General features: G+C 36.3%; 52 protein-coding genes (2 of these 52 cut by a window edge). 30 read left to right on the top strand and 22 right to left on the bottom strand.

The annotated features are described in order from the left end of the window. A protein-coding gene (locus VB248_RS06705) for an alpha-ketoacid dehydrogenase subunit alpha/beta (RefSeq protein WP_323295977.1) crosses the window boundary here: on the bottom strand, positions 1–2216 show its 5' portion. Its footprint begins 196 nt before the window's first position; only the first 2216 of its 2412 coding nucleotides appear in the window; its start codon is at positions 2214–2216; the stop codon falls past the left edge of the window. Between the two features lie 301 nt (positions 2217–2517). Here VB248_RS06705 and VB248_RS06700 point away from each other — a divergent pair, with 301 nt between their 5' ends. The 4 genes from VB248_RS06700 (at position 2518) to VB248_RS06685 (ending at position 5397) form a co-directional block, all read left to right on the top strand. Then, the gene (locus VB248_RS06700) at positions 2518–2934 is read left to right on the top strand and encodes a DUF1573 domain-containing protein (protein WP_323295976.1); all 417 of its coding nucleotides are present in this window, start codon (positions 2518–2520) and stop codon (positions 2932–2934) included. A gap of 147 nt (positions 2935–3081) precedes the next feature. Next, complete coding sequence (locus VB248_RS06695; RefSeq protein ID WP_323295975.1) at positions 3082–3633, top strand: fasciclin domain-containing protein; 552 nt, start codon at positions 3082–3084, stop codon at positions 3631–3633. Between the two features lie 318 nt (positions 3634–3951). Further along, complete coding sequence (locus tag VB248_RS06690) at positions 3952–4539, top strand: RNA polymerase sigma factor (RefSeq protein WP_323295974.1); 588 nt, start codon at positions 3952–3954, stop codon at positions 4537–4539. 54 nt (positions 4540–4593) lie between these two features. Continuing rightward, positions 4594–5397 (top strand): anti-sigma factor, encoded by an 804-nt coding sequence (locus VB248_RS06685; protein WP_323295973.1) that lies wholly within the window; start codon positions 4594–4596, stop codon positions 5395–5397. 167 nt (positions 5398–5564) lie between these two features. Here VB248_RS06685 and VB248_RS06680 read toward each other — a convergent pair whose 3' ends face one another. Then, on the bottom strand, positions 5565–6899 hold the full coding sequence (locus VB248_RS06680) for a DUF58 domain-containing protein (RefSeq protein ID WP_323295972.1): 1335 nt from the start codon (positions 6897–6899) through the stop codon (positions 5565–5567). Positions 6900–6911: 12 nt separating this feature from the next. After that, on the bottom strand, positions 6912–7304 hold the full coding sequence (locus VB248_RS06675; RefSeq protein ID WP_323295971.1) for a DUF4296 domain-containing protein: 393 nt from the start codon (positions 7302–7304) through the stop codon (positions 6912–6914). 99 nt (positions 7305–7403) lie between these two features. Between VB248_RS06675 and VB248_RS06670 the strand changes: the two genes are divergently transcribed. The 5 genes from VB248_RS06670 (at position 7404) to VB248_RS06650 (ending at position 13561) form a co-directional block, all read left to right on the top strand. Next, positions 7404–8273 carry a DUF58 domain-containing protein gene (locus tag VB248_RS06670; RefSeq protein WP_323295970.1) on the top strand — a complete coding sequence of 290 codons (870 nt, stop codon included), beginning with the start codon at positions 7404–7406 and terminating at the stop codon, positions 8271–8273. 84 nt (positions 8274–8357) lie between these two features. After that, positions 8358–9419, top strand: coding sequence for a hypothetical protein (locus VB248_RS06665; RefSeq protein ID WP_323295969.1), 1062 nt, complete (start codon positions 8358–8360; stop codon positions 9417–9419). Positions 9420–9558: 139 nt separating this feature from the next. After that, positions 9559–10521: a VWA domain-containing protein gene (locus VB248_RS06660; RefSeq protein ID WP_323295968.1), complete on the top strand. Its 963-nt coding sequence runs from the start codon at positions 9559–9561 to the stop codon at positions 10519–10521. 277 nt (positions 10522–10798) lie between these two features. Further along, complete coding sequence (locus VB248_RS06655) at positions 10799–12253, top strand: inorganic phosphate transporter (RefSeq protein ID WP_323295967.1); 1455 nt, start codon at positions 10799–10801, stop codon at positions 12251–12253. Between the two features lie 96 nt (positions 12254–12349). After that, positions 12350–13561 (top strand): porin, encoded by a 1212-nt coding sequence (locus tag VB248_RS06650; RefSeq protein WP_323295966.1) that lies wholly within the window; start codon positions 12350–12352, stop codon positions 13559–13561. An 88-nt stretch (positions 13562–13649) separates the two neighbouring features. Here VB248_RS06650 and tsf read toward each other — a convergent pair whose 3' ends face one another. The 4 genes from tsf to rplM all read right to left on the bottom strand — a co-directional run bounded on the left by tsf (position 13650) and on the right by rplM (position 16669). Continuing rightward, the gene (tsf, locus tag VB248_RS06645; RefSeq protein ID WP_323295965.1) at positions 13650–14483 is read right to left on the bottom strand and encodes a translation elongation factor Ts; all 834 of its coding nucleotides are present in this window, start codon (positions 14481–14483) and stop codon (positions 13650–13652) included. A 222-nt stretch (positions 14484–14705) separates the two neighbouring features. Continuing rightward, a complete protein-coding gene (gene rpsB, locus VB248_RS06640; RefSeq protein WP_323295964.1) occupies positions 14706–15509 on the bottom strand; it encodes a 30S ribosomal protein S2 in 804 nt (267 codons plus the stop codon). Positions 15510–15734: 225 nt separating this feature from the next. After that, positions 15735–16124 carry a 30S ribosomal protein S9 gene (gene rpsI / locus VB248_RS06635; RefSeq protein ID WP_309915319.1) on the bottom strand — a complete coding sequence of 130 codons (390 nt, stop codon included), beginning with the start codon at positions 16122–16124 and terminating at the stop codon, positions 15735–15737. 101 nt (positions 16125–16225) lie between these two features. Then, the gene (gene rplM, locus VB248_RS06630) at positions 16226–16669 is read right to left on the bottom strand and encodes a 50S ribosomal protein L13 (protein WP_309915314.1); all 444 of its coding nucleotides are present in this window, start codon (positions 16667–16669) and stop codon (positions 16226–16228) included. Positions 16670–17184: 515 nt separating this feature from the next. Between rplM and VB248_RS06625 the strand changes: the two genes are divergently transcribed. From VB248_RS06625 to VB248_RS06610, 4 genes are all read left to right on the top strand, one after another. After that, positions 17185–18819 carry a 4Fe-4S binding protein gene (locus tag VB248_RS06625; protein WP_323295963.1) on the top strand — a complete coding sequence of 545 codons (1635 nt, stop codon included), beginning with the start codon at positions 17185–17187 and terminating at the stop codon, positions 18817–18819. Then, on the top strand, positions 18816–19337 hold the full coding sequence (locus tag VB248_RS06620; protein WP_323295962.1) for an NADH-quinone oxidoreductase subunit J family protein: 522 nt from the start codon (positions 18816–18818) through the stop codon (positions 19335–19337). Before VB248_RS06625 ends, VB248_RS06620 begins: the two co-directional genes overlap by 4 nt. Before the next feature lie 17 nt (positions 19338–19354). Further along, the gene (nuoK, locus tag VB248_RS06615) at positions 19355–19666 is read left to right on the top strand and encodes an NADH-quinone oxidoreductase subunit NuoK (protein ID WP_323295961.1); all 312 of its coding nucleotides are present in this window, start codon (positions 19355–19357) and stop codon (positions 19664–19666) included. A 207-nt stretch (positions 19667–19873) separates the two neighbouring features. Next, positions 19874–20401: an acyl-CoA thioesterase gene (locus tag VB248_RS06610; RefSeq protein ID WP_323295960.1), complete on the top strand. Its 528-nt coding sequence runs from the start codon at positions 19874–19876 to the stop codon at positions 20399–20401. 102 nt (positions 20402–20503) lie between these two features. Here VB248_RS06610 and VB248_RS06605 read toward each other — a convergent pair whose 3' ends face one another. Beyond that, positions 20504–20788, bottom strand: a complete 285-nt coding sequence (locus tag VB248_RS06605; RefSeq protein WP_323295959.1) for a putative quinol monooxygenase — start codon at positions 20786–20788, stop codon at positions 20504–20506. 44 nt (positions 20789–20832) lie between these two features. Then, on the bottom strand, positions 20833–21702 hold the full coding sequence (locus tag VB248_RS06600) for an SMP-30/gluconolactonase/LRE family protein (protein WP_323295958.1): 870 nt from the start codon (positions 21700–21702) through the stop codon (positions 20833–20835). 440 nt (positions 21703–22142) lie between these two features. Between VB248_RS06600 and VB248_RS06595 the strand changes: the two genes are divergently transcribed. The 11 genes from VB248_RS06595 to VB248_RS06545 all read left to right on the top strand — a co-directional run bounded on the left by VB248_RS06595 (position 22143) and on the right by VB248_RS06545 (position 31735). Beyond that, the gene (locus tag VB248_RS06595; RefSeq protein ID WP_323295957.1) at positions 22143–22532 is read left to right on the top strand and encodes an NADH-quinone oxidoreductase subunit A; all 390 of its coding nucleotides are present in this window, start codon (positions 22143–22145) and stop codon (positions 22530–22532) included. Positions 22533–22671: 139 nt separating this feature from the next. Further along, positions 22672–23220, top strand: coding sequence for an NADH-quinone oxidoreductase subunit B (locus tag VB248_RS06590; RefSeq protein ID WP_184129652.1), 549 nt, complete (start codon positions 22672–22674; stop codon positions 23218–23220). 60 nt (positions 23221–23280) lie between these two features. Next, positions 23281–23781: an NADH-quinone oxidoreductase subunit C gene (locus VB248_RS06585; protein ID WP_323295956.1), complete on the top strand. Its 501-nt coding sequence runs from the start codon at positions 23281–23283 to the stop codon at positions 23779–23781. 12 nt (positions 23782–23793) lie between these two features. Next, positions 23794–25029, top strand: coding sequence for an NADH dehydrogenase (quinone) subunit D (gene nuoD, locus VB248_RS06580; protein WP_323295955.1), 1236 nt, complete (start codon positions 23794–23796; stop codon positions 25027–25029). A 24-nt stretch (positions 25030–25053) separates the two neighbouring features. After that, positions 25054–25548: an NADH-quinone oxidoreductase subunit NuoE family protein gene (locus VB248_RS06575; RefSeq protein ID WP_323295954.1), complete on the top strand. Its 495-nt coding sequence runs from the start codon at positions 25054–25056 to the stop codon at positions 25546–25548. A gap of 112 nt (positions 25549–25660) precedes the next feature. Continuing rightward, entirely contained in the window at positions 25661–27001 is a 1341-nt protein-coding gene (gene nuoF / locus VB248_RS06570) for an NADH-quinone oxidoreductase subunit NuoF (RefSeq protein WP_323295953.1), read from the top strand. Next, on the top strand, positions 27001–28200 hold the full coding sequence (locus VB248_RS06565) for a glycosyltransferase family 4 protein (RefSeq protein WP_323295952.1): 1200 nt from the start codon (positions 27001–27003) through the stop codon (positions 28198–28200). Before nuoF ends, VB248_RS06565 begins: the two co-directional genes overlap by 1 nt. 158 nt (positions 28201–28358) lie before the next feature. Next, positions 28359–29375 (top strand): 2Fe-2S iron-sulfur cluster-binding protein, encoded by a 1017-nt coding sequence (locus tag VB248_RS06560; protein WP_323295951.1) that lies wholly within the window; start codon positions 28359–28361, stop codon positions 29373–29375. 67 nt (positions 29376–29442) lie between these two features. Then, positions 29443–30603, top strand: coding sequence for an NADH-quinone oxidoreductase subunit NuoH (nuoH, locus tag VB248_RS06555; protein ID WP_323295950.1), 1161 nt, complete (start codon positions 29443–29445; stop codon positions 30601–30603). Between the two features lie 67 nt (positions 30604–30670). Next, positions 30671–31189, top strand: coding sequence for a NuoI/complex I 23 kDa subunit family protein (locus tag VB248_RS06550; RefSeq protein ID WP_323295949.1), 519 nt, complete (start codon positions 30671–30673; stop codon positions 31187–31189). A 36-nt stretch (positions 31190–31225) separates the two neighbouring features. Then, positions 31226–31735 carry an NADH-quinone oxidoreductase subunit J family protein gene (locus VB248_RS06545; protein ID WP_323295948.1) on the top strand — a complete coding sequence of 170 codons (510 nt, stop codon included), beginning with the start codon at positions 31226–31228 and terminating at the stop codon, positions 31733–31735. Between the two features lie 64 nt (positions 31736–31799). On the opposite strand, the gene VB248_RS06540 is transcribed toward VB248_RS06545, so the two are convergent. From VB248_RS06540 to VB248_RS06515, 6 genes are all read right to left on the bottom strand, one after another. Continuing rightward, positions 31800–32840 carry an MraY family glycosyltransferase gene (locus VB248_RS06540; protein ID WP_323295947.1) on the bottom strand — a complete coding sequence of 347 codons (1041 nt, stop codon included), beginning with the start codon at positions 32838–32840 and terminating at the stop codon, positions 31800–31802. Continuing rightward, complete coding sequence (locus VB248_RS06535; protein WP_323295946.1) at positions 32837–33778, bottom strand: NAD-dependent epimerase/dehydratase family protein; 942 nt, start codon at positions 33776–33778, stop codon at positions 32837–32839. Before VB248_RS06535 ends, VB248_RS06540 begins: the two co-directional genes overlap by 4 nt. A 216-nt stretch (positions 33779–33994) precedes the next feature. Next, the gene (locus tag VB248_RS06530; RefSeq protein WP_323296132.1) at positions 33995–35260 is read right to left on the bottom strand and encodes a nucleotide sugar dehydrogenase; all 1266 of its coding nucleotides are present in this window, start codon (positions 35258–35260) and stop codon (positions 33995–33997) included. A 90-nt stretch (positions 35261–35350) separates the two neighbouring features. Next, the gene (locus VB248_RS06525; protein ID WP_323295945.1) at positions 35351–36553 is read right to left on the bottom strand and encodes a glycosyltransferase; all 1203 of its coding nucleotides are present in this window, start codon (positions 36551–36553) and stop codon (positions 35351–35353) included. Further along, positions 36528–38138, bottom strand: a complete 1611-nt coding sequence (locus tag VB248_RS06520; protein ID WP_323295944.1) for an alginate lyase family protein — start codon at positions 38136–38138, stop codon at positions 36528–36530. Before VB248_RS06520 ends, VB248_RS06525 begins: the two co-directional genes overlap by 26 nt. A 221-nt stretch (positions 38139–38359) precedes the next feature. Then, positions 38360–39595: a nucleoside recognition domain-containing protein gene (locus VB248_RS06515; RefSeq protein WP_323295943.1), complete on the bottom strand. Its 1236-nt coding sequence runs from the start codon at positions 39593–39595 to the stop codon at positions 38360–38362. A gap of 165 nt (positions 39596–39760) precedes the next feature. Between VB248_RS06515 and VB248_RS06510 the strand changes: the two genes are divergently transcribed. From VB248_RS06510 to VB248_RS06495, 4 genes are all read left to right on the top strand, one after another. Then, entirely contained in the window at positions 39761–40495 is a 735-nt protein-coding gene (locus VB248_RS06510) for a M15 family metallopeptidase (protein ID WP_323295942.1), read from the top strand. 288 nt (positions 40496–40783) lie between these two features. Beyond that, entirely contained in the window at positions 40784–42238 is a 1455-nt protein-coding gene (locus VB248_RS06505) for a TolC family protein (protein ID WP_323295941.1), read from the top strand. Between the two features lie 52 nt (positions 42239–42290). Next, positions 42291–43676: an efflux RND transporter periplasmic adaptor subunit gene (locus VB248_RS06500; protein WP_323295940.1), complete on the top strand. Its 1386-nt coding sequence runs from the start codon at positions 42291–42293 to the stop codon at positions 43674–43676. A 129-nt stretch (positions 43677–43805) separates the two neighbouring features. Further along, positions 43806–45092, top strand: coding sequence for an aminotransferase class V-fold PLP-dependent enzyme (locus VB248_RS06495; RefSeq protein WP_323295939.1), 1287 nt, complete (start codon positions 43806–43808; stop codon positions 45090–45092). 81 nt (positions 45093–45173) lie between these two features. Here the strand turns inward: VB248_RS06495 and VB248_RS06490 are convergent, their stop codons facing one another. Further along, positions 45174–46313 (bottom strand): 2-isopropylmalate synthase, encoded by a 1140-nt coding sequence (locus tag VB248_RS06490; RefSeq protein ID WP_323295938.1) that lies wholly within the window; start codon positions 46311–46313, stop codon positions 45174–45176. 376 nt (positions 46314–46689) lie between these two features. Between VB248_RS06490 and bioB the strand changes: the two genes are divergently transcribed. Both bioB and VB248_RS06480 read left to right on the top strand, forming a co-directional pair. Further along, entirely contained in the window at positions 46690–47724 is a 1035-nt protein-coding gene (bioB, locus tag VB248_RS06485; protein WP_323295937.1) for a biotin synthase BioB, read from the top strand. A 31-nt stretch (positions 47725–47755) separates the two neighbouring features. After that, positions 47756–48223: a peroxiredoxin gene (locus VB248_RS06480; RefSeq protein ID WP_323295936.1), complete on the top strand. Its 468-nt coding sequence runs from the start codon at positions 47756–47758 to the stop codon at positions 48221–48223. A gap of 112 nt (positions 48224–48335) precedes the next feature. Here VB248_RS06480 and VB248_RS06475 read toward each other — a convergent pair whose 3' ends face one another. The 6 genes from VB248_RS06475 to VB248_RS06450 all read right to left on the bottom strand — a co-directional run. Next, positions 48336–51185 (bottom strand): T9SS type A sorting domain-containing protein, encoded by a 2850-nt coding sequence (locus VB248_RS06475; protein ID WP_323295935.1) that lies wholly within the window; start codon positions 51183–51185, stop codon positions 48336–48338. Between the two features lie 174 nt (positions 51186–51359). Beyond that, positions 51360–54113 (bottom strand): T9SS type A sorting domain-containing protein, encoded by a 2754-nt coding sequence (locus tag VB248_RS06470; protein WP_323295934.1) that lies wholly within the window; start codon positions 54111–54113, stop codon positions 51360–51362. A gap of 198 nt (positions 54114–54311) precedes the next feature. Then, positions 54312–54755: a 50S ribosomal protein L9 gene (gene rplI, locus VB248_RS06465; RefSeq protein ID WP_323295933.1), complete on the bottom strand. Its 444-nt coding sequence runs from the start codon at positions 54753–54755 to the stop codon at positions 54312–54314. A gap of 94 nt (positions 54756–54849) precedes the next feature. Then, on the bottom strand, positions 54850–55101 hold the full coding sequence (gene rpsR / locus VB248_RS06460; protein WP_323295932.1) for a 30S ribosomal protein S18: 252 nt from the start codon (positions 55099–55101) through the stop codon (positions 54850–54852). Positions 55102–55135: 34 nt separating this feature from the next. Further along, the gene (gene rpsF, locus VB248_RS06455) at positions 55136–55507 is read right to left on the bottom strand and encodes a 30S ribosomal protein S6 (protein WP_323295931.1); all 372 of its coding nucleotides are present in this window, start codon (positions 55505–55507) and stop codon (positions 55136–55138) included. A 316-nt stretch (positions 55508–55823) separates the two neighbouring features. Further along, positions 55824–57671 carry the 3' portion of a hypothetical protein gene (locus tag VB248_RS06450; RefSeq protein ID WP_323295930.1) on the bottom strand. 51 nt of this gene lie beyond the right edge of the window, so the window shows 1848 of its 1899 coding nt (coding positions 52–1899); the start codon falls outside the window, past its right edge; the stop codon is at positions 55824–55826.

Genomic DNA, 57671 nt, shown 5'->3' with positions numbered 1-57671 from the left:
TGCATCATATACGCCGATGCTCCGCCCGGCATGTCTTCGTCTGCAAAAATTACTCGATTTGTTTTCTTGATAGATTCCACAATTTTATGCGAAATATCAAAAGGCATCAGTGTTTGAACATCTATCACTTCTACCGAAATATCCATATTTTCTAATTGACGAGCCGCTTCCATCACGATTCTGCACATCGAACCATAAGTAACAATGGTAATATCTCTGCCTTCACGAATTACTTCTGGTACGCCTAATGGTACTTTAGTATCAAATAGATTGGCTGGAAGTCTTTCTTTTAAACGATAACCATTCAAACACTCTATTACAATGGCAGGGTCGTCTGAACTTAAAAGAGTATTATACATACCAGCGGCTTGCGTCATATTTCTTGGTACGCACAAATGAATTCCTCTGAGTCCACCAAGTAAAACCGACATTGGCGAACCTGAATGCCAGATTCCTTCTAAACGATGTCCACGAGTTCTGACGATAAGTGGTGCTTTTTGTCCGCCTACGGTTCTGTATTGAAGGCAAGCCAAGTCGTCGGATAAAGTAGCAAATGGATAAAAAATATAGTCTAAATATTGTATTTCAATGATTGGTCTTAGCCCTCTCATTGCCGCTCCAATCCCCTGCCCTACGATAGTCATTTCTCGAATACCTGTATCGGTAATTCTTAATTCACCGTATTTTTCTTGTAAACCTGCTAATGTTTGGTTTACATCTCCAATTTTGCCTACGTCTTCTCCTAAAATAAATACTCGTGGGTCGGTTTTAAACCAATTATCAAAATTTTTATTTAAGATTTCTCTCCCATCTACCAAGGGAGAATCCATTTCGTATTGAGCTTCAACAGCCTGTACTTTCAGTGGTGAATATTTAGAATTACTGAATTGATTTGAATTAAATCGTTCATCATTCAGTACATCAGCTTTGCTTAACCATGCTTTCAAACCTTCTTTTGCAGGCGAGTTTTCATGTCTTAAAGCACGAAGAGCTTTTCTGGCTGCTACCACATTTTCATGATGAATCGGGTTGATAGCTTTACGTAATTCTTCTGCTATTTTTTTTACTTCTGCCCCATTTACCGTTTCGGCTGCGGTTTGATAAAGTAAAGAAAGTAAATCTTCACGCTCAGGTTTGATTGAAGCCATATAAGCATTCCAAGCTACTTTTTGCGAACGCTTTGCTTCTTTTACAGCTTCAAGGTCTATTTCATTTAATTCTTCTTCGGTAGCAATGCCTTCCGACAAAATCCATTGTCTGAATCTCAGATTGCAGTCGTAATCTAATTCAAATTGTAATCTTTGAGCTGATTTATATCTTTCATGCGAACCCGAAGCCGAATGACCTTGCTGCTGAGTAACTTCCTCTACGTGAATAAGTGAAGGAATGTGTAAATCTCTGGCTAAAGTTGCGGCTTTTTGATAGACTTCCATCAGCCCAACATAATCCCAAGCTTTTACGGTAAATATTTCTACGCCTGCTCCATCTTCATTTCTTTGATACCCTGCCAAAGCTTTTGAAATAGACGATTTGGTTGTTTGGTACTCAGAAGGTACAGAAATTCCGTAGCCATCGTCCCAGACAGACATTACTAAGGGAATTTGCAACACACCTGCTGCATTTACACATTCCAGAAACATTCCTTCCGAAGTAGAAGCATCGCCTATTGTAGAAAAACAGACTTCGTTTCCGTTGTTAGTAAATTTTTCAGAAATGGCTTCCAATTCGGGTAAATTGCGGTAAAGCTTTGAAGAATATGCCAAACCAATTGAGCGAGGCATTTGTCCTGCTGTTGAGGATACTCCTGCTACCGAATTATAAAGTTTTGTTTGGTCAACCCATTCTCCGTTTTCATCCAACCAACGAGTTGCATGATGGTTAATCATGGCTCTTCCGCCAGTGTGGGGATCAAAAGCAATATCTGGATGCCCATATAACTGAGCGAAATACTGTGTCCATGTTAAATCCCCTACTGCCGCAACAATCGTTTGGTCACGGTAATAGCCCGAAATAAAATCACCCGGTTTCATTGCTCTTGCCAAAGCAAGCTGGCAAAGCTCTTTGCCATCCCCATAAATACCAAATTTGGCACGCCCCGCAAAAACTTCTTTTCGTACAAGCAAACTACACTCACGACTAATGCGAGCTACACGGTAATCAGTAAGGACTGACTCCTTGGTGAATACAATAGTTTCAGATAGAAATGCGTTTTCCAAGACAGTGGGATGGGTCAAAATGAAAATTTAACAAATAAGTTTCTAATACCAAAAATAACAGAAATTAATTAGTGTAACAAATATTAACAGGTCAAGACAGATTTTGGCATCTTGTTAATGATTTGTTAAAACCTACTTAAGATTTTGTAAAGCCTTAATATGGCTTTATTTTTGTTCTGTGAAATTAGCTTAATTCTCACTAATTCATACAAACTTTTTCAGTTTATATGGATGATATTATCTTTAGAAATTTCAAAAAAAAATCCGTAATATCGTTTCTCATTCAATAAATAAAATTAATATGAAAAAGTTATTTTTTGTTCTTGCATTCGTGTTTGTTGCTACTTTAGCCAATGCACAAGGAGTTATTAAATTCGAAACTGAATCACACGATTTCGGTAAAATTGAAGAAGGTACAATCGCTACCTTTGAATTCAAATTTAAAAATACCAGTAAAACTGCAGCTGTAGTTATTTCTAATGTTTCTCCTTCATGTGGTTGTACAACACCAAGTTGGACAAAAGAGCCAGTAATGCCAGGAGGTACTGGTTCGGTAACTGCCTCTTTCAGCTCGGCAGGTCGCCCAGGTGGTTTCTCTAAAACAGTAACTGTTGTTAGTAATTCTGAAACACCACAAATTGTTTTGTCATTCAAAGGCGAAGTAGTGCCAAAAGGTTCATTAACAGAAGCTACTCCAGCTAAGAAAAAAGCAAACTAATTTTCCTACAAAAGGGAATTATCCAAAAAGCAGAAAAGGCATAAACAAAATTTTGTTTATGCCTTTTCTGCTTTTTCTTTTAAAAACAATCCGAAGATTCAGCGTTTCCGTATATCATTTCGAGTTTGAATTAAAAAATCCTTGAAAATGAAAAAATCATCACTATTGCTCGCCGTGTTACTTTGCTTTACGAATTACTTCGTTTCAGCTCAAATCGTAACGGTGGGAACAGAAGCCATGTTCCCAACAAAAAATATTGTAGAAAATGCTGTTAATTCCAAAGCTCATACCACTTTGGTAGCAGCAGTAAAGGCAGCAGATTTAGTAGCTACTTTACAGACCAAAGGCCCTTTTACGGTTTTTGCTCCTGTAAATGATGCTTTTGAAAATTTACCGAGTGGAACGGTAGAAAATTTATTAAAACCTGAGAACAAAGCAACCTTGAGTAAGATTTTAACGTACCATGTAGTAGCAGGTAAGTTTGATTTCGATGCCATCTCGAAAGCTATCAATGCAGGCAAGGGCTTGGCAACTTTCACTACTGTTAGTGGTGGTAAATTATTCGCAACGATGAATGGTAGCCATAACATTATGCTGAAAGACGAAAACGGACAAACTGCCAACATCAGTACTTATGATGTACTTCAATCAAATGGGGTTATTCATGTAATAGATGCTGTGGTATTACCCAAAATGTAACTAACAATTGGCAAAAGGGTATGAAGTAAGTTTGAACCTTTCTTCACGCCTTATAGACAGGTGTGGTTTAATAATGGGTAATGTGCAAAGGGCTTTCTACTTCGAAAGTCCTTTGTTTTAAAAATTCTCTTTCTCCACTCCTTTCTTTTGCTTCTATCGCCTTGCTACTCACCTATCATTGATTAAAAACAGTTAAGAACAAGCGTAATTCCAAATGGTAAAAGTTTAAAACAATTCCATTATCTTTATTAAGCCCTTAAACAAGAAAGTACAAAAACCGTTGGGTATATAATGACTTTCATTGATAAGAAAACACTCATGTCTAAACGAAAAACTGTTATAACTGAAGAGGCACTCGTATCTCTGCTCCAAAGCAAAGACCAGCGAGGTTTTTCCATCTTGTATGACAATTATTCATCTGCTCTTTATGGGGTAATTCTGAAAATAGTACGTTCAGAAGAAGTCGCAGCGGATGTTATGCAAGATGCTTTTGTGAAGATTTGGCGAAATATTGAAGCATATAATCGTACAAAAGGAACACTATTTACTTGGATATTAAATGTGGCAAGAAATACTGCCATTGATAGAATCCGTTCACAGGAATTTCAGAATTCTCAGAAAAACCACGATATTGACGACCACGTGATGTTTATTGACAGTCAGGGTGGAAATCAGGTTGATATTGATGCCATTGGCGTAAAGAAAGTAATTGAAAATCTTCGTCCTGAATATCAACAGGTTATCGACTTACTGTATTTTCAAGGATACACCCAAACAGAAGTAGCCGAAGAGTTTGGCATTCCTCTGGGAACTGTAAAAACTCGGGTAAAAGCTGCCATTACTCAACTAAAACAATTTTTCATACAAATTGGCTTGGTTTTCCTTTGGGGATTTTTTGATTTGTAATTGTATGGTTTATCCAACTTTCACAAACATCAACCACGACTAACGTTTACAAAAATGAATATTCAAGAATACATAGAATCTGGCATTTTGGAAAGCTACGTGCTGGGGGCTACTACTCAGGCTGAATCCATTGAAGTAGAGCGTCTGGCAGAAGAGTATCCTGCTATTCAATTAGAATTGATGGCACTGCAAGGTACGCTTGAAAACTACGCTCTCCAGTATGCTCAAGAACCACCTGCAACACTTAAAAATAGTGTAATGGAAGCCATTTCAAAAGAAAATGGCAGTACCGATACTCAGGAAAATATTATCAAACCTCTTTATAAACAAAAGTCTTTTACCAACAAATACTCTTGGCGTTTTGCTGCTTCTTGGGTTTTATTGGCTTTAAGTATCGGAGCAAATATTTGGTTTTTTAATAATTGGCAAAAATCAGAAGAAAAAGTTTTGGCTTTGGAAAGTCAGAACCAAATTCTGGCTCAAGAGGGACAAACCTTGAAAGCCAGCTACCAAGAAGAAGTAGCGATTCTGCAAAACCCAAGTACTAAAATTATTACTTTGGCTGGGCAAGCGGTAGCCCCACAAGCAAAAGCTTTGGTCTATTTCAATCCCAGCAAACAAGAAGTCTATCTATCAAACCTAAGTCTGCCTGATGCTCCTGTTGGAAAACAGTATCAACTTTGGGCTATCATCGACGGTAAACCTGTGGATGCAGGCTTGATTGATAATCATACGAATATTTTAAAAATGAAGTCTTTTGCCAATGCCGCAGCCTTTGCCATTTCTTTAGAAAACACAGGCGGAAGTACTACCGAAGCCGGGCCGAAAGGTGCTGTTTATGTAGTGGGAAATGTCTGAGTGATGAGTTTGGAGTGATGAATTATGAATATTAAAGTATGACATCATCACATTTGATTTAATTTTTATCTAATAAAAAAGCCTTTAAATTGCCTCTCAAGCACTTTTAAAGGCTTTTTTATTATTAAGTCAAATCCGACATCCGAATTCAGAAATCCAAAATTATCCTAAATCATTCCTCTGGATTTTAATTCTAAGTATTTATTTACTGTACTTATCGTCAAGTTTTGTGGGGCAGTTAATAATGCTTGTATGCCGTACTGAGCCAATTCTCTTACAATTTGGTGTTTTTCATAAAAGTACTTTTCGGCAATTGTTTTATGATAAATTTCTTCTGTTGTTTTTGCAGGCTTTTCCAACAATGCTCTCAATTCGGTATTCTCGAAAAATATAATAATTAAAAGATGGTCTTTGGCAATTTTTCTGAAATAAGGCAATTGTCTTCGCATGGAAGTAAGCGTTTCAAAATTGGTATAAAGTAACAACAAACTCCGCTGACGAAGATAGGTTTTGCAGTGAATGTACAAAGCCTCATAATCAGTTTCTTGATAGCGTGTTTTTTGATTGTAGAGCGTATCCAAAATTTTAGTCATCTGCCCTGCCCTTTTTTCTGCCATCAAAGTTTGTCCTACTTTTTCCGAAAAAGTAATAAGTCCAGCTTTATCTTGTTTATAAATAGCAATGTTTGAAAGTACCAAAGTGGCGTTGATGGCATAATCCAACAATGAAAGTCCTTCAAAAGGCATTTGCATTACTCTACCCTTGTCAATCAAAGAGTAAATATTTTGTGATTTTTCTTCTTGAAAAGCATTGACCATTAAATCGTTTCGGCGAGCGGTGGCTTTCCAGTTGATAGTTCGGACATCATCGCCTTGAACGTATTGGCGAATTTGTTCAAACTCCTGACTTTGTCCAATTTTACGTATTTTCTTTACGCCCAAATCGGTCAAACGATTAGATATCGCCATCAATTCATAAGCTCGCATCTGTAAAAAAGAAGGGTAAACGGCTACTTCTTTGTCTTGCGAAAACTGAAATCTACGCTTTATCAATCCCAAAGGACTTTTTACAAATACATTCACTGCTCCAAAACTGTATGTTCCTCGTTTGGTTGGACGAAGTAAATACTCTACAATTTGTGTTTCAGCAGGTTTCAGATTTGTCGTAAAAAGTAAATCTCTTTTCTGAAATTGAAAGGGAATTTCGTCGATAATTTGTAGCTGAACTGTAAAACTGAAATGGTTTTCAAGATAAATTGAAATTGGATTTTCGTCGCCGTTCGATAATCTTTCGGGTACTTCTCTCCTACAAAAAATCCCTTTTTTGTTACGATAAAGCATCAATAAATCTGAAAGCCACATCAAACAAAATATCAAAAACAACAACTGAGCGATTCCCAATAAAAAAGGGAAAACAAAAGCCAAAATAAACAAAACAACAAGCCCAATGATGAGTGTAAACATCATTTTAGTAAAATAAAGCGATTGGTAGAATTGCTTCATAGCTTTTGTGGATTAAATAGGATGAGCGAGTGAATCTTTTAGAGACCTTTTTTTATTGGCTGAATTTTGGACATCATTTAGCTTTTTTCGTCTATCCTCCAAGATTCTCTTTACGTCCAAATAAATATTTTTAAATTCATCAGGGTGCATAATATAATGCCTTAGGCTTAGTCTGAAAGCAGCAGTATCTACTTTGTTTTTTTGCATAACCTGCCATCTTACTCTTTTATAAACCATTAAAGAAGTATCTTGATTAGCAAAGTGCATATTACTCACACGAGCCTCTGCTTCGTGAACGTCTGCCAAAACTATTGCCATTTTAGCTTTATCTATCAAATTTTCGGGCTTATCATTCGAGCCACAAGCCATCATCAAGGATGCTATCATTAGAATTCTTAATCTCATATTTCAAATTTACAGGGAATTTGGGTAGTTTTAAACTTGCATAAGTTTTTTAAGAAAATTTATGCTTTCGGAGTAATCTCTTCAAGATAAAAAAGAACCATGAATCCCAACGAATTTTTATCCAAACTTTATAAATATGAAATCAAAATCCGCAAGGCTGTTACTTCGCAGATGCGTGGAAACTTTCATTCTATTTTTAAAGGTTCTGGGCTTGAATTCAGCGATTTACGCCAATATCAATATGGCGATGACGTTCGCCTTATCGACTGGAATACTTCTGCCAAAGGACACGGAACGTATGTAAAAATCTTCAAAGAAGAAAAAGAGCAATCGGTTTTTTTTGTAGTTGATGTAAGTGCTTCGCAAGATGTTGGTCGTTCAGACCGTTCTAAATTAGATACTACCAAAGAAATTTGTGGCGTTTTGGCTTTATCGGCGATCAAAGAGGCAAGTCACGTGGGGCTACTTTGTTTTTCTGACCAAAAAGAAAAATACATCAAACCTGCCAATACGCTAAAACACGGTTATCAAACGATTTTAGAATTGTTCAAACTTAAAACAGAATCCACAGGTACGAATTTAAAGAAAATGATTTTGTTTACTTTAGACGTACTCAAAAGAAGAAGTTTGGTGATTTTGGTTTCCGATTTTATTGATACGGGTTATGAAGAAAACCTAAAAGCACTTGCCCGAAAACACGATTTAATCGTTATTCACTTGTACGACCAACGAGAAACGAATCTTCCTCGTTTGGGAATTATTCCAGTTTATGATACCGAAACTCGGAAAACTATTTGGGTAAATGCTTCGTCGAGTTGGTTTAGAAATCGTATGAAGATTTTGTTCGACCAAAATTCGCAATTAGTAGAACAAGTATGTAAGCAAAACCGAGCCAACTATTTAGCGATAGATGCCTCTGAAGATTATGTACCGAAACTCATTAAATTATTTAAAGTACGAAAGAAATAATCAAAGCTAAAACGATACAATTTCATTCAAATCAACATCAATCACACAGCCCTAAATAGTGAAGAAAGCCTGTTGTAAATTAGTATGAACCCTTTTTTAGTCAAGTATTCAGTAAAAAATCATATAGATTCTTCTGAAAAAAAATTATTTACCACGCTTCCAAAACGCCTTGTAAATCACTTGGGAAAGCTTTTCTATGATTTTATGATATTCTTTCATATTCGTTTTAAAAATTCTTTCTTATTACTTGCTACTTGCCTCTTATTACTTATTTCTTTTGCAAATCATGCTCAAAATACCAAAGGACGACATCCCAAAGGCAAATTTTTAAGTGATAGCCTCCAAGTTGGTTTGCCAATAAAATACTCTTTGAGTTATCGACATAAATCAACTGAAGATATTTTCTTTCCAGATTCTACTTTCAATTATGCTCCGTTTGAGCTGATTTCAAGAGAATACTTTCCGACAGTAACCGACGCCAATGGAAGTTTAGACAGTGCGGTTTATACCCTTATTTCATTTGAAGTAACGCCCATTCAAGAATTAAGTCTTCCAGTTTTTGTTCGAGACCAGTTAGATTGTACACGAGTATTTGCCCCACTCGATTATGTAAAATTCAAAGGACTTATTCAGAACAGCGAAAATATTGATACACTTTCCTTGAAAAAAGATACCCAGATAATTCCACTGGCACAGCAGCCAAATTATCCACTAATGTTTTTGTTTTTTTTAGGTTTAGCAGTTTTAGCGACTATTACTTTCTGGTTTTTTGGTACTCCCATCAAAAGGCAAATCAAATTATTCCAGTTCAGAAGGCGTTATGACGAGTACCAGCGTCTTTTTCAAAGATTAAGTAAAGCCACCGACGACCAGAAAAAAGGCTTAGAAAATGTAGAAAAAGCCGTAATCTTGTGGAAAAAGTATGTAGAACGCCTCGAAAGTAAACCTTTTACTACTTTTACAACCAAAGAAATTTTGGATAATCTGCAAGACGAACGCTTGCCTGATGCACTCCGAGAAATTGATGCTACTGTTTACGGTGGTATATATTCAAAAAAAACAGCTTCTTCTTTGGAGGTTCTTCAAAAATTAGCCGAAAGTCTTTATCAAAAACATCGACAAGAATTAGTTCAAAGTGCAATTTAAGGAGTGATTAGTCAATAGCGAAGGTGATGAACATCAGCTAATTTACCAGCAAAAACGAACTTAAATTTTATCCGTTACTGAACTTTGAAAGAACATTTGTTTATTAGCTATGCAAGATTGGTTTTCAAAATATTGGTTTTTGCCGTCAACACTCCTTGAGTTTGACTGGGTTCATCCATTTTTTTTATATGGCTTGCCTGCTATTCCATTACTTTTCTTGATTAGAAGCTGGCTCAGAGGTAATGCCATTCAGAAATTAAATATTGCTTTTCCGCCTAATGATGTTCACTCCAATTGGGTAAGTTATCTAAGATTTATTCCTGCTATTTTTCTGCTTTTATCTATCAGTATGATTTTGATAGCATTGGCTCGCCCACAAAGAGTGGTATCCGAAACCGAACAATTTTCAGAAGGTATCGACATCATGCTTGCTTTGGATATTTCAAAGTCGATGGATTCAAAAGATATTCCACCGAGTAGGCTTTTAGTTGCCAAAAGTGTAGCTAATAAATTTATTGCAGGACGTATGCAAGATAGAATTGGCGTTGTGATTTTTTCGGGCGAACCATTTTCGCTTTGTCCTTTGACGACCGACTACGAAATGTTACAAGAGTATATCGACGAAATTTCTTCTGAGCTTATTCAAACCTCTGGAACGGCGATTGGAAATGCTTTGGGAATGTGTATTAATCGTTTGAGAGAAATAGATTCTAAAAGTAAAGTAGCCATTTTGATTTCAGACGGCGACAATACCGCTGGCAACCTCGACCCCGTGACTTCCGCACAATTGGCAAAGGCTTTTGGCGTAAGAGTTTACACGATTGCCGTAGGAAGTAGCGACAACCCGACCGAAAAAGTAGATGAAGGGACACTCAGAGAAATTGCAAAAACCAGCGAAGGAAAATTCTTTAGAGCAAAAGATGCACAGTCTTTAGAAAAAATATTTGAAGAAATTAATCATTTTGAAAAAGTAGAAATCAAACAGAACCAACTAAGAAATGTTCGTGATTTTTACCATCCATATCTGCGTTGGTCGATTGCTTTTCTATTAATTTCATTTGCCTTAAAGAATACTTTTATGGGGAATATTTTAGAAGACTAACCTATTTGCCAGAATTCTACCCTTTACAATTATTACTTATCTACGAATATGTATTCACAATTCAGTATTTGCTCTCCTCATTTTCAAAATTAATCAGATTTAATAATTCCTTAACATTGGCGTAATTAAGTATTTATACCTTTGTAGCGAAATTACCAATATGAAAAAGTCCAGATGTTTGAAGATTACTTACTAACTCTTGTAAAAGCAAAAGTATAAGTAAACAATTTTCAACTTAATAACGGGGCGGTTGCACGCTCTTCAAATCAATAAAATAATGTTCGGATTAGACACTTCTCTATTCATTTTACTTTTCTTGTGTTTGTTTTTGGCTTGTGCCTTTGAATTCGTAAACGGATTTCACGATACAGCCAACGCAGTAGCGACTGTTATTTATACCAACTCTTTAAAACCAACTCAAGCAGTAGTTTGGTCTGGTTTAATGAACTTCTTAGGCCTTCTAACAGGTGGTGTTGGTGTTACAATGTCAATTATCGGTTTGCTTCCGACCGACTTACTCATCGACCCCAACGTCTATCATTCCATGGCAACGGCCTTAGCCATGCTTCTTACGGCTATTATCTGGAACTTAGGCACTTGGTATTTCGGTATTCCTGCTTCATCTTCTCATACTTTGATTGGTTCAATCATCGGTGTGGGTGTAGGTTATGCACTTTTGCCAGAAAACAAAGCTGGTTTAGAAACTGTAAACTGGGATAAAGCTTGGGAAATTGGTAGAGCATTATTATTGTCTCCATTATTTGGTTTTGCTGTGGCTATCGTCTTTATGTATATTTTGAAGAAAAGTATTTCAAATAAAGATATTTTTAAAGAGCCTAAAAAAGATACTCCTCCACCAATGTGGATTCGTGCGGTGTTGTTTACTACTTGTACTTTAGTAAGTTTCTTCCACGGACGTAATGATGGACAAAAAGGAATTGGTTTAGTAATGATGATTTTGATTGCATTCTTACCGGGTTATTTTGCTATCAATACCGACGTTGACCCATTCAAACTTCAAAAAGAAGTAGTAACAGTTCAAGAAATTGTTACTAAAATAGATACCGTAAAATTATCGGCTACTGAGAAAGAAGGTTATCATAAAATTATCAAAGCTACCACTGGTTTAAGTGCAATTTTAGCAGACAAAACACTTAGCAACGATAATTTATCAGTAGAGAAAAAATTAGAAATTCGTAAAGACGTTTTATCAATCAATAAATATTCTAAAAAATTAGCTGAAAGTGATGCAGTTACATTAAGCAAAGACGATAGAAGTGCTTTGAACAAAGCTACTGCTGGTGCAAAACCTGCCTTCTTTACTTTCGGAACTGCTAACAACGGTTTATCAGCCTTGACAGACTTTGCCCCATCATGGGTAATGTGGATGATTGCACTTTCATTAGGTTTAGGTACAATGATTGGCTGGAAACGTATCGTTGTAACGGTTGGGGAAAAAATTGGTAAGCAACACCTTTCTTATGCACAAGGTGCTTCGGCTGAGTTAGTTGCTTCAATTACCATTGCCTTGTCAACTTTCTACAAATGGCCAGTTTCTACTACGCACGTACTTTCATCGGGTATTGCGGGGTCGATGGTTGCTTCAAAAGGTATCAAAAACCTTCAAGGAGGTACAGTGAAAAGTATCGTAATGGCTTGGGTACTTACTTTACCTGTTACAATTTTAGTATCTGCTACAATTTTCTATTTGCTTCGTACAATTATAGGATAATATCAGTTTTCAAAGGAGAGGGTGTAATTTTAAATATACACACTCTCCTTTTTTGTTAAGAGTACCCAACTACCAATATAGAAAATCCATAAATTAATGAAAACTTTTCAAGGACTTTTTGTTCTGATGACTCTCTATGTCATTAGCTCAACTACTTTTGCCCAAAATTCAACGAATGAACCAAAGAAAGAGGTTCAAACCTCTAAAAAATGGTATGATAAAATATCATTAAGAGGTTATGCTCAGGTTCGTTACAATCGTTTATTAGAAACTAACGAAAAACTAAAATGTGAACAGTGTGATAGGTCTTGGGGGGAAAATGGCGGTTTCTTTATTCGCCGTGGACGTTTAATTTTTTCTGGAGATATTTCTGATAAATTATACATTTACATTCAACCAGATTTTGCTTCAAATGTAAGTAACTCATTTCAACATTCATTTCAACTTCGTGATGCTTATTTTGATTTAGCTTTAGACAGTAAAAAGGAATACCGTCTCCGTATCGGACAAAGTAAAGTACCCTATGGTTTTGAAAACATGCAATCTTCTCAAAACCGCCTTTCATTAGACCGTGCCGACCCTACCAACAGCCCTGTATCTAATGAACGAGACTTGGGCGTTTTCTTCTACTGGGCCAAAGCTGAGATTCGTAAACGTTTTGCCTACTTGGTTAGTTCTGGACTGAAAGGAAGTGGCGATTATGGAGTATTTGCCTTTGGACTTTACAATGGACAAAATGCCAATAAAGCCGAGCAAAACAACCAGCCTCACATTGTTTCAAGAATTACTTATCCGTTCAAATTAAAGTCAGGACAAATTATCGAAACGAGCCTTCAAGCTTACACGGGTAAATTTGTGATTGAAAAAAATGCTAAAAATACTACGACAAATACCTCTTATATAGACCGTCGTGTGGCAGCATCACTAATCGTTTATCCTCAGCCTTTGGGTATCCAAGCAGAGTATAATATTGGTGAAGGTCCAGAATTCAATCCAACTACTATGGCAACAGAAGTAAAAAAATTGAACGGAGGTTATGCACAAATCATGTACAGACAAAAAGTAGGTGAAAATCATATTACGCCATTTGTCAAATATCAGTACTACAACGGAGGGAAAAAACACGAAATAGATGCTCGCAGATATATTGTAAAAGATTTAGAAATTGGGGCTGAATGGCAATTAAAAGATTATTTTGAACTTACAGCTATTTACACCATTTCTGATAGAATTTTTGAAGATGCTGCACTCCCAGATAATGAACAAAAAGGGAATCTATTACGCCTTCAAGCTCAGTTTAATTTTTAAAAGACAGCTTTGTTAGATTTCAAAAAGAAATGCTCTTGACTTATGAATTCATAAATCAAGAGCATTTCTTTTAACAAGTATTTATAAATTAAGCTAAAGCAATACGTTTGAAAGTACTGATAGTTAATCCTTTTTGAGTTTGCTCTAACAATTGTTTGATATTGATAGAGTTATCTTTTACAAATTGTTGGTTCAACAAAGTGTTTTCTTTGTAGAATTTCTCCAATTTACCTGTTGCAATTCTTTCTAACATTGCTTCTGGCTTACCTTCTTGACGAGCTTGGTCTTTACCGATTTCGATTTCACGTTCGATAGTTGCAGCATCAACGCCATCTTTATCTAAAGCAACTGGTTTCATAGCTGTGATTTGCATTGCAATATCTTTACCAACTTCAGTTACATCAGTTCCGTTTACGTTTGTGAATGCTACTAAAACACCAATTTTGTTGTTTGAGTGAACGTAAGAAACCACTTTATCAGCAGTGATGTTTTCATAACCAGCGATATTGATTTTTTCACCAATTTTACCAGTTAATTCAACAATTGCTTCCTGAGCACCACGTCCGTCAGCTAAAGTAGAAGCCAATAAAGTTTCTTTATCAGCTGCATCAATAGCAACCGCTGAAGCCAATAAAGCAGCAGCTAATTCGTTGAAATCTGCCACTTTAGAAACTGGCTCAGTTTCACAAGCTAAAGCAACTAATTTACCGTTTGTTCCGTCTTCGCTGATAGCAACTAATACTACACCTTCGTTAGTAGCGTTGTCTGCACGTTTAGCTGCCACTTTCTGACCAGCTTTACGAAGAATATCAATAGCGGCTTCAAAATCACCACCTGCTTCAGTAAGGGCTTTCTTACAATCCATCATGCCCGCACCGGTCATTTGTCTTAATTTATTAACGTCTGCTGCTGAAATAGCCATCGTTGTAATTGTTTTTAGATTATGGATTACGGATTGCGAAATTGAACTGGCTTTAATTACGTTATTTCGCAATCCGCATTCGCTAATTCAATGTTAATTTTTAAAGGAACAGCCCACAGAATTCTATGGGCTGTTTTAATTTCAATTAATTTATAAAGATAAAGTTATGACAAAAAGATAAGTACATTTTGCTTTTCAGATTATCATATCTTCAAATTATTATTAATCTTCTTTCTCGTATTTAGCGGCAACTTTCGCTGCTTCTTTCGCTGCTTCTTCGTCAGCTAAACGCTTTGCTTCTTCCTCTTCTGCTAAACGAGCATCATCTTTATCCTGCTTACGCTCCATCAAACCTTCTTCGATAGCTTTACCGATAGCCAAAGTGATTAATGAAATTGATTTGTAAGCATCATCATTTGATGGAATTGGGAAATCAACTAAATCAGGGTTCGAGTTAGTATCGCACATTGCGAAAACTGGAATACCTAATCTTTTTGCTTCTGCTACTGCAATGTGTTCACGTTTTACGTCAACTACGAAAAGAGCTGCTGGCAAACGAGTAAGGTCAGTAATACCGCCTAATACTCTTTCCATTTTCTCTTTATCACGAGACATCATCAAACGCTCACGTTTTGCTAAAGCTTTAACAGTTACTTCATCTTTCAATAATCTGTCGATAGTTGACATTTTTTTGATTGATTTACGTACTGTTGTGAAGTTTGTAAGCATACCACCTAACCAACGGTCAGTTACGTAAGGCATTTTCAAACGACGAGCTTCTTCAGAAACAATTTCTTGAGCTTGTTTCTTTGTAGCTACGAACATTACTTTACGGCCAGAACGAACTACTGCTTTGATAGCAGCACAAGCTTCGTCTAAACAAGCTAAAGTTTTGTTCAAGTCAAGAATGTGAATACCATTCTTCTCCATAAAGATATATGGAGCCATTCTTGGATCCCACTTGCGAGTCATGTGTCCAAAGTGAACACCTGCATCTAAAAGGTTTTTGTATTCTAATTGTGCCATTTTCAGACAGTTATCTGTTATTTGTTAATTGTTATCAGTATGATACTAAAATCCAACTAAACAATAACTTCTAACTTTAAATTAAAAGTTGAAAAGAAAATTGAAAACAACAAAGACATCGGTCACTGTAAGTCTTGTTGCGTATAATTAAAATCAAATATTGGGTTATCCATTAGTAGTTGACAGCAAAACTGAAAACCGATAACGGATAACCAATAACGGATATTAACGTTTCGAGAACTGGAATTTACGACGAGCTTTCTTACGACCTGGTTTCTTACGCTCAACCATACGAGGGTCACGAGTTAAGAATCCTTCTTTTTTCAAAGCTGGACGACGCTCAGGGTCGATTTCTTGTAAAGCACGAGAAATTGCTAAACGAAGAGCTTCTGCTTGTCCTTTGATTCCACCGCCATCAAGATTTGCTTTGATATCGTAAGCACCTTCGGTCTTAGTCAATGCAAATGGTTGATTAACGATAATTTGTAAAATTTCAGATGGAAAGTACTCATTTAAAGCACGACCATTCACAAGAATAGTACCGTTACCTGGTGTCATATAAAGACGAGCAACAGCTGTTTTTCTTCTTCCTAATGTATTTGTTACTTCTGCCATTTTCTTAGAGCTATGAGTTATGAGCTATGAGTATGAGGTACAAATTAGGTTTTGTAAAAAACATAATTCATAATTCACAATTCATAATTCATAATTCTGAGTTAGAATTTAATTTCTGTTGGTTGTTGAGCTGCGTGAGGGTGTTCTGTACCTGCATATACATACAAGTTAGTAAACAAGCGGCTTCCCAAACGGTTTTTAGGTAACATACCTTTAACGGCTGCTTCTACAACTCCTTTTGGGTTTTTAGCTAACACTTCTCTTGGCGTAGCAAAACGCTGTCCGCCTGGATACCCTGTGTGACGGATGTAAACTTTATCAGTCATTTTCTTGCCAGTAAAACGAATTTTATCAGCATTAATAACGATAACGTTGTCACCACAATCAACATGCGGAGTGAAAGAAGGCTTGTGCTTTCCACGTAAAATTTTAGCGATTTCAGATGTCAAACGACCTACAATCTGATTTTCTGCATCTACGATAACCCATCCCTTTTCTGTGGTAGCCTTGTTGGCTGAGATGGTTTTATAACTTAAAGTATCCACTTTATTAAGAGTTAAAAAGTCCTAAATGTTTTCTCAAAGAAAGCACCTCTGCCATAAGGTGTTACAAAAAATATCTCCACGGTGGACTTTTATTAAGGGCTGTGAAAATATTTTCGGTAAATCGGAGTTGGAACGTCTCTGATTTTCAATGATTTTGCCTTATTTTATTGCTGAACGGGCATCCAGTTAAAAATTGGGAACGCAAAATTACGGACTTGTTTCGGTATATGCAAAAAGTTTTTGTACTGAATTTACTTTTTTTTCATAAAAAACAATACTTATTTTATGCTTTCCATAGACTTTACTCCTTTTTTGCTCAAAAGCTTGGTTTCAAGCGTTTTCTATCTTCTTTTTATGGATTAAAATCAGAATTGGCATTCTTCTTCAATTTAGGTAGCATTCAGAAAAACCCACCGTTTTTTCTTTTCTTAAAATGCAGAACGTACCTTTGTTGTAGGTTTTATTGTTTTTTATAATCAAAAATCAATAGCAGGAATCTAAATCCATTGAGTAGCGTGGCAAAAGGAGCAAATAATACATATTTTGGAAACATCAAAGAAGGAATAAAATCTTCTTTGAAAGGTCTTTCTTTATCTTGGCGACACTTTCAGGAGGCTCGACAAAGTAGAAAACCTATTTTCGTGGATAATCCCGATTACTTCAATCAAAAAACGGGAATTGTTACCATTCAATATCCTCACGAAAAATTGCCTTTACCCGATAACGGTCGTTATCAATTACATAATGAAATGGACGACTGTATCGTCTGTGACAAATGTTCAAAAATTTGTCCAGTCGATTGTATCGAAATTGAACCTATCAAAGCTACTGGCATTGCTGGCTATGCTTCGGATGGCTCTGCCATTCGTTTGTATGCTGCAAAGTTTGATATTGATATGGCAAAATGCTGTTTCTGTGGCTTATGTACAACCGTTTGCCCGACAGAGTGTTTGACCATGACGCATGAATACGACTTCTCGGTTTTTGATGTTACACAACATAATTTTGCATTCGGAAATCTTTCGCCCGAACAGGCACAAGAAAAACGTGAACTTTATGACCAATTCATGCTTGAAAAAGAAGCGATGAAAGGTTTGAAGACCAAGAAGACGGAAGATAGCAAAACACAAGAAGCAAGACTTGAGGATTCAGGACTAAAAGATGCTGGACAAGAAGAGAAAAAATCTATTGCAAAGCCCGCATTTAAACCAGCATTTAAGAAAAAGGAAGCTGGACTGGAAGATTCTGGACTAAAAGAGAAAGGACTGGAGGACGAAGGACTAAAAGAAAAAAGCTCACAGCTAACAGAAACTCCGACTCCAAAACCGAAGCCAGTTTTCAAACCTTCGTTTAAGAAAAAGGAAGAAGGATTGGAAGATAAAGGACTGGAGGAGTCTGGACTAAAGGATGAAGCACTAAAAGAAAAAAGCTCACAGCTCATAGCTCAAGACTCACAGCTAACAGAAGCTCCTACTCCAAAACCAAAACCCGTTTTCAAACCTTCGTTTAAGAAAAAGGAAGAAGGATTGGAAGATAAAGGACTGGAGGATTCTATACTAAAAGATGAAGCACTAAAAGAAAAAAGCTCACAGCTCATAGCTCAAGACTCACAGCTAACACAAGCTCCTACTCCAAAACCAAAACCCGTTTTCAAACCAACCTTTAAGAAAAAAGAAGAAGGATTGGATGATTCTGGACTAAAAGATGAAGGACTAAGAGAAAAAAGCTCAGAACTAACAGAAGTAAAAGTAGAAGAAAGTACTCCAAAACCGAAGCCCGTTTTCAAACCAACTTTTAAGAAAAAGGATTCTGGACTAAAGGAAGAAGAACTAAAAGAAAAAAGCTCACAGCTCATAGCTCAAAGCTCACAGCTAACAGAAGCTCCTACTCCAAAACCAAAGCCCGTTTTCAAACCAACTTTTAAGAAAAAAGATTCTGGACTGGAGGACGAAGGACTAAAAGAAAAAAGCTCGCAGCTCAAAGCTCAAGGCTCAGAGCTAACAGAAGATTCTGGACTAAATGAAAAAAGCTCACAGCTCATAGCTCAAAGCTCACAGCTCATAGCTCAAAACTCACAGCTAACACAAGCTCCAAAGCCAAAACCAGCATTTAAACCGACATTCAAACCAAAACCTAAAACAGACCTGTGATACAAGCAGTTTTTATAGCCTTTATATTATTGATAGTAATTTCGGCTGGCATTGTTTTGTGGAGCAAAAATGTATTGTACTCCGCTTTTAGTTTATTGCTTACTTTTTTAGGCATTGCGGCTCTGTACGTCTTGGCTGGAGCAGATTTTTTAGCCATTACCCAACTATTAGTTTATGTTGGAGGTATTTTGGTACTCTTAATTTTTGGAGTAATGCTTACCAACAAGCGTGGCAATAAAGAAAATGGCAAAAATGACATTCTCAGTAGCAATACCAACCGTTTCATTGGTTTTATAGTGGCTATAAGTATTTTTGGATTACTCTTTTATGCTTTTGCCAGAGCCAATTTTGTTGATATTCAAGCAGGATTATTTGAACAAGCAGACCTGCTTCCTTCCACACAAAGTATCGGTATTTTATTAATGACTGACTTTGTTTTACCATTTGAAGTTTCAGGTATTTTACTCATGGCAACGCTCATTGGTGCGGCTTATCTCAGTAGTAAAAGTAAGGTTTAAGTAATTTTCAAATCACGATGGACAATAGTTTTCTTTCATATTATTTACTCACAAGTGCCTTACTTTTTAGTATTGGCTTGGCGGTAGTCGTTACAAAACGAAACGTTATTGTTGTATTAATGGGTATTGAACTGATGCTCAATGCTGTTAATCTCAATTTAGTAGCTTTCAGTAAAAACGACCCAGAGTTTCAAGGACAAATGTTCGCTCTTTTTATCATTGTGGTAGCCGTTTGCGAAGCAGTAGTAGCTTTGGCAATTGTATTAAAAGCCCATGAACATTTTCAAACCATTAACCTCGACGAAATCAGTAGTAATTCGGAAAAATAACTTTCGATTTGGGCTATCGGATGTCAGATTTCAGCTATCGGTTTTCTGTGAAATTCGGTATTTTGTATAAATTAAAATTCTGAATACAGAATTCCCAAGCTTAAAATCCCAAAGCTGACATCCGAAATCCGATAGCTGAAATCCGACGACCGACAGCCGAAAGCCAATACCCCTAAATCCAACATCCCAAATCAAAAATATCATAATATGGCTAAATCAAAATTTGTTTCAGAATCACTGACTACAATGACGGAAATGATTTTTCCGAACGATACAAATACTTTAGGAAATTTAATGGGTGGAAACCTAATGCGAATGATGGACGTTGTGGGTGCAATTTGTGCTCAGAAACATTCAAATCGCATTGTCGTTACTGCTTCTGTGGATAATGTTTCTTTTAAAGAATCTGTGCCGCTGGGTAGCGTCGTGACTTTGCAAGCAAAAGTTACTCGTGCTTTCAACTCTTCGATGGAAGTTGTGATTGACGTTTGGGCTGAAAATATTCCTGCACAACAAAGAGTAAGTACTAATAAAGCATTTTTTACTTTCGTTGCGGTTGACCAAACAGGTCGCCCGATTGATGTACCGCATTCTTTGACTGAAACAGAAGAAGAAAAAGCATTGTACGACGGAGCTTTACGTCGCAGACAATTGCGTTTGGTTTTGGCTGGAAGACTAAAAGCTTCGGAAGCAACTGAATTGAAATCTTTCTTGATAGAAAATGGAGAGCTTTAGTTTTAAGCTTTGAGCCTTGAGCTACGAGCTATGAGCTTTTTTTAATCATCATTAGAAAAAAAGCTCATAGCTCACGGCTCAAAGCTTGTAGCTCAAAGCTCATTACACTTTTTCCGAAGAAAAAGCTATTGGCTTATCTGCAAACAATACTTTGGTTGATGCCCAAACGCTTTTGAACAATTCAGAGTCTCGGTAAGTATTCAAATGATTTTCACTTTCCCAATAACTATAAGTTGAAAAGACATTCGGAAAGTTTATATCTCTTAATAATTCCAAATGTTCACAACCATCAAAAGCTCTTATTTTCAGCTTTGATGCTTGAAAAATGCTTAAAAATTCTTCCACTTTATCTTCCTGAAAAGTCATTCTTACAATTCTGATGAGCATTTTGATGATTGTTTTTTTAGTTTCTGAAAAATTACTTTCTATTTTTACTTCAAATGTATTTGTTCCATTCCTTTTCTATCTTGAAGTGTCACAAAAATCGTTTTTTTATCTGGACTAAACACTAAATTACTCGTTTGTAAGCCTTTCATTTGTACTTCCTGCAACAGTTTGCCAGTTTTATCAAAAACCAAAATTTTTCCTAATCCCCAACGGCAAACATAAAGATTCCCTTTTGCGTCGCATTTCATGCCATCCAAGCCTCCGTCTGTAAAAGAAGTAAATAGTCTTTTATTTGAAATATTTCCATTTTTGTCTAAATCAAAAGCCCAAATGTTTCTTTGTACACTTTCGTTCACATAAAGAGTTTTTTCGTCAGGACTCAAGCAAATGCCATTTGTAGTACCCATTTGGTCGGTCAGAAGCATTGCTTTTACACCTTTGTTTATTCGCCAAATTTTTCCCGTAGAGTTTTTCCAGTTGGGGTCAGAAGCAAAAATCACGTCCTTCTTCGTCATACAAATATCATTCGGCTGGTTAAAAGCATCATTGTGGCAATAAGTAGCAATCGCTTTTGTCTTCATATTCACTTTCAGTACATTATGTCCCGAAAAATCAGCCAAGTACATATTTCCAGCTTTGTCAAATTGAATAGCATTGGCTGTACTTCCTTTGGGCAAAGTAATAAATAATTCACAAGTGCCATTTGGCTTCACTTTGCCAATCGTTCCATCTTCTTTAAAATTTACGACATACAAATTCCCTGCTTTATCGAAGTTAGGACCTTCGATATTATTGGTAAAAAGGTTTTCAGCCGTAAAATCTTCTACTCGGTACTTGGCTTGACTAAAAGCAGCAATGTTCAAAAGGGAAAGAATAGAGGCACACAGAGCTAATCTAAAAGAATTATACTTCATTAGTTGATGATTTTGTTTTAAATTGATAATAGTAAATTATTGAAAGGACAAAAGTACTTTATCCGAAATATCTTCTATCCTGATTATTTATTGCAAAACAAGCCACACATGGATTTCTAAGTACTTCAAGAAAAATCGTTAATCAAAAAAATCGTGTAGCTTTGTTGCTTAAATACTGATACAGAGGTATAATTTTAGGCATTTATCGTTAATTTTTTGACAGCAGACCAGACGCAACGGCGTATATTTACAGAAAATATCAAAAAAACAACAAAGTTTCAGACTTAAATATTTCCCCAAATTTTAGCGTCAAAAAAATGTCTCAAACAAAATTTTATGAGTAAATTGCAAATGAATTTTGAAAAGATACTTCCTAATTAGTGTATCGGTTTTCAAATAAGGATATAATTATCTGAAAATCAAAACCTAAAAAATCGACAATGAACTACCAACCATCTGATTACCTTCCAGTACTTGTTCAATTAGGAGCGGCTTTAGCATTTATTGTTGCCACAATGGTTGCCACACATTGGCTCGGCCCAAAACGCCACAGTAGCTTAAAAGATGATGCTTTTGAGTGTGGTATCGAGTCCATTGGTGATGCACGCACGCCAATTTCTGTAAAATATTTTCTTGTAGCGATTTTATTCGTTTTATTTGACGTAGAAATTATCTTTATGTATCCTTGGGCTGTTAATTTTATGGGATGGGTAAAATCATCTTCAGAAACAGCGATTAATATGTTTCTTGAAATGCTTGTATTTATGGGCTTACTTTTGGTAGGTTTCATTTATGTTATCAAGAAAGGCGTTTTAACTTGGGAAAAATAGCATAATGATAAAAAGGCTTTAATGATTTTTTTAAAACCTTTGATTAAACACCAAGTTATCATTTCAGTTGAATTTTAAATATATTGTACGGTTTGAACATTTGTAAGTTCACAAATATTCAGATTTCCAAATAGATACAATGAGCGATAGAATAATAAAAACAGTTGATGCCCCAGAAGGGATTGAAGGACAAGGTTTCTTCGCTGGTAAATTAGATGATTTTGTGGGTCTTGCTCGTGCAAACTCACTTTGGCCACTTCCTTTCGCTACTTCATGTTGTGGTATTGAGTTCATGGCAACTGCAGGTTCACACTATGACATTTCTCGTTTTGGTTCAGAACGTATGTCGTTTTCAGCCCGTCAAGCAGATATTTTAATGGTAATGGGAACTATCTCTAAGAAAATGGGGCCTGTACTCAAGCAAGTGTATCTTCAAATGGCAGAGCCACGTTGGGTACTTTCGGTGGGTGCTTGTGCTTCTTCTGGTGGTATTTTTGATACTTATTCTGTTTTACAAGGCATCGACCGCATCATTCCTGTTGATGTTTATGTGCCGGGTTGCCCACCTCGTCCAGAGCAAATCTTAGACGGATTTATGCAAATCCAAGAAATCGCTAAGTCAGAGCAACGCCGCCGTAGAGAATCTCCTGAATACAAAGCACTTTTGGCATCTTACGGAATCGAGTAATGGTTATCCGTTTCTGAAATCAATTTGATTTTCCGTAAACGATTAACAGATAAGCTAACAATGACAAACGAACAAATAGCACAAGATTTAATCGCTCAATTTGGCGAAGATAATATTTTCGGGATAGTAGAAAACTACGGAATTTTAAACGTAACTACTACTACTGATACAATCGTGCCATTGATGCACTACTTATATCAACATCCTACGTTTAAATTCCAATTTTTAACTGACTTAGGAGGTATTCACTTCCCAGATGTACCATCACATGAGTTCGGAGTGATTTATCATTTACATAGTTTAGAAAACAATGTAAGATTAATCATTAAACTTTATGTTTCGAGAGAAAACATTGTAGTTCCAACCATTACAGGTTTATATGCTTGTGCTAATTGGATGGAACGTGAAGCATTTGATTTTTACGGAATTATATTCTCAGGACATCCAAAATTGGAACGCATCCTCAACGCCGAAGACATGGATTATCATCCATTGCGTAAAGAGTATCCTTTAGAAGATGCCACTCGTCAAGATAAAATTGATGCCTTGTTTGGTAGATAAATTTATAAAAATATGTCTGAAATCGCATTAGTATCAAGCCCATTCGTAGGCTTAGAGAAAGCACAAGAAGGTAAGAAGTATGTCAATGATTTGACGACCCTCAACTTAGGGCCAACTCACCCTGCTACACACGGTATCTTTCAAAACATCCTTACAATGGATGGTGAAACGATTATTGATGCAGAACAAACTGTTGGCTACATTCACCGTGCTTTTGAAAAAATTGCGGAGCGTCGCCCATTTTACCAAATCACTACGCTTACCGACCGTATGAACTACTGCTCATCTCCTATCAACAATATGGGATGGCACATGACGGTTGAGAAACTTTTGGGAATTGAAGTACCTAAAAGAGCTCAGTATATTCGTGTGATTATGATGGAGTTAGCTCGTATTGCCGACCACATCATTTGTAACTCTATTTTAGCTGTTGATACAGGTGCTTTAACGGGCTTCTTGTATGTAATGCAATGGAGAGAGCATATCTACGAAATCTACGAAGAAATGTGTGGAGCTCGTCTAACAACCAATATGGGACGTTTTGGTGGTATGGAGCGTGACTTATCAAAAGAGGCAATCCGTAAAATCAACGTACTTCTCGACGATTTTCCAGCTGTACTTTTAGAATTTGAAGGTTTGGTAAAACGTAACCGTATTTTTATGGATAGAACCATAGATGTAGGTGCGATTTCTGGCGAACGTGCTTTAAATTATGGTTTTACTGGACCAAATCTAAGAGCAGCAGGTATTGATTACGATGTACGTGCCATGAATCCTTACTCTTCTTATGAAGATTTTGATTTTGAAATCCCAGTTGGTACGAAAGGAGATACTTATGACCGTTTCTTGGTTCGTGGCGAAGAAATGTGGCAAAGTCTAAAAATCATCAAACAGGCTCTTAACAACCTTCCAGAAGGTTCTTATCACGCAGATGCTCCTCATTATTATTTACCTGACAAAAAAGAGGTTTATAGTAATATGGAAGCCCTTATTTATCACTTCAAAATTGTAATGGGTGAAATTGATGCTCCTGTTGGAGAAGTTTACCATTCAGTAGAAGGGGGTAATGGCGAGTTAGGCTTCTACTTAGTTTCAGATGGTGGCCGTGCACCATATCGCTTGAAATTCCGTCGTCCTTGCTATATTTATTATCAAGCTTTCCCAGAAATGATTAAAGGCTCAACACTTTCAGATGCTATCGTAACGATGTCGTCGATGAACGTGATTGCGGGGGAATTGGACGTGTAATTTTTGCTTAATTTAGACTAAAACATGACAAATACACAAACCATACAGTTTCCAGCGGATACGTTGGAGTTAGTTCATAAAATTATTAAACGTTACCCTGAAGGCAAACAAAAATCTGCCTTGCTTCCGATTTTACACTTAGCTCAGGCTGAATGGAGATGGTGTAGCTCAGAAGTAATGGATTATGTAGCTAATTTGTTAAACATCAAGCCAGTAGAGGTATATGAAGTAGCCTCTTTTTATACGATGTTTCACCTCGAACCAGTTGGCGAACACGTAATAGAATACTGCCGTACTGGCCCTTGTTGCTTGATGGGAGGCGTTGAAGTATATGACCATCTAAAGAAAAAATTAGGCATCGAAACAGGCGAAACTACGCCAGATGGTAAATTTACAATCAAAGAAGTAGAATGTTTGGCAGCTTGTGGTTGGGGTCCTGTATTCCAAATTCGTGAAAAATATTACATGAATTTGACCAACGAAAAAGTTGATGAAATCATTGATGAGTTATCAAAATAGACTTTTGTAATTGTATAAGGAACTGATTGATAAGTGGTGTTTTTCTCAAACTTCAATCAAGTCTTCAAATTAACAACGATGCAACGTATCGTTGCTCAAATTTAAGAGTTCAATGAAAATATTAACCGAACATATAGACGTACAAGGCATCAATACTTTTGATGTTTTCCGCAAAAACGGTGGTTATAAGGCAGCAGAAAAGGCTTTAAAAACGATGACTCCCGATGAAGTAACTGAAGAAGTGAAAAAATCTGGTATTCGTGGTCGTGGTGGTGCTGGTTTCCCAATGGGGATGAAATGGTCATTTTTAGCAAAACCAGAAGGTATTCCTCGTTATTTGGTTTGTAATGCTGACGAATCTGAACCGGGTACTTTCAAAGACCATTATTTGATGATGAAGTCGCCTCATACCTTAATTGAGGGAATGATTGTATCGTCGTATGCTTTAGGTGCAAATACTTCTTATATTTATGTAAGAGGTGAATTAATGTATGTAGTACACATTCTTGAAAAAGCTATTCAAGAAGCCTATGACAAAGGTTTTCTGGGAAAAAATATTTTAGGTTCTGGTTATGACCTTGACTTATTTGTTCAACCAGGTGGTGGTGCATATATCTGTGGAGAAGAAACAGCTTTGTTGGAATCTTTAGAAGGAAAACGTGGAAATCCTCGTAACAAACCTCCTTTCCCAGCTGTAAAAGGCTTGTGGCAATGTCCGACAGTAGTAAATAACGTAGAATCTATTTCAGCTACTTCATGGATTATCAATAATGGTGGCGATGAGTACGCTAAAATTGGTATTGGCAGAAGTACTGGTACAAAATTAATTTCAGCATCAGGTCATGTTCGTAAGCCGGGTGTTTACGAAATTCCACTGGGCATCACAGTTGAAGATTTTATTTATTCAGACGAATGGTGTGGTGGTATCAGAGATGGACACAAATTAAAAGCGGTTGTAGCTGGTGGTTCTTCAGTACCCATCCTTCCTGCTGAATTGATATTAAAAACTGCCAACGGAGAAAAACGATTGATGACTTATGAATCGCTTTCTGATGGTGGATTTATTACTGGAACGATGTTGGGTTCTGGCGGTTTTGTGGTAATGGACGAAACTACTTGTATTGTTCATAATACTTTAACTTTTGGTCGTTTTTATCACCACGAATCTTGTGGACAATGTTCACCTTGTCGTGAAGGTACTGGTTGGATGGACAAAATTCTTTACAGAATTGAACACGGTCAGGGTCGTCAAGAAGATATTGACTTATTAGTAGATGTTGCTAAAAAAATTGAAGGAAATACTATTTGTCCATTAGGCGAAGCAGCCTCTTGGCCAGTGGCAGCAGCCATTCGTCACTTCCGTGATGAATTTGAATGGCACGTAAAACATCCAGAAAAAGCAACACAAAAAGGAGCTGTCTTCATGCGTGAAGGAGCAAGCTGGACTTTATAATGGAAGTTGGTCAAAAAAAAATATTATTTATTGGGCATGATGCCAACGTGGCTGGTGCCCAGTATGTACTACTTGATTTACTGACATCGCTAAAAGAACAAGGTTTAGAAATCCACTTACTTTTAGTAAAAGGTGGAAAGTTATTGCCAGCTTTTGAAAAAATCGCTAATGTTATTCTGTGGGAATTTGAAGAAAAGCAAAGCAGAAAAAGCTCTTATTCAAAACTTGTTTACAATAAAGTTTTCAAGATTAATAAGATAAAAAGACGAAAATTTTATAATGAAAAAATACAGGAAATTAAAGCTTTAAATCCTGATTTGATTTTTTCAAATACGATTGCCAACGGTGAAATTTTACGAAATTTAGATTTTCTTAAATGTCCATTTATTGTTTATGTACATGAATTAGAAAATTCTATTAAAAAATATACTTCACCAGAAGATTTAGAATTTCAGCTTAAGAACGCTACTCATTTTTTAGCGGCTTCGCAGGAAATCAAAAATTACTTCTATCAACAAATAGGAGTTAGTGAAGAAAAAATTACCGTTATTAATCCGTTTATTTCGGTAAAAAATATTTTAGAACAGATTAATAAGGTTGATAAATCGTCGATTAAAGCTTCTTTACAAATTCCAAAAGATGCTTTAATTATTGGAGGTTGTGGAAATTTTGAGTGGAGAAAAGGCGTTGACATATTTTTAAATATAGCCAACACCATTCTACAAGAAAATAAACAAGTACATTTCCTTTGGATTGGTATCAATAAACATTCAGTAGATTATCAGAATATTCTGTATGATATTGAAAAAATGGGGATTTGGAACAATGTTCATCTTATTCCGCCGACAACCGAGAATATAGAGTACATGGCTTGCTTTGATATTTTTTTCTTAGCGTCCAGAGAAGACCCCCATCCATTAGTAATGATTGAGGCAAGTCTCAATAAAATACCTATTGTGTGTTTTGCAAATTCAGGTGGTGCACCCAACTATGTTGAAAATGATGAAAGAGTAGTAATACCTTATTCAAACATTGTTGCAGCACAGAAACAATTGAATTATTTGCTTGAACACAGAGAGGTTTGTGAAGAAATCGGTGAACGAATGTACCAAAAGGCACTAAAGTATGATTCAACAATTGCTGCCCCAAAGGTATTAAGTATCATGCAAGAAATTTCTTCATCAACCACAGTGGCTTAAATGAAATAAGGCTTTCAATCAACTAATTATTACATTGATTGATTTTCTATCTTTGTGTAGCCACCGACAACACTTGAAAAAGAAAAATATTAATAATTGGGTTGTTCTTAGGAAAAACCACGTTTGAAACGACAACTTAACATATTATTCGACTTTGTATGAAAGTTACTATTGATAACATCACCATTGACGTAGCACCAGGGACAACAATCATGCAAGCGGCTCGTCAGATTGGACCACATATTGCACCGCCAGCCATGTGTTATTATGAACCTTTGAAAGCTTCAGGGGGAAAATGCCGTGGATGTTTGGTAAAAGTAACCGCTGGTTCAGAAAGAGACCCTCGCCCGATGCCAAAATTAGTTCCTGCCTGCATTACTCAAATACAAGACGGAATGGTAGTAGAAAATACCATCAACGAACAAGTACTTGAAGTACGTAAAGGAATTGTAGAGTTTTTGTTATTAAACCACCCTTTAGACTGCCCAATCTGCGACCAAGCGGGTGAATGTGATTTACAAAACTTTACATTTGAACACGGAGTATCGAAAACTCGTACAGTAGAAGAAAGAAATACTTTTGAGCCAGTTGATTTAGGTCCGAACATTAAACTAAACATGAATCGTTGTATTTTGTGTTATCGTTGTGTTTATACAGCAGACCAAATTACTGACGGACGTGTTCATGGAGTAATGCACCGTGGCGACCACGCTGAAATTAGTACTTATATCGAGAAAGCTATTGATAATGATTTCTCTGGAAATATCATTGATGTATGTCCAGTTGGAGCTTTAACAGATAGAACTTATCGTTTTAAAAGTCGTGTTTGGTTCTCGAAACCAGTAGATGCAAGTTGTGACTGTGGTAAATGTTCTGGAAAAGTAACATTGTGGTACAGAGGCGACGAAGTAATCAGAGTAACTGCTCGTAAAAACGAGTGGGGAGAAGTAAAAGAATTTATCTGTAATACTTGCCGTTTTGAACGTAAAAAGACTTCTGATTGGACAATCGAAGGACCAAGCAAAGTACCTCATAACTCTGTAATTTCTGCTAATAAATATGGAGCAAATAAAATCACTCCAGCTTTTCCTTTAAAACAAGCAGCAGAACAATATAAGAAAATTGACGACAATAGAGACCGTTCATTCTTAGCCCCTAAAAAGCAATTAAATTAATTGAAAGTAAGTAGTAATGATTTATTTGAAACGCTATCAATTTATCACTATTTACTGATTTAGATATATGGAAATTACATCAGCTTTATTCACGGCAAAAGCCATTTATGTAGGCATTATTTTCGCCATTACACTGGGCGTTGCGGCATACTCAACGTATTTTGAACGTATCATCGCTGCTTTTATGCAAGACCGTGTTGGTCCAGATAGAGCAGGGCCATTTGGTATTTTACAACCACTTGCTGATGCCGTAAAAATGTTTATGAAGGAAGACTTTATTCCTGCAAACTCAAATAAGTGGTTATTCATTGCTGGGCCTTGTTTATCAATGCTTACAGCATTAATGACTTCTGCGGTTGTTCCTTTTGGTGACAAATTAGATTTGGGTGGCGGTTTAGTACTTGACTTACAAGGAATTGATGTAAATATTGGTATTCTTTGGGTATTCGGAATTGTTTCATTGGGTGTTTATGGAATTTTGATTGGTGGATGGGCATCAAACAACAAATACTCTTTGATTGGTGCTATCCGTGCGGCTTCTCAGAATATTTCTTATGAATTAGCCATGGGGCTTTCAATCATTGCAATTTTAATGCTTTCGGGTTCTTTATCAACAAAAACAATTGTTGAAACTCAACAAAATGGACACTGGAATATCCTTTACCAACCGCTTGGTTTTGTTATTTTCATTGTCTGTGCTTTTGCTGAATGTAACCGTACTCCTTTCGATTTACCAGAGTGTGAAACTGAATTAATTGGTGGTTATCACACAGAATACTCTTCTATGAAATTGGGCTTTTACTTATTCTCGGAATATATCAATATGTTTATTTCAGGTGCAGTAATGGCTACTTTATACTTTGGTGGATATGATTACCCTGGCTATGATTTAGTGGTTGGTCAGTTCGGAAGTAATATCGCCGCATTATTGGGTGTTGGAGCATTAATCGGCAAAGCATTATTCTTTGTTTTTGTATTCATGTGGGTACGTTGGACACTTCCACGTTTCCGTTATGACCAATTAATGGGCTTGGGCTGGACAGGCTTAATTCCGTTATCAATGTTTAATGTAGTATTGACAGGCGCTTCAATGTTATTTACTGTCAATGACGGTGGTTCAAACTGGTTTACAGTAGGTGCTTCTTGGGCTGGTGTTTTAGTTATGCTCGTAGTAACATTTGCTTACAGCGAAATGAAATACAAGAAAAAGAAGTTAGCTTCAGCATAAAGATTGAGAAACCTCAGTCTAAAACTCATTCATAACAAAAAACTCTTTCCCTAAAGGTTTGAAGAATATGAAATTATCAAATAAATCAAAAGTATTAGAACAAGGAGAATTAACTTTCGCAGAACGTATTTATTTACCTGCTATCGTTGGCGGAATGGCTACGACTTTAAAGCACTTCTTTTCTAAAAAAGTAACGATTCGTTATCCAGAACAAAAACGTTATTTAGGCCCAGTTTTCCGTGGTCATCATATCTTAAAACGTGATGAGCAAGGTGCTGAACGTTGTACAGCTTGCGGTCTTTGTGCAGTAGCTTGTCCAGCAGAAGCCATTTCTATGGTTGCCGAAGAACGTAAAAAAGGCGAAGAACATTTATATCGTGAAGAAAAATATGCAAGTGTATATGAAATCAATATGCTTCGTTGTATTTTCTGTGGCTTATGCGAAGAAGCTTGTCCAAAACAAGCTATTTACTTACAACACGATAAAATGGTTCCTGTTTTTGAAGACCGTTCAGAAGTCATTTTCGGAAAAGATAAATTAGTAGAGAAAATGGACAATCGCTATTTAAGAGAAGGCTGGAAATAATTTAATTAGAAAATTCAATAACGATTCATTAAAGATATGAACTTTTGGTACTTTTTGACAGCCCTAACACTTTTGAGTGCTTTGATGGTTGTACTATCTAAAAACCCTATACATAGTGTTTTGTATTTGGTTTTCACTTTCTTTTGTATTTCAGGGCATTATGTTTTATTAAACGCTCAATTTTTAATGGCGGTTAATATTGTAGTTTATGCAGGGGCAATCATGGTATTATTCCTTTTCGTAATTATGATGATGGATTTACGGAAGAATATGCCTGATTCCAAAAGTACGCTTACTAAACTGGCAGGTGCTGTTTTGGGTGGTACGCTTTTAGTAATTTTAATTGCAGCCTCACGCAAGGTTGATTTAAAAGACGCTGTTGGAATTAGTACTTTTAAAGGACAAACTGGTATGGTAGAAGGCTTGGGACAAATCCTCTACCGTGATTATGTACTTCCTTTTGAATTAGTATCTGTTTTATTCTTTGTAGCGATGGTTGGTGCTGTGATGTTAGGAAAAAGAGAAGCTGGAGAACGTAATTTTTAAGCATTATTAATCATAAAAAAAGCCTGATGAGAATTTACTTATCAGGCTTTTTTGTGTTTATACTTTACATTTTACTCCAATGTATGCCTCTTTCATAGAGAATTTGAAGAATCAGCCAAACGAGTACCCAGTAAATTACTACTAAAGTGGTATTTGATGAAATCCACATATTTGTACCTACCACATCGCCAATAAAAAAGACAATCATACCCGAAAACATAGACAAAATACAGAGAAACTTTACGGCATCTTTTTCTGAAAAACCAGCATAGACAAGGTGATGAGCCAGATGGTCTTTCCCACCTATAAATGGCGATAAACCTCTTCTTAAACGATGAAATATTACAGTTGAAGTATCTACTAAAGGAATTGTAAAAACTAAAATGGGTACTAAAAATTGTTTTAGCTGAACTCCTTCAATATGCTGACTTCTGAAACCCCAAAAGTATTTGATACTTAACCAAGCCAAAAAAGCTCCTAAAAACTGACTTCCATTATCGCCCATAAACATCTTTGCTGGACTCCAATTAAAATATAAAAAACCTGCGATTGCCGCCATCAAACTCATTACAAAGCCAATCTCATAGGCTTCTGTATAAACTTGTTCTATCACTAAAAGCAGAGTAGCAAAAAGGATAATTAAGGTCGTTGAGGCCAGTACTCCATCCATGTTATCAAGCATATTCATAGAGTTCATTATCCCAACAATCCAAAAGAAAGTAAAACCTTTATTTATTGAATCGTTATCAGAAATAGTAATATAGTCGCCATGAACAATAAAGAATCCAGCTAAAGATGCTTGACCAATAAATTTTAGTAAGGGTGGCATTTTCAAAAAATCATCCATCAAGCCCCAAAAAAAGATAAAAGTAAAAGGGAAAACAAGAAATTGCCAAGACCTATCAAGCCAAATTAGATTACAAAGAAAGACCATATAAAAAGAAAATCCCCCAATGGGTGGCTTATTTCGTGAAGCCCAACGATTTTCGGTGTTCTGTTGAAAAGCAGTTTGTAGAAAATTAGTTTGTAGCAAAAGCTTGTTCAACAAAAATGAGAGTAAAAAGGAAGTAATGCTTACGCTTAGCACTTCTAAAGGTGTTTTCATAGAGGTAACGTTTTTTTATAATGATTAATAATACGAGTAAGGCCTTCATCTAAAGAGATTAATTCTCTTCCTAAAATGCGTTTCATTTTAGAGTTATCAGGTTTTCTTCTTGACATATCGCCTATTTCTAAAGGTGGAAGATGTATTATCGACGATTGCGAACCTGTAATCTCTATAATTTTTTCAGCTAAAGATAAAATACTTATTTCAATGTCAGAACCAAGATTGAGAACATCATTTAAGGCTAAATTCTCACATAAGATTTTGTTAGTAATCTCGATATTATCATCGATGTAGCAAAATGTTCGGGTTTGAGAGCCATCACCATAAATCGTAATTGGCTGGTTCGACAGTGCCGAACTGAGAAATCTTGACACAACAAAATCTTGACTTTGTTTAACTCCATAAGTATTAAAGAACCTAAAAATAGTATAATCCAATCCATGAGTCTTTTTAAAAGATTCCAAATAAGATTCACCTACTTTTTTTACAACAGCATAGGGCAATTTTGAGTTTAGAGGCGTTAATTCTTCATGTTGAGGGAATTCTTTCGACTCTCCATATACTTCTGAAGAAGATGCGAAAAAAATACGCTTTACATTCGTTTCAATACATAAACTCAATACATTTCGTGTACCATCAATGTCACCTAAAACACCCAAGGGATTTTCGAGTGTTCGGCGTACTCCTACAATAGCGGCATAGTGAAACACATAGTCAAAACAGTAATGACGCATAATTTTAGAAAGACTTCCGTAATCATTGACATCACATTTGAAAAACTGATAATTACTAAGTGAATCTCGTGGAAGATTTAATTCTCTTCCTGTTGAAAAATTGTCGAGAGCAACTATAAAATTTTGCTCATTTGCTAAAAGCCTGTCGGCTAAAGAGCTTGGAATAAAACCTGCTCCTCCTGTGATAAGAATCTTTCTCATACGCAAGGGTAGATTTAGGTGGTCAAACGCAAAAAACTATACTCTAAAAATAATAAATTATTAGAAACGATTTTCAGAAATGAGCATATTTTTTTTCATAACTCCTTAATTATTAGGCACAAAAAAAGACGAATAAAGTATTCGCCCCTTTTTTTATTATCTATACACTTATGATACTAATTTAATAAATTGTTCTAAAATAGAACAAGAAATTGTTTACAATCTCGCATCTACTAAATCTTTGTTCCATAAAGATTTTATATCATAAACCACCGCATCGGGGTTTTTCAATTGTTCTAAATCTAAGTTTTTGTACTCATCGTGCGAAACCGCTAATAAAATCCCATCGTATTTTTCGGTAATTGAATCCAACAATGAAATGCCGTACTCTTCGTGTACTTCTTTTTTGTCAGCCCAAGGGTCATGTACGTCAATTTGTACGCCAAATTCTTGTAATTCTTGATACACATCAATTACTCTTGAATTACGAATGTCGGGGCAATTCTCTTTGAAAGTAATTCCTAAAATCAATACTTTACTTCCTTCGATTTTATGTCCCTTTTTTATCAATAACTTAATGAGTTTTCCGCCTACAAAAATGCCCATATTATCGTTTACTCGTCTTCCCGAAAGAATTACTTGTGGATAATAGCCCAAACTTTCAGATTTATGGAGTAAATAATAAGGGTCAACGCCGATACAGTGTCCGCCTACTAAACCAGGTTTAAATTTCAAAAAATTCCATTTTGTACCTGCGGCTTCTAATACTTCAGAAGTATCAATGCCCATTTTGTCAAAAATCAATGACAATTCATTGACGAACGAAATATTTACATCACGTTGAGCATTTTCAATGGCCTTGCTGGCTTCCGCAACTTTCAACGACGAAGCTTTATAAGTTCCTGCTTCGATGATTGAGCCATAAAGTTGGTCAACAAACTCAGCGATTTCCTCTGTTGAGCCAGAAGTTACTTTTCTGATTTTAGTTAAAGTATTGATTTTATCCCCCGGATTGATACGCTCTGGCGAATACCCACAGAAGAAATCTTCATTGAATTTCAGACCACTTTCTCTTTCCAACACAGGTACACAGTCTTCTTCTGTACAACCCGGATAAACCGTAGATTCGTAAATCACAATGTCGTTTTTCTTCAAAACTTTTCCGACTGTTTTACTTGCCGAAAGTAAGGGAATCAAATCTGGTTTTTTGTATTTATCAATTGGCGTGGGCACTGTCACGATAAACACATTACAAGTACTCAACATTTCAGGAGAAGCCGAAAAAGTAAGTTTTTCAGAAGCTTTCAACTGCGACGATTCTACTTCGTGCGTGCGGTCGTGACCAGCATTTAACTCGTTCACACGAGTTTGGTTAATATCGAAACCCAAAACTTGGTACTTTTTTCCAAATTCTACTGCTAAAGGTAAGCCTACATAACCAAGGCCAATAATTGCGATTTTTGTTGCTTGTATATCCAAAATGAGCTTCAATTTTTAAAAAATTCTATCTTCGATTTCATCAATGCTTGATTCAGCATGAATGATTTTTTGAATTAAAACATAAAGGTAAGCTTATACTACATTTTTTTCAATGTTAGGCGAATGAATCATTGCTAAAATGATTTTTGCCATTTCGTCCATCAGTGTTCTTCGACCAAATTTTTCTATAAAATCACTTCGATTTACGGTTGAAAAACGGTGATTTTCTAATTTTTCAAGCAAATTTTCCACATCACAAGGTTTAAAAAGTATTACATTTGCTACATTTTTTTCGATGAAATTTCTCGCAAAACCATTTACACCTGCAATAATCGTTTTGTTAGTTGCTCCGTATTCAAAAATCTTTGATGGCAATACTTTTTCAAAGGCTTTAGCGTCGTTCAGGTGCAAAAACAAAAAATCGCTTTTCTGATAAAAGTTAATCAACATTTCCTGACTGACTGGCTTAAACAAATTGACATTATTTACATTCAGAAGATTTAGTTTTTCTTCCAACAATTTTTTGGTATTGCCATCACCGATGATGTTGAAAATATACTTCCCTTCCAAAGCTTTCGCTGCTGCTGGAATAATTTTCTCCAAACCTTGTCCATTGCCAATATTTCCTGCATAAGTAATAATTTGTGGCTGATTTTGAATAGTAAGCTGAAAATTATATTTTAAAAATACTTCATCAATTCCATTCGTAAAATAGCTAACATTTCCCTTGAAGTATTTAAAATTATCTGCAAAAGCTTCTGAAACAAGATTGAGATGTTGAGCAGTGTTGACGCTAAATTTTTCAATCATTTTCAAGATTGGTACAAGAAATACTTTCATTAAAAACTTGAGAACAGGATTTTGAAAAGCTTCTAAAACTGCTTCTGAAAAAATATCTCTGATGTCAAGAAAAAGTAAAGTTGGTTTTCGGCGAGCAATTATCGCTCCGAGTAAAGCCGTGAAAAGTCGAGACGAAGAAGCGTAAATCAAAGTATAATCATATTTTCGGGTATATTTCAGTACCGATTTTGCATAAAATGTAAAGGCAAAAATTTGCCCGAAAATGCTGTTTTTATGTGGCGGCAAAGGAATTCTGCGAATGATTAAATTATCCTTTTGCTCGAAAACTGGGGCTTGATTGCTGAAACTGTGATAGCGATTTGGCGTAGTCGTGAGTACTTCAATAGAATCTGTTGAAGTAATTTTTGTTTGAAGAGCTTGAACCAATGCAGTACTTCTGAACGAACCTGCACATAAATCTGGCTGAAAATTAAAACTTAGGACGAGGATTTTCATAAGCTTTATGGAATTTAATTGTTGTAGTTAATTCTTTTTTAAAGTGTATAATCGCTAATTTGGCTGGTTTGAGTACATTAAATTCTTCGGCTAATAAATAATCCGTAAGCGTAATTTCGAGGTTTTCTGAAAATATAATTGTAGCGAAATCGGTTGAAAGTATATTTTCAGTAAGCTTAATTTCGATGTTGGGGTAAAAGTGTAAAAATGCTTTTGCTGGAAAATTCTCATTCCCAAGTATTGTATCACGAATGGTAATTTGTTGTTTTTCTATCCAAAAATCTCTTTGATGAACAATTCCCAAACGCTGATAGCCGTTGTACGAAGCCGAAATATGATTTTCTGATTCTGATAAAATTTTTGGTTTCGCTCGCCTCGCTACTCTAAAAATACTCCAAATTTCCGATTGTTCAAAATCTCCAATTTGAACGGTATTATGTGCCGTAGTCGAACGTTCCTGCTGTCGCCTTTCTGCAAACTGATAAGTAGAAGTACCAGTATCCACAATAAAAGGCTTTCCACGAATGTACAAGATGAAATTAAAAGTATCGGAATGAGCGTGTGCAGATAAATACTTGGGAGAAATTTCAGCTACATCGACAAACAATTCATAAGTAGCTTTCTGAAATTTTCGATAACCGCTTTCTTTAATTTTAGTAGGTTTGGGCAATAAATTTAAGCTTTTGGCGAACGCTAAAAGTTCAGCAGTATTGGGTGCAAAATTTTGAGCGGAATCATTTACCAAAGGAATATCGCCATTTTCAAAAGTTATGACTGCCAAAAAATCAAGCATTTTTTGAACGTAATCTTTCAATAATTCATTTAGAAAGTACTCGCTAAAATCAGGATTATTTTTCACCAAATTCAAGCTGTCGAGCAAACGAAAGAGTACGATTTGGTGATACATGGGCGATAATTCAAAATGTCCGCCATCGGCTAAAATCTGTTCTTTTAGTTCTTTTTTCAAAAGCTTGGTAGCAATTTTCAGAAAGTACTTATCTCTAAAATAATAAGCGGCAAAAAGTAAAGAAAACGCATTTTCCAATAAGTGATTTCCTAAAATGTGGTACTCCAGATTTTTACTCAAAATACGATAATGAGCCATCAAAAAAGCATCTATTTTGGGTTCTTGAATTTGATGGTAAGTCAAAAATTTTATCCAATTGATGCCTCTCAAAGAAATCGGATAAGGTTCTAAACCTGTGCTGAGGTTTGAAGTATTGATAAAAGTATTAATCAGAGCCAAGCCGTCTTCTTTGGATAAGTCTTTTTGATGCAGAAAGTCAAAATAATTTAGCTGATATGTCCATAATTTTCCGAAAGATTTTTCATCATTCCAGTCGATGGCTTCTTTAAAATACTTGGATTGATTCAGAAAGATAAAACGTTTTTCGGTTGAGAAATATGTCTTTTTAGCAGGAATTGATGCTTGTAAATGTAAACTAAAACTTTTCGTTTCAATCGTTTTGGGATATTGCCAGCGAAGTATTTTTCTAACCAAGCGTTTTGTCCGATAATACAGTTGATAAAATATTTGCTTCGGACGTAAATGTAGAATTGTGTAGAAGTAGAGTTTTGTTTTCATTTTTCGTAAAGACTTTAGGATGTTAGACTTTAAGACATAAGAAACAAGATACAAGATTTTAGATGCAAGATTTAGGCCTTTAGGATTATTAGATTAAAGATTTTAGAAACAGAATGTACATCAATCTTGTATCTTAAAGTCCTAAAGTCTAAAATCCTAAAGTCTTCAAACGTCTTGCTTCAAAAGCTCAAAGCTCATTTCTCAAAGCTCAGGGCTAATCATTAATGAAAGAAAATATAGCTCACCCAAATAGAAGTAATAACGCTCACTAAATCGGCTGTTAGACCAGCCCAAAGCGTGTAACGTGTATTTTTGATATTTACCGAGCCAAAGTACAAAGCCAAAACATAAAAAATCGTATCAGAAGAGCCTTGAAAAACACATGACAAACGTCCAGCAAAAGAATCTGCACCGAACGTTTTCATGGTATCAATCATCATCGCTCTTGAACCTCCACCGCTCAAAGGGTGCATCAAAGCCGTTGGCAAAGCGTCTGTGAAATCGGTATTCATTCCCGTTAAAGAGAAAACGAACTTCATTCCATCAACCACCCAAGTTAAAGCACCAGAATTGCGTAAAGCTCCAATTGCAACCAACATTGCCACCAAATAAGGAATAATTTTTACCGAAGTCTCAAAACCTCCTTTTGCCCCTTCTATAAAAGCACTAAAAACATCTACTTTTTTGCGTACAGCTCCCAATAAAAATGAAATAATAAACGTAAATAAAATAAGGTTGGAAGCTACTTTTGACACTACTTCAATTTGCTCTTTCGGAATACTTGAAAAATACCAAAGTACCAAGCCGATAAATAAGGAAATCCCACCTAACCATGAAATAATTACTTTATCAAACAAATTGATTTTCTGTCGAATCGCTACAAAAAGTAAACCTGTAACCGTAGCCACATAAGTAGCAATCAGACAAGGAATAAAAATATCCGAAGCATCAGCCGCACCATAAATCGAACGCTGTGCCATAATACTGAGGGGAATCAAAACTGGTCCAGCACTATGCAAAACCATAAACATAATTTGGGCATTAGAGGCAACGTCTTTACTTGGATTCAATTCTTGTAAACTCTGCATCGCTTTTAGTCCAAAAGGCGTGGCAGCATTATCTAAACCAAGCATATTGGCAGAGAAATTCATAATCATCTGTCCATTGGCAGGGTGATTTTTAGGAATTTCAGGAAATAAACGATTGAAAAATGGGCCAACCAAACGAGCCAAAAAGTTAATTGCCCCAGCACGCTCGCCAATGTTCAACAAACCCATGAAGAAAGTCATCACGCCAGCCAAAGGCAAGGCAATTTTCATGACTGCTACTTCGGAAGAATCAAACATTCCATCAATGATTAATTTAAAAATTTCGGTGTCGCCCGTAAAAATCAGTTTGATGAGTGCCACAACAAAAGCAATCATAAAAAAAGCAATCCAGAGGTAATTTAAAGCCATGTTTCAACAAAATTTGATGAGCGTAATATTGATAATTTGAATCGGGCGGCGAATTGCTTTGCGATTTGAAAATAGAAGTATTAAAAGCACAAAATGAAATATTTTCAATATTCAAAGAAATTCACCCTTAAATTTATGTTTTATTCTTTAATGAACATCAAAAATATGAGAAAACAAATTTTGAATGTCTTACTTTTTTTAATCATTTCTTCACCGCTTTTAGCCAATAGAGATATTCCAAATCGTAAGAAAAACAGTAAAACCTCTAAGCAAAAAACGATTTATACTTGTGAGTACGAACAAAAGATGGCTCAACAAGGCTTAGTAAATATCAAAGAAATTGACCCTACAATTTTGGTCGAATTGAAGTATTCAAGCACAGATAATTTTGTTGGAAAGGATGTTTATGGCTGTATTAATAATTGTTTTATGCAAAAACGCCCTGCCAATATGCTCAAAGAAGCCAATGAATTACTTCAACAAGAACACCCCAATTACAGGCTTTTGGTTTATGATGGCGGTCGCCCGCTGAGTATTCAAAAAATTCTTTGGAATACACTTTCTCAATATTCGGTAAAAGAACGTGAAAAATATGTTTCAAATCCTGCAAAAGGTTCGATTCATAATTATGGAAGTGCCGTGGATTTAACCATTGCCACTGCCGACGGAAAACCCTTGGACATGGGTACAAAATATGATTATTTCGGGGAATTGGCCTATCCAACCAAAGAAGCCTACTTTCTGGCAAAGAAAAAATTAAGTTCAAAGCAAATTGCCAACCGCAAGTTATTACGCAGTGTAATGAAAGCCGTTGGCTATATGCCTATCGACTATGAATGGTGGCATTTCAACGCCGTTTCTCGCAACGAAGCCAAACAATTGTATAGAATTATCGAGTAAACTAAGATTCAAAATAAGAATCGTTCGATTTTAATAAAAAAGTGTACGAAAACGTACACTTTTTTATTTATACAATTACTTTAAAATCCTGTTTATCAAGCAATTAATTTCAATGGCATATTACTTGAGGATTTCCTATAAAAAAAGATTCTGGCTAAAGGCTTCATTCTGAAAATTTTAAGAGGCAATTCCATTTTCCCTTTTATCATAGTATCGTAGCCGTTTATCCTAATTTTTTTTAAAGCCCCAAAAATCATTCGTAACATTGAAACATAAATTATAAGAATTATGAAATTCTCATTACTAATCCTAACAGGCATTACATTATTAACTTTTCAAGGAAAAGCACAAAACGCTATTCAAGCAAGTGGCAACGAAACTAAATTGTCGCTTCAAGAAGCGGTAAATATTGCTTTGAAAAATAATATTTCTGTCAAACAAAGTGAAAACCAAGTTTTACTGAACGACATTCAGTTGAAACAATCAAAAAACAATCAACTTCCCAGTGCCACAGGTTCTATCAACGAATCGTTCAACTTTGGTCGAAGCCTTGACCCATTTACCAACACCTATATTGAAAAAAACATCAACTACAACAGTATAAGTATCAATGCCAATGTTACTATTTTTAATGGTTTTCTTTTAAAGAACACAATTCTTCAAAACGATATTCTATTAAAAGCAACACAGTTAGACTTACAAGCAATGAAAGAAAACATTTCTTTGCAAGTAGTTTTGGCATACTTAAATGTACTGAATGCTCAAGATATTTTAACCATTTCTCAAAGCCAGACACAAATCACCAATTTGCAAATTCAACGTACTGAAAAATTGGTTCAAGCAGGTTCATTACCACAATCGAACCTTCTGGATTTGAAAGCTCAATTGGCAACAGAAGAAACTACGGTTATCAACAACCAGAGTACTTTAGATTTAGCCAAGTTATCACTGCTACAATTATTGAATGACAAAAATATTACAGATGTTAGTGTAGAGAGGCTTTCAGTACCTGTACCTGCTACGAACGTTCCTTATGATGCTTCTCCATTTAAGATATTTGAAATTGCAGAAAAAAATCAGCCTACTATTTTAGCAGCAGATTTACGTATCCAAGGAGCAATGAAAGGAATTGATATTGCTAAAGCTGGTTTTTTACCTACTATTTCGGCTGGAGCAAGCTTTGGTGGAAACCAATCGAACGCTCAAAAAACTTATCGTTTGGATGGAACAACTACTTCAAATTTAGGAACGGTAAGTTTCAATGGACAAGATATTCCTTTGATTGTTTCACAACCTAAATATGTTGAAGACGGAACAGTTGCCTATTTTCAACAATTGAAAAATACTGCTAATTATGGTTTTGGTTTCAATGCTTCAATTCCAATTTTTAGCCGCTTTTTAAACAAGAATCGTGTAGCTCAGGCTAAAATTCAGAAAAATAACGCAGATTTATCGGCACAGTTGGCTCGCCAAACACTCCGTCAGAATATCGAGCAAGCTTATACCAATATGAACAATGCAGCAAAACGCTACGATGCTCTTACAGTTCAAGTAACAGCTTTGGAAGAATCGTTCAGAGCAGCAGAAAGTAAATTTGGTGCTGGAGCAATCGACTTTGTGAATTATAGTTTGCAAAAAACAAATTTGGATAAAGCTCGTGGCAACCAAGTGCAAGCAAAATATGATTTTATCTTTAGAACAAAAATTTTAGATTATTATCAAAATAAACCACTTACCTTTTAACTTGTGAAAAAGTGGTAAAACACACTTACAATCACACAATTTTCTCAACATTATGGCAAAGAAATCTTCAAATAAAATCTGGTGGATATTAGGTGGAAGCATTGTAATAATAGGCCTTGGTCTAATCATTGCAAAACAACAGGGACTTATCGGCAAAGAACCTTCTACTGAAGTAGAATTCACCAAAGCTAAAAAAGCTGATATCATCGAACGAGTATCTGCTTCTGGAAAAATTCAACCAGAAATTGAAGTAAAACTTTCGCCAGATGTTTCGGGTGAGATTGTAGGTTTGTACGTAAGTGAAGGTGATTCTGTTGTAGCAGGACAATTGTTATTAAAAATTCGTCCTGATAATTACGAGTCTTTATTAGCTCGTGCAGAAGCACAAGTAAATTCGTCGAAAGCTTCTGTGGAACAATCTAAAGCGATTCAGTCTCAAGCAGAATCTCGTTTAGTAAAAGCTAAAATCGACTACGACCGTAACAAAAAATTACATGATGATAAAGTAATTTCAGATGCAGATTTCGACCAATACAATTCTCAATACTTAGTTGCTAAACAAGATGTAGAATCGGCTAAAGCAAATGTTCAAGCGGCATCCTTTAATGTAAAAAGTTCAGAAGCGGCTTTAAAAGAAGCAAGAGCCAACTTGACTAAAACGACGATTTATGCTCCACAAAGCGGAACAATTTCAAAATTGAATGTTGAATTAGGCGAGCGTGTAGTAGGAACTTCGCAAATGGCAGGTACTGAATTATTGAGAATTGCCAACTTAAATAAAATGGAAGTGCGTGTAAACGTGAACGAAAACGATATTACCCGTGTTTCTATGAATGACACGGTAATTATCGACGTTGATTCATACAGTGCTTCGGGCAGAAAATTCAAAGGGGTAGTTTATGAAATTGCCAGTTCGGCAAATGGTTTAGGAAGTACCACAGCTACTGTTTCAGCGGATGCCGTTACAGAGTTTGAAGTAAAAATAAGAGTATTACGTAAGTCTTATGAAGATTTAATTGTTGGAAAACATTCTTATCCCCTAAAACCAGGCATGACGGCCTCTGTTGAAATCATCACCGACCGTAAAAATGGTGTTTTATCCGTTCCTTTGGCTTCTGTAACCACACGTGACCCAAATGCAAAAGAAGGTAAAGATGGTGAAGAAGTGAAGAAAGAAGAAGATTCAGACAATAATGAAGACCTTCAAAAGGTTATTAAGAAAGAAAAAGTGAAAGAAGTAGTTTTTGTTTTGGGTAAAGACAACAAAGCAAAAATGAAAGAAGTAAAAACTGGTATTTCAGATTTTGAAAACATTGAAATTCTTTCAGGTTTAGCAGAAGGCGAAACCATTATTTCTGGACCATACTTAACAGTTTCTAAAAAACTAAAAGATGGAGAATTAGTAACGAAAAAAGAAGTTAAAAAAGATAAAAAATAAGACATTAGATTAGTTTGGTTTAGGGTTTATGAAAAAGCCAGTCAGGATTGTTTTGACTGGCTTTTTTGTGTTTATACGCCATCACTTCGTGTTGATTTCTTTTGTATATTTATGTAAAACAAACTAAATATGACATCAAGACGTAACTTCATCAGCCAAGTAACTGCTCTTGCAGGCACTTCGCTCCTTCCAACTTTCAAAGGACTATCGTCCAATGACTTACATTCCATTCAACAATTTTCGCCCAGCAAATCGGCACAAATGATGGCTACTGACGAAGATTTTTGGTATCAAATTCAGCAAGCTTATACTGTTTCTCCGCAAATTATCAATTTGAATAACGGAGGAGTAAGTCCATCGCCAACAGTAGTCCAAAATGCCGTAGAACGTTACAACAAATTTGCGAATGAAGCTCCAAGCTATTTCATGTGGCGTATTCTCGACCAAGGTCGTGAACCTTTACGTGAAAATTTAGCAAAATTTTCAGGTGTTTCTTCCGAAGAAATTGCCATCAATCGTAATGCCACTGAGGCTTTGGATACGGTAATTTTAGGGCTTCCACTGACCCGTGGCGACGAAATTGTACTTTGTAAGTACGATTACCCCAATATGCTTCATGCTTGGCGACAAAGAGAGTTACGAGAGGGTATTAAAATAAATTATGTTGAGATAGATTTACCTTTAGAAAACAATGATTTGATTGTTCAGAAGTATGTGGAACAAATGACGCCCAAAACCAAAGTTGTTCATATTACTCATATCGTGAACTGGAACGGGCAAATCATGCCTGTAAAACGCATTGCAGACGAAGCCCACAAACGAGGAATAGAAGTATTGATAGATGGAGCTCATTCGTTTGCTCATCTTATGTACAAAATTCCAGAATTAGGGGGCGATTACTTCGGAACAAGTTTGCATAAATGGCTTTCAGCTCCCATTGGGTCGGGAATGCTTTGGGTAAAAAAAGAAAAAATCAGTAAAATTTTTCCTTTGATTCCCAACGATAAACCTAATTCTGATAATATCCGAAAGTTTGAAAATCTGGGTACTCGTCCTTTTATGATTGAACAAGCCATTGGTCAAGCTCTCAATTTCCAATTAGCCATCGGCAATGCACGCAAAGAAGCACGTCTCCAATTTCTGAAAACCTATTGGACAAAAGAAGCCAGCAAAATCACAAAAGTAAAATTAAATACGCCCTTGAAACCAGAGTACTCTGGAGCATTATCGCATTTCAGTATTGAAGGAATGGAAGCAGGGAAAATAGAAAGTGAATTGTTTGCCAAATATAAAATTCACACAACGCCTGTAAAATGGGAAAAATTAGATGGAGTACGAGTAACACCGCATGTTTACACTACTTTGCAGGATTTAGACAGGCTTTTAGAAGCTATTAATTATTTATCAAAAGCCTAAAAAAGTGAGGAGTTTTGAATGCTAAGTGAGGAATTAAGTACTGACAATTCCTCACTCAAAATTCAAAACTCAGCACTTATATTATCCTACCAATTCTTTCAAATCTTCATCGTTTAATTGTTTACGAGCATCAGCCATCAACAAGAAACGAGTATAAAGTTTATCTAAATCTGGTTTTTCGAACTCGAAGCCTAATAATTGTAAGCGGTGACGAAGAGCAGCACGTCCAGAACGAGAAGTAAGCACGATTGCCGAAGAAGGTACACCTACATCTTCAGGGTTCATGATTTCATAATTCTGTGCGTGTTTCAAGAAACCGTCTTGGTGAATACCTGATGAGTGAGCAAAAGCATTTGCACCAACCACAGCTTTATTCGCTTGTACAGGCATTCCCATCAAGTTAGAAACTAACTGAGAAGTAGGATATAAAAATTTAGGATTGATATTAGTCTGATAACCTAAATCTTTGTGCGTATTCAAAATCATGGCTACTTCTTCTAATGAAGTATTTCCAGCACGTTCGCCAATACCGTTGATGGTCACCTCTACTTGTCTTGCACCTGCCTGAATCCCTGCAATTGTATTAGCAGTAGCCAAGCCCAAATCGTTATGGTTGTGCATTGAAATTACTGCTTTATGAATATTAGGAACATTTTCAAATAAATAATTGATACGCTGGAACATCTGATGAGGCAACAAATAACCCGTTGTATCAGGTAAATTTACTACGGTAGCACCAGCATTGATAACAGCTTCTGTCAATTGAGCTAAGAAAACCAAGTCTGCACGACCAGCATCCTCTGCGAAAAATTCAACATCTTCTACAAAAGACTTTGCGTACTTCACAGCCCAAACGCCTTTTTCAAGAATTTCTTCACGAGTAGAATTGAATTTATATTTAATGTGCGTATCAGAAGAACCAATACCTGTATGAATTCTTGGATATTTGGCGTGTTTCAAGGCAGCAGCAGCGGCATCAATATCTTCTTTCTTAGCACGAGTCAAACCACAAACAGTAGCATTTTTAACCAATTTAGCAATCTCTTCAACTGAACGGAAATCGCCAGGAGATGAAATAGGAAAACCTGCTTCGATAACATCTACCCCGAGTAATTCGAGTTGTTCAGCAACTTGTAATTTTTCATCAGTATTTAACTGACAACCTGGTACTTGTTCACCATCACGAAGAGTAGTATCGAATATTAAAATTTTCTGACTCATGATTATTGATTTTTTGTCTAATTCTTAATCAAAAATAGTATTGGATTTTAGAAAAAACAAATTTCAACAATTTAGCACTTTAGAATTAAATTCTAAAAATGGCAACTAAATCATTCTTTTTAGAATTTAAGTCTATAACAAAATCATTTTAAAGGTTTTTATTCTAAATATTTATCAATTCAGTTTGTAAATTATTTCTTAAAAAATATCGTATATTTTATTCGCTTAAACGTTCAGAATTAAGTAATTATTAGAAAAGTACAATTATTCAGAAAAAATCCATTCACAAAAAAGCATATCAATTTGTCAAACCCAAAATCCATGTTTAAATTTGATTGATTAACATAAAGCGAATTAAAATCGCCATAATGATACCATGCTAAAAAATAACTGGACAAGAGAAGAAATCGAAGAAATTTATAATCTCCCTTTCATGGAATTAGTGTACCGTGCAGCTACTGTACATCGCCAACACCATGACCCACAGGAGGTTCAAATCAGTACACTACTTTCTATCAAAACAGGTGGTTGTCCTGAAGATTGTTCATACTGCTCACAGGCAGCTCGTTATCACACAGACGTGAAAGTTCAGAAATTAATGGAACTTGATGAAGTATTAGCCGCAGCTCAAAGAGCAAAAGATGCGGGTAGTTCTCGTTTCTGTATGGGTGCAGCATGGCGTGAAGTACGTGATAATAAAGATTTTGATAAAGTATTAGGAATGGTACAGGGCGTAAACTCTATGGGTTTAGAAGTATGCTGTACACTTGGAATGCTAACAGAATCGCAGGCTGAGAAATTGAAAGACGCAGGTTTATATGCTTACAATCATAACGTTGATACCAGCGAAGAACATTACGAAGATGTAATTTCTACTCGTACTTTCGCTGACCGTTTGAATACTATCGAAAATGTTCGTAAAGCAAAAATTTCGGTTTGTTCGGGTGGTATTATCGGTTTAGGAGAATCTGATGGCGACCGTATCGGAATGTTGAAAACTTTGGCAAATATGCCTCAGCATCCAGACTCAGTACCTATCAATAACCTTGTTCCTATCAAAGGTACGCCACTTGGCGACCAAGAACCAGCTTCTATTTGGGATATGGTAAGAACGATTGCTACGGCAAGAATCTTGATGCCTAAATCAATGGTAAGACTTTCGGCTGGTCGTTTGGATATGACTTATGAAGGACAAACACTTTGTTTTATGGCAGGTGCAAACTCTATTTTCTCAGGAGATGTATTATTAACAACGCCAAATCCAGCTGTTAAAAATGACCAAGAACTTTTCCAGATTTTGAGTATCAAACCACGTGAGGCATTTAAAGACACGAAAAAAGCTCCTGTTGAGTTTCAAGTGATACCAAGTGCTGGCAAGGCTTTGGGCATTACAGAAGTTAATATTTTGTAAGAGTAATTTTCAACCAAAAACATTATCAAAAATGGCACTACAAGTTGGCGATAAAGCCCCTAATTTCACTTTATTCAATACTGAAAAGAAAGAAATCAGTCTTTCAGATTTTGCAGGTAAAAATGTAGTTATCTTATTTTTTCCTTTGGCTTTTACAAGTGTTTGTACGGCTGAACTTTGCGAAATGAGAGACAATATCGCTACGTATTCAAACTTAAACGCTGAGATTTTAGGTATTTCAGTAGATTCACTTTTTACTTTAGATAAATTCAAGGCAGAGCAAAGTCTTCCTTTCAATTTACTTTCTGATTTCAATAAAGAAATATCTACTGCTTATGGAAGTATCTACGAAAACTTTGTGTTGGGCATGAAAGGAGTTTCTAAGCGTTCGGCTTTTGTAGTGGATGCCAACGGTACAATTCAATATGCAGAAGTATTGGAAAGTGCTGGAGATGTTCCAAATTTTGTTGCAGTAAAAGAAGCTTTAGCAAGTTTATAAGTAGTGATTAGGGTTTCCTACAACTCTTACATTTAGTACATTACTTAGTCAAAAGCTGTATTTATCAAAAAAGCCATTTGTTAAGTTTAACAGATGGCTTTTTTGATAAATGTTATTTACTGATTAATATTCGTTTGGCAATTACTTGATTATCGGCTCGAAGTTTCAAGATATACTCGCCTTCTGGAAGCATCGTAAGGTTCAATACTTGGCTTGAATTAAGAGCCGATACTGAGCCTTTTGTGATTAAACTTCCAATCATATCATATACCTCCACAGAAGTATTTTTCCAGTCTGTCCTTGCTTCAATTTTGAAAACACCTGTACTTGGATTTGGGTAAACAGATACGCCTTTATCATCAAAATACTTGAAATTATAAGGGTCTGAATAAGCTGAATAGCAAAACTTATTTCCATAAAATAAAGTCTTGTAAATATTTTTTGCTTTTACATTAAGCGTTACTTCTTCGATAACACGAATAGGACTTCCTGAAAGCACGCTACTCTCAACACCATTTACTTGCCAAACGTAATCGTCAGCTTTTACAGTATTTACAGCCACTGTGTAAGGACTCGCTCTTACGATAGAATCTACTTTATCAGGATTCGGCTTTACAGCAACATACAAGGCTGGCGAAATAACAGACTTACAACTATTGAGGTCTGTTTGATATGCTTTGAATGCCCCCGATTGTGTTACAGTTATATTTTGGGTATTATAATTAGTAACTTTTCCATTCTGATTTGCAATCCAAGTTGGCGAATTCCCACTTGCCAAAGTCATTTGTAATACCGTATTATCGCCATCACAAAATACGCTGTCTTTGGTACTAAAAAGTGCTGGCGTAGCTGGTAATGGATTTACTTTTACATTGACAGCCGAAGAATTGAGCGAAAAGCAATTATTGCCATCAATCGTCCGAACGGTATAAGCTCCTTGTGTTCTTACGGTAATGTTTTTACTCGACGCCCCCGTACTCCATCGGTAAGCGATAGCACTTTGTAAAGATGAAGTAAGTACAACATTGGTATCAGCACAAAAAGTAGTTGGGCCATTGGCTACAATAGTAGGTGTTGGCGGCAATGGGTTTACTACAATTTTAACTGCATCAGAAGCAGGCGAAGCACAACCTTGTGAACTAATAGTTTTTACGGTATAAGAACCCGAAGTATTAATTTTCACATTCTGAACACTACTACCTGTACTCCATAAATAACTATTTGCTTGCAAAGTAGAAGACGACAAGACTACGTTGGTATCTGCACAGAAAGTAGTAGGACCATTGGCTGAAATACTTGGCTTGGGAGGCAAAGGTTTCGCTGTGGTAACTACTGGCGAAGAGTAGTCTGAAAGGCAACCATATTGGCTGACAGTTCTAACCGAAAAACTTCCAGAAGTAGTTACATTGATAGACCTTGCTGTACTGCCATTACTCCATTGATAGATTGGAGCGTCGTTTGCGATTAAGTTTACACTGTTTCCATCACAGAAACTTACATCGGCATCTGCTGTAATCGTTGAAGAAGGTACGGCACTACCAACAAAAGAAATCGCTGGAGCTTGTAATACATTACCGTTGCTATCTCTGAAACGAGCATAATATTTATTACTCAATCCAGTAGAAAGTGTTACTTGACGATTATTTGAAAAAATTCCGTCGTTGAATGAAGTATTATTTGACCATTGATAGCTTGAATAACCTTCTGGAAGTACAACATCTACGCTATTATTACCACAACTAAAAGAAGGACTCATTAAAGTAATAGGCAAATGAGGCTTAGACTGACTAAAAAAGTTATCATTTAAAGCATTGTACCAAGCGGTTGCCAATTGTTCTAAACCCGTGCCATTGAAATGCACACCATCTTTACGACCTGTTACTTGGATTGCATCTGTATCTGGTCCTAAAAATACATTGTTATTGGCTTGATTAATTACTAAAAGTTGACCATTTCTAATATTTTGGTCGGTAACAATGGCTGTTCCACAAATACCCGAACAAGGCGACGAAGAGCCACCCGAAGTAAGCGAAACTACCCAAGAAAGGTCTTTGCCAGAATCTCCTCTTGATTTATTAATTATTGTTTGAAGATTGGCTCTATAAGTTTCGGCATTAGTACTTAGTTTTTGATTCACTAAAAAATTATCTGCTTCGCCCTGACACCAGAGTACGCCTCTTACTCCCAACTGTGATACAAAATAACGAAGGGCTTGAGATAAATCTTGATAAGGTAAATGGTTTTGATAAGTTCCCCCAATATAAGGATTGGGTGCATAGCCACCATTGGCAGTAATTGCCCAAGTACTGCTTGAAGTACCTTCAAAAGCAGCATTAAAAAACATCACAGGAACGTTTAATTTACTTACTAATAAATCGCCCAAGCGTCCCCAACACCAACCATTATTTCCTCTTGGAGCAATACGACTACTGGCAGTTAATTGAGAAAATGGCGACAAGGAAATATAAAAATCACCTCCAGATTCAGTATTGGTGGCTGTTCCAAAACAGTTTACTCTATCGCTCGATGCACCAATTCCTTCAATATCGGGCATTCCTTGAGCATTCGATTGTCCAGCAATCACAAAAACTTCGCCCACTCCTACCCTACTTACTTGCGAAACGCCCCCGATGATTGTTCCATTCAGACTTCCTCGAAGTTCTAAGGTGTACCAACCTTGACGAACGGTCATCACAGAAGTAAAATTTCCATTTAAAGGTAATTCTTTAATCACTGTCCAGTCAACTGCTGTTCCTTGCCCATCGGCAACAGGAATTAAACGAGCTTCTACTTTATCAATTTGTGTTTCATAAGTGCCAGCAATGGTAATCTGAGATAATCCGTCTTGATTTCGCTGATAGACCGCTCTATTTTGAGGGGAAGTAATACGAATTTGAGCAAAAAGAGCATGATTAACACTGGCTAAAAATATAAAAAACAAAATCTTTTTAGATAGGGTCATCTGAATATTGGTTTTAATGTATCAGGTTTTGTATAAATATAAGTAAGGTAAAATTGATAGGACTGACCATATCACAGAAGTCCCAAAGTATTTTGGTATTCTATATAATGTGGTCAGTCCCAAGTCTTAGAAATTCTAAGAAAAATATGTTGTTAAAACTTCTTTCGTAAAATTTTAACGATTGATTGAAATCAATTTGGATATTTTAAAATTACTATTGGCCGCACGAAGTATGTAAGTTCCTTCGGGATAAGCACTTAAATCTAATAATTTAGGACTGTTCAAAGCATCTACTTTCATTTGATAAAGCTGTTTGCCATCAACTGAAAAAATAGTAATCACGGTATTTTCTAATTCATAACGGCTTTCTAACCAAAACTTACCATTTGACGAAGGATTGGGGTAAATTGAAAGCCCTCTGTCGTCATAAGATTTTAAATCATAACTTACCACATCTGTCACGCACACTAAAGGCGAAGCTAATTCTTTAACGGTATAAATATTTCTTCCGACCAAAGTATATTTTCCTGCATCAGTTGCTCTGATAACACTATCTAATGGAGCTAAATCCGTTAATGTCTTTCCTTCAAACGACCAAACATACTCTGTTGGTATCTTTGCCGACTTAGCCGCCAATGTATAAGTACCTTTTTGAAGAATACTTACAGGTGTTGGGTTATCTTTTTTAGTAATCTGAATAGCATTTGAAGCCTTAGAAAGACAACCGTTGTCATCACGGACAAAACCTTTCACTAATTCCGTGCCAGTTATTTTGATTGTAGCCGCAGATTGTGTTGAAACCGTACCATTACTTTCCCAAACCAAAGAATATTGCTTGGTATCAGGTGGAGTAAGACGGAGGTTTACACTTCCACCGTCACAGAAAACAACATTTCCTAAAGCACTGATGGTTGGAGCTTTCGGTAAAGGATTTACAAAAGTGGAAATTTTATCTTTCGATACAGGTGATAAACAATTGTTTGCTCCACGAGTCTGTACCGAGAATGTACCAGAACCTTTGACAACGATACTCTGTGTCGTTTCGCCTGTACTCCATAAATAACTGGAAGCACCAACATTCGACGACACCAAAGTCACGCTTTGCTCATCACAAAACTCCGTTGAACTTGTAAAAGAAATCGTTGGAGCAACTGGACGAGACTTTGCTGTAAGTACAATTTCGTTGGAAACAGGCGATAGACAAGCGTTTTTATCAACCACTCTTACTTTATAAGTACCTTCATTAGCCGCTACAATTGTCCCTGTTGCCGAAATACTATTCGTCGTCGGTGCAGTCCATTGGTAAATGGGATTCTCAACTTCGGTAGTACTTTGGATATTGACCGTTGTTCCGATACAAAAACTTACATCAGATAAAGCCTTAATCACAGGAGCTTTAGGTGGCACATTAGCTTTTACTGAAAAACTGGGTACTTGAATAATATTGCCATTAGAACGTGTAACTTTAGCGATATAAGTACCCGATGGCACATCTACTACACGAGTTGTATATTCTTGAGAAGTAACTTCGTTTACCCATCTGTATTGCTGATAACCTTCGGGCAAACTTAGTCTCACTAATTGTGAAGAAAGACATTCCAAAGAAACGTTTGGTATCGTATCTGGTGAAATCGGTTCAACCGTTCCGAAGAAATCCTTGTTGTCTTCTGTCAAGGCTTTTATCCATGCGTCAGCTACTTGGTCGAGACCTTTCCCAACAAAGTGTACACATCTATCACGTTCACCAATAAAATCTACTTGAATATTATCCGTAAAAGGTCCAGGATAAATCGGGCGAAGGGCATCAGTTGTAATTGCCTGATTTTGAGCATTCACGATAATAGGCGAAGGTTTTGGTGGAGCTAAGATAGAATCACAACCTCGCTGACTTGAATACGAAGTACGAGCCACAACCCAAGCCAATTTGTTAGTACCTAAATCCTGACGACTTTTTGTAATCAAGCGTTGAAGGTTATCTAAATAATTTTCAATGGTAACAGGCGGTTTTTTGCCTTGTGCAATGGCTTCGAGATTGACCAAGTTTTGTGTTTCGCCTTCCATCCATAGAACAGCACGAACACCCAGGTTAATGCCATAATAACGTAAAACAGCATTTAGGTTTTCGTAAGGATAACCCACAGGAAAATAACGAAGTGGTACGCCGGGGTCTTGAAAATCTCCTAAAACAGGAACAGTGGGTTTTTCAGCACTTTCACGCCACGCTCTTACAGAAGAACCTGCCCATCCTGCATTAAAAAACATAATAGGAACATTGAGTTTAGAAGCCAAAGCATCTCCAACTTTTCCCCAGTAATAAGGGCCAATTCCTAATGGTCCAATCGTAACATTTTTACTCAGTTGAGAAAACTGAATAATCGAAAAATTGGAAGTAGTATAAGTTGTATAACTTGTATTTTGGGGGTCAAATTCTTGTTTGTAGCCATTTACACTGTAATCTTTCAAGAAGTTGGCACAGTTTACTCTATCGTCAGAAGCAGGCGTTTCATTGGCAGAACGCAAGCCACTTCCTCCAGCATTCGACTGTCCGGCAATCACGAATACTTCTCCAACACCTACTTTTTCAATTCTTGAAACATTTCCCACAACTTTCCCTCTCAGAAGTCCACGTACTTCCATTGCATACCAGCCACCTTTCACGGTAATATTTCCTTTAAACAATCCACCAAGCGGGTTTGCTCTCAAGAGCGTCCAGTCGATTGCTGTGCCTTGACCTGTTTTTACAGGGATAAATCGTACTTGGATAGTATCAATCGGTTGCGAGTAACTACCCACAATAGCAAGACTTGCTTCATTATTCAAATTACGCTGAACTACCTGTCTTAAAACAGGAGAAGTAATCGTAATTTGCCCAAACATAAAGGTAGGAAGGCTGATGAAGAAAAAAATCAGTAACCATTTTTTAAACATATTCACTGAAGTTAAGGAAAGTTAGAGAGTGTACTGTGTAAAAGACGCCCATTGAAATAAAAGCGTTGCTTTTTAAAAAGAAATAAGTTTAAAATCTTTAGTATAAAATCTTACAAAAATAAAGAAAGCATCCCATATACTGAGATGCTTTCTTTATTTTATTCAAATTTATCCGATGTAATATACGCCAAACATAAATTAGTCAGCAATTACAGTGAATTTTACTTTGTGCTTAACCTCTTTGTGTAAGTCAAGAGTAGCAGTAAAATCACCTACGAATTTCACTTCAGTATCTAATGAGATTTTCTTTCTGTCCACATCGAAACCTTTTTCTTTCAAAGCTTCAGAGATTTGGATAGTAGTAACACGACCGAAGATTTTACCGCTTTCACCTACTTTCGCTGCGATAGCTAAAGTAATTTCACCGATAGATTCTGCTAAAGCCAATGCGTCTAATTTTACTTTCTCAGCCTTGTGAGCTACCTGCTTGATGTTTTCAGCAAGGATTTTTTTGTTTGATCCCGTCGCCATTACTGCGAAACCTTGTGGAATCAAGTAGTTACGGCCATATCCTGGCTTCACGTTAACTACGTCATTTTTATAACCGAGACCTGCGATGTCAGTCTTTAAGATGATTTCCATTTTATTATTTTATTAAGGTATTAGGGCTTTAATTGTGGTACATTTTACCTAATTCTATCACCTAAAACCTATTATCTAAAACCTTATTTATAAACTACTTCAATCCGTCAGCCACGTAAGGCAATAAAGCCAAGTGTCTTGCACGTTTGATAGCCACAGCAACTTTACGTTGGAATTTCAAAGAAGTACCAGTAAGACGACGAGGAAGAATTTTTCCTTGTTCATTTACCAACTTCAATAAGAAATCTGGGTTTTTGTAGTCGATATATTTAATGCCTGATTTTCTGAAACGGCAATATTTTTTGCGTACAACGCTTTTGTCAACTGGTTCGTTTACTAATGTCATGATTTCAAAATGTTGAATTTCGTGAATGTCTTACTTACTCTGCTTTTGCTTCTGCAGCTGCTGGTTTTTTACCTACTAAACCTTTTTGCTTACGCTCATTGTATGCCACTGCGTGCTTATCAAGAACAGTTGTCAAGAAACGAATCACTCTTTCGTCACGCTTGTATTCAAGCTCCAACTTAGCTACTAACGTTCCTTCAGCTTTGAATTCAACGATGTAATAGTAACCAGTTTGTTTGTTTTGGATAGGATACGCCAGCTTACGTATTCCCCATGCTTCTTCGTTTACGATTTCAGCATTGTTGTCCGTTAGGATCTTTTTGAACTTTTCAACGGCATCCTTTGTCTGCTGTTCAGACAAAACGGGAGTTAAGATGAATACCGTTTCATAATTACGTAATTCCATAAGTATGTAATATTATTTTTAAAAATTGGACTGCAAAAGTACAAAAATTGTTTTATAATACAAAAATTAATGAAAAAGTTTTTGATTATCAGGGGGATAGGGATTTTGAGACTTTAGGACTTTAAGACTGGAGGACTTTAGGAGAAAAGATACAAGAGGCAAGATTTTTATTGGGATTTTGGGAGACTTTAGGACAAAAGATAATTCATAATTCATAATTTTATTAATATCCTCAAAAAAATAAGTGATGCGATTAAATAATTGGAAAAACAATTATCTAATCGCATCACTTATTTTTTATAATTCATATCTAAGACTAATCTCTATTTTCGATTTTATTCAAATCTGCTTTTTGTTTTTTGCCTAAAGAATTAATCCAAGCGGCAATTTTCAACACATCTCCTTTCGGAACGTGGGTCATTGATGCCATTTCGGTTGCATAGTCTGGCCAGTTTTCTGGTTTTGGATGATATACCAATTCTAAAATTTGCTCGTTGGTATAATTTCGTTTGGCTACTTCGGTAAACGGAGGGCCTACTACTCTGGTAGCTTCTGCATGACAACTGGTACAAGCGTGCTTTTTCAATAATGCCGCTACTTGTTTTGCATCAACAGGTGCTTTTGTATCTATTACAGCACTTACTTTTTCTTTTTTGGCAGGCAAAGTACTTGATTTTGCGGGTGCTGTTGTTGCTGGTTTTGTGGTAATATTTGCTAATTCACCAGTAGGAATTTCATTCAAAGTATAATAGCTGATGTCGTGCAATAATGGCTGACCTTCATCATTCAATAAACCAGAAGCTAAAATTTCATGGATATAACCTTTACGAAGATTATCCATCACCAAACGAATTTTCAAACGGTCTGGCGAAACAATTACACCACGAAGCGGTGTCTTTTCTTGATTGATAATCGGACTTCCGTACTGGTGATGATACTTGTAAGTAAAGCTTTTCAATTCGTAGCTACTCAAATCTTCGGCAGTTTTAAGGCTTACAGGTTGTGTAAATTCTACTTCAAAACCGTCAGGCATGGCATGAACATTTTTCATTTCAAAAGGTACTTTTCCGTTCCAAACCAAACGTTGAAGTCCGTACAATTCTTTACCTGTTGAACCCCAACCTCTTGAAGTCATTCCTACGAAAATAGAACCATCATTCCCCCATCTTGCACGTACTGTTCCCGACTGAAAACCTTCACGGAATGGATAACAAGCACCTTGATATTTTCCGTTTACTTTTTCTAAAGACATTCTCATCGCTTTAGACTGCCCTTGGTCGAAAACAATGTATTGTCCTTGGAATGGCCCAAATTTTCCGCCAGTTTCGTCTTCAATCATATCTGCGGTAGAAATTCCCATCAAAGCGTGTGGAAACCATACGGCTGGCAATTTCAAAGCTTTTACTTTTTTAGCTGCTTCGTACATTGGTTCGCCTGTGTCAGGAATATCGGCTTTTGTCAATTTCAAAGGAGAATCTGGCTCTTTTGTCCAATACAAACCGCCTGCATTTCCTGCAAAATCTCCTTTTTCTAAATGTGTAATTCTACCAGAACCCACCCAGTCTCCTTGGTTTTCGCCATAAAGTACATCACCATTTGAATTAACCGTAAAACCTGCTGGCGAGCGTAAGCCCGTTGCTATGGGTTCAAGTGTACCGTCTTTCTTTACTTTTACTAACCAACCACGCCATTTAGCAAATTTGCCTTCACCATAACCAACCCAAGCTACGTTGAAAGTAAGATACATATCATCATTTTTATCGAAAACTGGTCCGTAAGAGTACTCGTGGTAGTTTCCTGATAAATCCCAATTGGCAACAGATTCATACACATCAGCTTTGCCGTCGGCATCGGTATCGGTCAATTTGGTTAATTCACCACGCTGTGTACAATAGAATGAACCTTTGTGATAAGCAAGCCCCAAAGACTCGTGCAAGCCACTGGCAAAAAGTGTGTAGCTTGGCTTTGTGCCGTTGAGTTGATATGGGTTTTCGATAATCCATACTTCGCCTCTACGAGTACAAACGCCCACACGACCATCGGGCATGGGAGCAATTCCACCAGCTTCTAATTTTATACCATCTGGAATAGCGACAGTTTTAATTTCGTAAAAATCCTCTTCGGTAAAAGGCTTGGGCTTCACTTGGGAAAAAAGGTTTTGAGT

This window comes from Arcicella rigui (genome assembly GCF_034929435.1).
In the GTDB taxonomy this organism is placed as follows: Bacteria; Bacteroidota; Bacteroidia; order Cytophagales; family Spirosomataceae; genus Arcicella; species Arcicella rigui.
This window is presented reverse-complemented; position numbering and strand designations above follow the sequence as displayed.

Excerpts from the sequence above, each read along its gene's own strand:
- VB248_RS06700 (WP_323295976.1), top strand. The coding sequence starts at position 2,518 with ATGAAAAAGTTATTTTTTGTTCTTGCATTCGTGTTTGTTGCTACTTTA.
- VB248_RS06695 (WP_323295975.1), top strand. The coding sequence starts at position 3,082 with ATGAAAAAATCATCACTATTGCTCGCCGTGTTACTTTGCTTTACGAAT.
- VB248_RS06690 (WP_323295974.1), top strand. The coding sequence starts at position 3,952 with ATGTCTAAACGAAAAACTGTTATAACTGAAGAGGCACTCGTATCTCTG.
- VB248_RS06685 (WP_323295973.1), top strand. The coding sequence starts at position 4,594 with ATGAATATTCAAGAATACATAGAATCTGGCATTTTGGAAAGCTACGTG.
- VB248_RS06680 (WP_323295972.1), bottom strand. The coding sequence starts at position 6,899 with ATGAAGCAATTCTACCAATCGCTTTATTTTACTAAAATGATGTTTACA.
- VB248_RS06675 (WP_323295971.1), bottom strand. The coding sequence starts at position 7,304 with ATGAGATTAAGAATTCTAATGATAGCATCCTTGATGATGGCTTGTGGC.
- VB248_RS06670 (WP_323295970.1), top strand. The coding sequence starts at position 7,404 with ATGAATCCCAACGAATTTTTATCCAAACTTTATAAATATGAAATCAAA.
- VB248_RS06665 (WP_323295969.1), top strand. The coding sequence starts at position 8,358 with ATGAACCCTTTTTTAGTCAAGTATTCAGTAAAAAATCATATAGATTCT.
- VB248_RS06655 (WP_323295967.1), top strand. The coding sequence starts at position 10,799 with ATGTTCGGATTAGACACTTCTCTATTCATTTTACTTTTCTTGTGTTTG.
- VB248_RS06650 (WP_323295966.1), top strand. The coding sequence starts at position 12,350 with ATGAAAACTTTTCAAGGACTTTTTGTTCTGATGACTCTCTATGTCATT.
- tsf (WP_323295965.1), bottom strand. The coding sequence starts at position 14,483 with ATGGCTATTTCAGCAGCAGACGTTAATAAATTAAGACAAATGACCGGT.
- rpsB (WP_323295964.1), bottom strand. The coding sequence starts at position 15,509 with ATGGCACAATTAGAATACAAAAACCTTTTAGATGCAGGTGTTCACTTT.
- rpsI (WP_309915319.1), bottom strand. The coding sequence starts at position 16,124 with ATGGCAGAAGTAACAAATACATTAGGAAGAAGAAAAACAGCTGTTGCT.
- nuoK (WP_323295961.1), top strand. The coding sequence starts at position 19,355 with ATGGACAATAGTTTTCTTTCATATTATTTACTCACAAGTGCCTTACTT.
- VB248_RS06610 (WP_323295960.1), top strand. The coding sequence starts at position 19,874 with ATGGCTAAATCAAAATTTGTTTCAGAATCACTGACTACAATGACGGAA.
- VB248_RS06605 (WP_323295959.1), bottom strand. The coding sequence starts at position 20,788 with ATGCTCATCAGAATTGTAAGAATGACTTTTCAGGAAGATAAAGTGGAA.
- VB248_RS06600 (WP_323295958.1), bottom strand. The coding sequence starts at position 21,702 with ATGAAGTATAATTCTTTTAGATTAGCTCTGTGTGCCTCTATTCTTTCC.
- VB248_RS06595 (WP_323295957.1), top strand. The coding sequence starts at position 22,143 with ATGAACTACCAACCATCTGATTACCTTCCAGTACTTGTTCAATTAGGA.
- VB248_RS06590 (WP_184129652.1), top strand. The coding sequence starts at position 22,672 with ATGAGCGATAGAATAATAAAAACAGTTGATGCCCCAGAAGGGATTGAA.
- VB248_RS06585 (WP_323295956.1), top strand. The coding sequence starts at position 23,281 with ATGACAAACGAACAAATAGCACAAGATTTAATCGCTCAATTTGGCGAA.
- nuoD (WP_323295955.1), top strand. The coding sequence starts at position 23,794 with ATGTCTGAAATCGCATTAGTATCAAGCCCATTCGTAGGCTTAGAGAAA.
- VB248_RS06575 (WP_323295954.1), top strand. The coding sequence starts at position 25,054 with ATGACAAATACACAAACCATACAGTTTCCAGCGGATACGTTGGAGTTA.
- nuoF (WP_323295953.1), top strand. The coding sequence starts at position 25,661 with ATGAAAATATTAACCGAACATATAGACGTACAAGGCATCAATACTTTT.
- VB248_RS06565 (WP_323295952.1), top strand. The coding sequence starts at position 27,001 with ATGGAAGTTGGTCAAAAAAAAATATTATTTATTGGGCATGATGCCAAC.
- VB248_RS06560 (WP_323295951.1), top strand. The coding sequence starts at position 28,359 with ATGAAAGTTACTATTGATAACATCACCATTGACGTAGCACCAGGGACA.
- nuoH (WP_323295950.1), top strand. The coding sequence starts at position 29,443 with ATGGAAATTACATCAGCTTTATTCACGGCAAAAGCCATTTATGTAGGC.
- VB248_RS06550 (WP_323295949.1), top strand. The coding sequence starts at position 30,671 with ATGAAATTATCAAATAAATCAAAAGTATTAGAACAAGGAGAATTAACT.
- VB248_RS06545 (WP_323295948.1), top strand. The coding sequence starts at position 31,226 with ATGAACTTTTGGTACTTTTTGACAGCCCTAACACTTTTGAGTGCTTTG.
- VB248_RS06540 (WP_323295947.1), bottom strand. The coding sequence starts at position 32,840 with ATGAAAACACCTTTAGAAGTGCTAAGCGTAAGCATTACTTCCTTTTTA.
- VB248_RS06535 (WP_323295946.1), bottom strand. The coding sequence starts at position 33,778 with ATGAGAAAGATTCTTATCACAGGAGGAGCAGGTTTTATTCCAAGCTCT.
- VB248_RS06525 (WP_323295945.1), bottom strand. The coding sequence starts at position 36,553 with ATGAAAATCCTCGTCCTAAGTTTTAATTTTCAGCCAGATTTATGTGCA.
- VB248_RS06520 (WP_323295944.1), bottom strand. The coding sequence starts at position 38,138 with ATGAAAACAAAACTCTACTTCTACACAATTCTACATTTACGTCCGAAG.
- VB248_RS06515 (WP_323295943.1), bottom strand. The coding sequence starts at position 39,595 with ATGGCTTTAAATTACCTCTGGATTGCTTTTTTTATGATTGCTTTTGTT.
- VB248_RS06510 (WP_323295942.1), top strand. The coding sequence starts at position 39,761 with ATGAGAAAACAAATTTTGAATGTCTTACTTTTTTTAATCATTTCTTCA.
- VB248_RS06505 (WP_323295941.1), top strand. The coding sequence starts at position 40,784 with ATGAAATTCTCATTACTAATCCTAACAGGCATTACATTATTAACTTTT.
- VB248_RS06500 (WP_323295940.1), top strand. The coding sequence starts at position 42,291 with ATGGCAAAGAAATCTTCAAATAAAATCTGGTGGATATTAGGTGGAAGC.
- VB248_RS06495 (WP_323295939.1), top strand. The coding sequence starts at position 43,806 with ATGACATCAAGACGTAACTTCATCAGCCAAGTAACTGCTCTTGCAGGC.
- VB248_RS06490 (WP_323295938.1), bottom strand. The coding sequence starts at position 46,313 with ATGAGTCAGAAAATTTTAATATTCGATACTACTCTTCGTGATGGTGAA.
- bioB (WP_323295937.1), top strand. The coding sequence starts at position 46,690 with ATGCTAAAAAATAACTGGACAAGAGAAGAAATCGAAGAAATTTATAAT.
- VB248_RS06480 (WP_323295936.1), top strand. The coding sequence starts at position 47,756 with ATGGCACTACAAGTTGGCGATAAAGCCCCTAATTTCACTTTATTCAAT.
- VB248_RS06475 (WP_323295935.1), bottom strand. The coding sequence starts at position 51,185 with ATGACCCTATCTAAAAAGATTTTGTTTTTTATATTTTTAGCCAGTGTT.
- VB248_RS06470 (WP_323295934.1), bottom strand. The coding sequence starts at position 54,113 with ATGTTTAAAAAATGGTTACTGATTTTTTTCTTCATCAGCCTTCCTACC.
- rplI (WP_323295933.1), bottom strand. The coding sequence starts at position 54,755 with ATGGAAATCATCTTAAAGACTGACATCGCAGGTCTCGGTTATAAAAAT.
- rpsR (WP_323295932.1), bottom strand. The coding sequence starts at position 55,101 with ATGACATTAGTAAACGAACCAGTTGACAAAAGCGTTGTACGCAAAAAA.
- rpsF (WP_323295931.1), bottom strand. The coding sequence starts at position 55,507 with ATGGAATTACGTAATTATGAAACGGTATTCATCTTAACTCCCGTTTTG.